42 protein-coding genes, 1 rRNA gene and 1 riboswitch are annotated in these 46472 nt (G+C 71.4%); of the genes, 10 read left to right on the forward strand and 33 right to left on the reverse strand.

The window, feature by feature from the left end:
• Nucleotides 1–152: 152 nt before the first annotated feature.
• The 6 genes from der to ABZ532_RS29035 all read right to left on the reverse strand — a co-directional run bounded on the left by der (nucleotide 153) and on the right by ABZ532_RS29035 (nucleotide 5192).
• Nucleotides 153–1601 (reverse strand): ribosome biogenesis GTPase Der, encoded by a 1449-nt coding sequence (der, locus tag ABZ532_RS29010; RefSeq protein WP_361290143.1) that lies wholly within the window; start codon nucleotides 1599–1601, stop codon nucleotides 153–155.
• A gap of 82 nt (nucleotides 1602–1683) precedes the next feature.
• Nucleotides 1684–2331, reverse strand: coding sequence for a lysophospholipid acyltransferase family protein (locus ABZ532_RS29015; protein ID WP_361290250.1), 648 nt, complete (start codon nucleotides 2329–2331; stop codon nucleotides 1684–1686).
• A 2-nt stretch (nucleotides 2332–2333) separates the two neighbouring features.
• A complete protein-coding gene (gene cmk, locus ABZ532_RS29020; protein ID WP_361290146.1) occupies nucleotides 2334–3014 on the reverse strand; it encodes a (d)CMP kinase in 681 nt (226 codons plus the stop codon).
• A gap of 178 nt (nucleotides 3015–3192) precedes the next feature.
• Nucleotides 3193–4278: a prephenate dehydrogenase gene (locus tag ABZ532_RS29025; protein WP_361290149.1), complete on the reverse strand. Its 1086-nt coding sequence runs from the start codon at nucleotides 4276–4278 to the stop codon at nucleotides 3193–3195.
• Nucleotides 4275–4637 carry a chorismate mutase gene (aroH, locus tag ABZ532_RS29030; RefSeq protein ID WP_361290152.1) on the reverse strand — a complete coding sequence of 121 codons (363 nt, stop codon included), beginning with the start codon at nucleotides 4635–4637 and terminating at the stop codon, nucleotides 4275–4277. Before aroH ends, ABZ532_RS29025 begins: the two co-directional genes overlap by 4 nt.
• A gap of 126 nt (nucleotides 4638–4763) precedes the next feature.
• Nucleotides 4764–5192, reverse strand: coding sequence for a YidB family protein (locus ABZ532_RS29035; protein WP_361290155.1), 429 nt, complete (start codon nucleotides 5190–5192; stop codon nucleotides 4764–4766).
• Nucleotides 5193–5353: 161 nt separating this feature from the next.
• Here ABZ532_RS29035 and ABZ532_RS29040 point away from each other — a divergent pair, with 161 nt between their 5' ends.
• Genes ABZ532_RS29040 through ABZ532_RS29055 form a run of 4 tightly spaced genes read left to right on the forward strand, consistent with a single transcriptional unit; the run spans nucleotide 5354 to nucleotide 7852 of the window.
• On the forward strand, nucleotides 5354–6013 hold the full coding sequence (locus ABZ532_RS29040) for a hypothetical protein (protein WP_361290158.1): 660 nt from the start codon (nucleotides 5354–5356) through the stop codon (nucleotides 6011–6013).
• 32 nt (nucleotides 6014–6045) lie between these two features.
• Nucleotides 6046–6669: a DUF6529 family protein gene (locus ABZ532_RS29045; protein ID WP_361290161.1), complete on the forward strand. Its 624-nt coding sequence runs from the start codon at nucleotides 6046–6048 to the stop codon at nucleotides 6667–6669.
• Complete coding sequence (locus ABZ532_RS29050) at nucleotides 6666–7139, forward strand: Rieske (2Fe-2S) protein (protein ID WP_361290164.1); 474 nt, start codon at nucleotides 6666–6668, stop codon at nucleotides 7137–7139. Before ABZ532_RS29045 ends, ABZ532_RS29050 begins: the two co-directional genes overlap by 4 nt.
• A 29-nt stretch (nucleotides 7140–7168) precedes the next feature.
• Nucleotides 7169–7852, forward strand: a complete 684-nt coding sequence (locus ABZ532_RS29055) for a nucleotidyltransferase domain-containing protein (protein WP_361290167.1) — start codon at nucleotides 7169–7171, stop codon at nucleotides 7850–7852.
• Nucleotides 7853–7864: 12 nt separating this feature from the next.
• Here ABZ532_RS29055 and ABZ532_RS29060 read toward each other — a convergent pair whose 3' ends face one another.
• From ABZ532_RS29060 to pnuC, 5 genes are read right to left on the reverse strand one after another with little or no spacing between them, the layout of a single operon-like run.
• Nucleotides 7865–8641, reverse strand: a complete 777-nt coding sequence (locus ABZ532_RS29060) for a nucleotidyltransferase domain-containing protein (RefSeq protein WP_361290170.1) — start codon at nucleotides 8639–8641, stop codon at nucleotides 7865–7867.
• A gap of 3 nt (nucleotides 8642–8644) precedes the next feature.
• The gene (locus tag ABZ532_RS29065) at nucleotides 8645–9697 is read right to left on the reverse strand and encodes an ADP-ribosylglycohydrolase family protein (RefSeq protein ID WP_361290173.1); all 1053 of its coding nucleotides are present in this window, start codon (nucleotides 9695–9697) and stop codon (nucleotides 8645–8647) included.
• Complete coding sequence (locus ABZ532_RS29070) at nucleotides 9684–10439, reverse strand: NUDIX domain-containing protein (protein ID WP_361290176.1); 756 nt, start codon at nucleotides 10437–10439, stop codon at nucleotides 9684–9686. The genes ABZ532_RS29065 and ABZ532_RS29070 overlap by 14 nt, the downstream gene beginning before the upstream one ends.
• A 4-nt stretch (nucleotides 10440–10443) precedes the next feature.
• Nucleotides 10444–11523: an AAA family ATPase gene (locus tag ABZ532_RS29075; protein ID WP_361290179.1), complete on the reverse strand. Its 1080-nt coding sequence runs from the start codon at nucleotides 11521–11523 to the stop codon at nucleotides 10444–10446.
• Nucleotides 11520–12179: a nicotinamide riboside transporter PnuC gene (gene pnuC, locus ABZ532_RS29080; protein WP_361290182.1), complete on the reverse strand. Its 660-nt coding sequence runs from the start codon at nucleotides 12177–12179 to the stop codon at nucleotides 11520–11522. The genes ABZ532_RS29075 and pnuC overlap by 4 nt, the downstream gene beginning before the upstream one ends.
• 146 nt (nucleotides 12180–12325) lie before the next feature.
• Nucleotides 12326–12393: riboswitch (guanidine-III (ykkC-III) riboswitch) on the forward strand.
• 527 nt (nucleotides 12394–12920) lie between these two features.
• On the opposite strand from pnuC, the gene ABZ532_RS29085 reads away from it, so the two are divergent.
• Nucleotides 12921–13934, forward strand: a complete 1014-nt coding sequence (locus tag ABZ532_RS29085) for a pyridoxal-phosphate dependent enzyme (RefSeq protein ID WP_361290185.1) — start codon at nucleotides 12921–12923, stop codon at nucleotides 13932–13934.
• Nucleotides 13935–14219: 285 nt separating this feature from the next.
• On the opposite strand, the gene ABZ532_RS29090 is transcribed toward ABZ532_RS29085, so the two are convergent.
• The 10 genes from ABZ532_RS29090 to ABZ532_RS29135 form a co-directional block, all read right to left on the reverse strand.
• The gene (locus ABZ532_RS29090; protein WP_361290188.1) at nucleotides 14220–15617 is read right to left on the reverse strand and encodes a hypothetical protein; all 1398 of its coding nucleotides are present in this window, start codon (nucleotides 15615–15617) and stop codon (nucleotides 14220–14222) included.
• Nucleotides 15618–15696: 79 nt separating this feature from the next.
• Nucleotides 15697–16758 carry a pseudouridine synthase gene (locus ABZ532_RS29095; protein ID WP_361290191.1) on the reverse strand — a complete coding sequence of 354 codons (1062 nt, stop codon included), beginning with the start codon at nucleotides 16756–16758 and terminating at the stop codon, nucleotides 15697–15699.
• A complete protein-coding gene (gene scpB, locus ABZ532_RS29100) occupies nucleotides 16758–17414 on the reverse strand; it encodes an SMC-Scp complex subunit ScpB (RefSeq protein WP_361290253.1) in 657 nt (218 codons plus the stop codon). Before scpB ends, ABZ532_RS29095 begins: the two co-directional genes overlap by 1 nt.
• A gap of 47 nt (nucleotides 17415–17461) precedes the next feature.
• A complete protein-coding gene (locus ABZ532_RS29105; RefSeq protein ID WP_361290194.1) occupies nucleotides 17462–18577 on the reverse strand; it encodes a segregation/condensation protein A in 1116 nt (371 codons plus the stop codon).
• 56 nt (nucleotides 18578–18633) lie between these two features.
• Entirely contained in the window at nucleotides 18634–19224 is a 591-nt protein-coding gene (locus ABZ532_RS29110) for a hypothetical protein (protein WP_361290197.1), read from the reverse strand.
• On the reverse strand, nucleotides 19209–20348 hold the full coding sequence (locus ABZ532_RS29115) for a ParA family protein (protein WP_361290200.1): 1140 nt from the start codon (nucleotides 20346–20348) through the stop codon (nucleotides 19209–19211). The genes ABZ532_RS29110 and ABZ532_RS29115 overlap by 16 nt, the downstream gene beginning before the upstream one ends.
• 427 nt (nucleotides 20349–20775) lie before the next feature.
• A complete protein-coding gene (gene ald / locus ABZ532_RS29120) occupies nucleotides 20776–21891 on the reverse strand; it encodes an alanine dehydrogenase (protein ID WP_361290257.1) in 1116 nt (371 codons plus the stop codon).
• Between the two features lie 163 nt (nucleotides 21892–22054).
• Nucleotides 22055–24082 (reverse strand): tetratricopeptide repeat protein, encoded by a 2028-nt coding sequence (locus ABZ532_RS29125; RefSeq protein WP_361290203.1) that lies wholly within the window; start codon nucleotides 24080–24082, stop codon nucleotides 22055–22057.
• 303 nt (nucleotides 24083–24385) lie between these two features.
• The gene (locus tag ABZ532_RS29130; RefSeq protein ID WP_361290260.1) at nucleotides 24386–25015 is read right to left on the reverse strand and encodes an NUDIX hydrolase; all 630 of its coding nucleotides are present in this window, start codon (nucleotides 25013–25015) and stop codon (nucleotides 24386–24388) included.
• A 105-nt stretch (nucleotides 25016–25120) separates the two neighbouring features.
• The gene (locus ABZ532_RS29135; protein WP_361290206.1) at nucleotides 25121–26797 is read right to left on the reverse strand and encodes a CTP synthase; all 1677 of its coding nucleotides are present in this window, start codon (nucleotides 26795–26797) and stop codon (nucleotides 25121–25123) included.
• A 474-nt stretch (nucleotides 26798–27271) separates the two neighbouring features.
• On the opposite strand from ABZ532_RS29135, the gene ABZ532_RS29140 reads away from it, so the two are divergent.
• The 3 genes from ABZ532_RS29140 to ABZ532_RS29150 all read left to right on the forward strand — a co-directional run bounded on the left by ABZ532_RS29140 (nucleotide 27272) and on the right by ABZ532_RS29150 (nucleotide 32264).
• Complete coding sequence (locus tag ABZ532_RS29140; RefSeq protein ID WP_361290209.1) at nucleotides 27272–29074, forward strand: glycoside hydrolase family 15 protein; 1803 nt, start codon at nucleotides 27272–27274, stop codon at nucleotides 29072–29074.
• A gap of 109 nt (nucleotides 29075–29183) precedes the next feature.
• Nucleotides 29184–30569 carry an FAD-binding oxidoreductase gene (locus ABZ532_RS29145; protein ID WP_361290212.1) on the forward strand — a complete coding sequence of 462 codons (1386 nt, stop codon included), beginning with the start codon at nucleotides 29184–29186 and terminating at the stop codon, nucleotides 30567–30569.
• A gap of 57 nt (nucleotides 30570–30626) precedes the next feature.
• The gene (locus ABZ532_RS29150) at nucleotides 30627–32264 is read left to right on the forward strand and encodes a PucR family transcriptional regulator (RefSeq protein WP_361290215.1); all 1638 of its coding nucleotides are present in this window, start codon (nucleotides 30627–30629) and stop codon (nucleotides 32262–32264) included.
• 21 nt (nucleotides 32265–32285) lie between these two features.
• On the opposite strand, the gene ABZ532_RS29155 is transcribed toward ABZ532_RS29150, so the two are convergent.
• From ABZ532_RS29155 to ABZ532_RS29180, 6 genes are all read right to left on the reverse strand, one after another.
• Nucleotides 32286–33392, reverse strand: coding sequence for a glycosyltransferase family 4 protein (locus ABZ532_RS29155; RefSeq protein ID WP_361290218.1), 1107 nt, complete (start codon nucleotides 33390–33392; stop codon nucleotides 32286–32288).
• 89 nt (nucleotides 33393–33481) lie between these two features.
• A complete protein-coding gene (locus tag ABZ532_RS29160; protein ID WP_361290221.1) occupies nucleotides 33482–34219 on the reverse strand; it encodes a hypothetical protein in 738 nt (245 codons plus the stop codon).
• A 305-nt stretch (nucleotides 34220–34524) separates the two neighbouring features.
• Nucleotides 34525–36243, reverse strand: a complete 1719-nt coding sequence (recN, locus tag ABZ532_RS29165; RefSeq protein ID WP_361290263.1) for a DNA repair protein RecN — start codon at nucleotides 36241–36243, stop codon at nucleotides 34525–34527.
• A gap of 149 nt (nucleotides 36244–36392) precedes the next feature.
• The gene (locus ABZ532_RS29170; RefSeq protein WP_361290223.1) at nucleotides 36393–37346 is read right to left on the reverse strand and encodes an NAD kinase; all 954 of its coding nucleotides are present in this window, start codon (nucleotides 37344–37346) and stop codon (nucleotides 36393–36395) included.
• Nucleotides 37343–38158, reverse strand: coding sequence for a TlyA family RNA methyltransferase (locus ABZ532_RS29175; RefSeq protein WP_361290226.1), 816 nt, complete (start codon nucleotides 38156–38158; stop codon nucleotides 37343–37345). Before ABZ532_RS29175 ends, ABZ532_RS29170 begins: the two co-directional genes overlap by 4 nt.
• A gap of 7 nt (nucleotides 38159–38165) precedes the next feature.
• Entirely contained in the window at nucleotides 38166–38504 is a 339-nt protein-coding gene (locus tag ABZ532_RS29180) for a hypothetical protein (protein ID WP_361290229.1), read from the reverse strand.
• A gap of 42 nt (nucleotides 38505–38546) precedes the next feature.
• Between ABZ532_RS29180 and ABZ532_RS29185 the strand changes: the two genes are divergently transcribed.
• A complete protein-coding gene (locus ABZ532_RS29185) occupies nucleotides 38547–38894 on the forward strand; it encodes an SCP2 sterol-binding domain-containing protein (RefSeq protein ID WP_361290232.1) in 348 nt (115 codons plus the stop codon).
• On the opposite strand, the gene ABZ532_RS29190 is transcribed toward ABZ532_RS29185, so the two are convergent.
• The 4 genes from ABZ532_RS29190 to ABZ532_RS29205 all read right to left on the reverse strand — a co-directional run bounded on the left by ABZ532_RS29190 (nucleotide 38842) and on the right by ABZ532_RS29205 (nucleotide 43015).
• Nucleotides 38842–39681 carry an ABC transporter ATP-binding protein gene (locus ABZ532_RS29190; protein ID WP_361290266.1) on the reverse strand — a complete coding sequence of 280 codons (840 nt, stop codon included), beginning with the start codon at nucleotides 39679–39681 and terminating at the stop codon, nucleotides 38842–38844. The two genes, ABZ532_RS29185 and ABZ532_RS29190, sit on opposite strands and share 53 nt — an antisense overlap.
• Before the next feature lie 89 nt (nucleotides 39682–39770).
• Nucleotides 39771–40808, reverse strand: coding sequence for an iron chelate uptake ABC transporter family permease subunit (locus tag ABZ532_RS29195; RefSeq protein WP_361290235.1), 1038 nt, complete (start codon nucleotides 40806–40808; stop codon nucleotides 39771–39773).
• Nucleotides 40805–41866, reverse strand: a complete 1062-nt coding sequence (locus tag ABZ532_RS29200) for an iron chelate uptake ABC transporter family permease subunit (RefSeq protein WP_361290238.1) — start codon at nucleotides 41864–41866, stop codon at nucleotides 40805–40807. The genes ABZ532_RS29195 and ABZ532_RS29200 overlap by 4 nt, the downstream gene beginning before the upstream one ends.
• Nucleotides 41867–41962: 96 nt before the next feature.
• Nucleotides 41963–43015: an HAD-IIA family hydrolase gene (locus ABZ532_RS29205; RefSeq protein WP_361290241.1), complete on the reverse strand. Its 1053-nt coding sequence runs from the start codon at nucleotides 43013–43015 to the stop codon at nucleotides 41963–41965.
• A gap of 75 nt (nucleotides 43016–43090) precedes the next feature.
• Between ABZ532_RS29205 and ABZ532_RS29210 the strand changes: the two genes are divergently transcribed.
• On the forward strand, nucleotides 43091–44371 hold the full coding sequence (locus tag ABZ532_RS29210; RefSeq protein WP_361290244.1) for a DUF1015 domain-containing protein: 1281 nt from the start codon (nucleotides 43091–43093) through the stop codon (nucleotides 44369–44371).
• Nucleotides 44372–44438: 67 nt separating this feature from the next.
• On the opposite strand, the gene ABZ532_RS29215 is transcribed toward ABZ532_RS29210, so the two are convergent.
• Together ABZ532_RS29215 and rrf are read right to left on the reverse strand one after the other, a co-directional pair.
• Nucleotides 44439–45209, reverse strand: coding sequence for a tetratricopeptide repeat protein (locus ABZ532_RS29215; RefSeq protein ID WP_361290247.1), 771 nt, complete (start codon nucleotides 45207–45209; stop codon nucleotides 44439–44441).
• A 1158-nt stretch (nucleotides 45210–46367) separates the two neighbouring features.
• A 5S ribosomal RNA gene (gene rrf, locus ABZ532_RS29220) occupies nucleotides 46368–46472 on the reverse strand; the annotation flags it as partial.

Genomic DNA, 46472 nt, shown 5'->3' on the forward strand with positions numbered 1-46472 from the left:
GCGGGGCCCGCTCCCCACGCCGCCGTCCGCCGCCCGGCCGCCCCCCTCCGTCCTGGGGTCCTTGTCCGTCGGGTCCGCCTACGGTTGTCGGGGGGGGGGGGGGGGCGCCCCCCCCCCCCCCCACTTCGCTGTCTGCGCGCCTCTCGCGAGGGCTACTTCTTCTTGCCGCGCTTCTCGCGGACCCGCACCGAGATATGAATCGGGGTGCCCTCGAAGCCGAACTCCTCACGCAGCCTGCGCTCCACGAAGCGCCGGTAGCCGTGCTCAAGGAAGCCGGATGCGAAGAGGACGAAGCGCGGGGGCTTGGTGCCGGCCTGGGTTCCGAACAGGATCCGCGGCTGCTTGCCGCCGCGGATCGGGTGCGGATGCGCCGAGACCAGTTCCCCGAGGAAGGCGTTGAGGCGACCGGTCGGCACCCGGGTCTCCCATCCCTCCAGGGCCGTCTCGATCGCCGGGACCAGCTTCTCCATGTGCCGACCGGTGCGGGCGGACACGTTGACCCGAGGTGCCCAGGCGACCTGCTGCATCTCGGTCTCGATCTCGCGCTCGAGGTAGTAGCGGCGCTCCTCGTCGAGAGTGTCCCACTTGTTGTACGCGATGACGAGCGCGCGGCCCGCCTCGACGGCCATGGTGATGATCCGCTGGTCCTGGACGGAGATGGACTCGCTGGTGTCGATGAGGACCACGGCGACCTCGGCCTTCTCGACGGCGGCCGCGGTACGCAGCGAGGCGTAGTAGTCGGCGCCCTCCTGGAGGTGGACCCGCTTGCGGATGCCCGCGGTGTCCACGAACTTCCAGGTCGTGCCGCCGAGTTCGATGAGCTCGTCCACGGGGTCGCGGGTGGTGCCGGCCATCTCGTTGACGACGACGCGGTCTTCGTTCGCGACCTTGTTCAGCAGGGACGACTTGCCGACGTTCGGACGGCCGATGAGCGCGATCCGCCGGGGGCCGCCGATCGCGTTGCCGAAGGTCTGGGCGGGGGCCTCGGGCAGGGCCTTGAGCACCTCGTCCAGAAGGTCTCCGGTGCCGCGGCCGTGCAGTGCGGAGACCGGGAACGGCTCGCCGAGGCCGAGGGACCAGAGCATGGCGGCGTCGGCCTCGGCGGAGGGGCCGTCGACCTTGTTGGCTGCGAGGACGACGGGCTTCCCGGCCCTGCGCAGCAGCTTGACGACGGCCTCGTCGGTGTCGGTGGCGCCGACGGTGGCGTCCACGACGAACACGACGGCGTCGGCGGCCTCGATCGCGAACTCGGCCTGGGCGGCGACGGAGGCGTCGAGACCGAGGACGTCCTGCTCCCAGCCGCCGGTGTCGACGAGCTTGAAGCGCCGTCCGGCCCACTCCGCCTCGTAGGTCACCCGGTCGCGGGTGACCCCGGGCCGGTCCTCCACGACGGCCTCGCGGCGGCCGATGATCCGGTTGACGAGGGTCGACTTGCCGACATTGGGCCGGCCGACGACGGCGAGTACCGGCAGTGGGCCGTGACCGGCCTCCTCGATGGCGCCTTCGACGTCCTCCCGGTCGAAGCCCTCCTCCGCGGCGAGCTCCATGAACTCCGCGTACTCGGTGTCGCCGAGTGCCCCGTGGTCGTGCTGGTCGTTCATGAAGTCCGTTCCCTGTTCTTCCGTGGTGATCGGTGGGCTCGCGCGGGCCGGTGAGGCCGGGAACCCACTACTGAAGTCTGGCTCAGCGCCCGGTGAGGCGCCTGGCGTTTTCCAGGTGGGTGGTGAGCCGCTTCTGGATGTGTACGGTCGCGTCGTCCAGCACCTTGCGGGTGCGTCTGCCGGTCCCGTCGCCCTCGGTGAAGGCCTCGCCGAAGACGACGTCGACGTTGCTGCGCAGCGGAGGCAGCGCGGGTATCAGCCGTCCGCGCCGCTGGCTGCTTCCCAGCACGGCGACCGGGACGATCGGAGCCCCCGAGCGTACGGCGAAATAGGCGAGTCCGGAGCGGATCGAGGTGAAGTCTCCCTCGCCTCGGGTGCCCTCCGGGAAGATACCGAGAACCCCACCGCTCTCGAGCACCGCGAGGGCGGAGGTGATGGCCGCGCGGTCGGCGCTGGTGCGGTCCACTTCGAGCTGGCCGATCCCGCGCAGGAACCTGCCGAGCGGACCGATGAAGGCCTCCCGTTTGATCAGGAAGTGCACCGGCCTGGGGGCGCAGCCCATCAGCATCGGGCCGTCGATGTTGTGGGCGTGGTTGACGGCAAAGATCACGGGACCACTGGCCGGGACATGCCAGGCTCCCAGCACGCGCGGCTTCCACAGCGTGTACATGAGCCCGATCCCGATCCGTCTGCCGACGGCGGCACCTCTCCCTGAGGGAACAGCCGGCATGGTCACCGGGCGGCCCGCTTCTCCTCGACCAGCGTGACGACACACTCGATGACCTGCGAAAGCGTGAGTTCGGTGGTGTCGACCTCGACGGCGTCGCCGGCCTTGGCGAGCGGCGAGGTCTTACGGCTGGAGTCGGCGGCGTCGCGCTTGATCAGCGCCTCGCGGGTGGCGTCGAGCCCGCTGGCCTCCTTGCCCTTCAGCTCACCGCTGCGGCGGGCGGCGCGGGCCTCGGCGGACGCGGTCAGGAAGATCTTGAGGTCGGCGTCGGGCAGGACGGTCGTGCCGATGTCCCGCCCCTCGACGACGATGCCCTTCTCGGCCGCTGCCGCCACGGTCCGCTGGAGATCGGTCATCCGGGCGCGCACCTCGGGTACCGCGCTGACGGCGCTGACCTTGGAGGTGACCTCCTGGGTACGGATGGGGCCCGAGGCGTCCGTACCGTCCACTCTGATGGTGGGGGCGAGGGGGTCGGTGCCGGACTCGATGACGGGCTTCTCGGCGGCACTGGCGATCGCGACCGGGTCGCTGGTGTCGATCCCGTTGCTGATCATCCACCAGGTGATCGCCCGGTACTGCGCACCGGTGTCCAGGTAGCTGAGCCCCAGCTCGGCAGCGACCGCCTTCGAGGTGCTCGACTTGCCCGTGCCGGAGGGGCCGTCGATGGCGACGATCACGGATTCCACGGTGTCGGAGACCTTCCTCGTACGCGTATGCGGGCAGGCCGGAATGCCAAGGTGCCCCGCACAAGGTTACCGAGTGCGGGGCGGGGTCCGTGCACCCGTTCATATCGGCTGCTTAATGACCTTGTTCTTGCCGGCTGCCCGATGCCCTTGGCCGGGGCTCCCGACCTGCCCAGGGTGCCTACTGGCGCAGCGCCCAGCCCCGCTCCCGCAGCGAGGCGCTGAGGACCGGGGCGCTGGCGGGCTCCACCATGAGCTGCACCAGACCCGCCTGCTGGCCCGTGGCGTGCTCGATGCGGACATCCTCGATGTTGACGCCCGCACGGCCCGCGTCGGCGAAGATCCGGGCCAGCTCGCCGGGCTGGTCGCTGATGAGGACGGCGACGGTCTCGTACGCGGCGGGGGCGGCGCCGTGCTTGCCCGGGACACGCTCGCGTCCCGCGTTGCCACGGCGCAGCACGTCCTCGACGCCGGTGGCGCCGTCGCGCCGCTTGTCCTCGTCGGACGACTGGAGGGCGCGCAGTGCGCGGACCGTCTCGTCGAGGTCGGCGGCGACCCCCGCAAGGATGTCGGCGACCGGGCCGGGGTTCGCGGAGAGGATGTCGATCCACATCCGGGGGTCGGAGGCCGCGATACGGGTCACGTCCCGGATGCCCTGGCCGCACAGCCTGACCGCGGTCTCGTCGGCGTCGGCCAGCCGCGCCGCGACCATGGACGAGATGAGCTGCGGGGTGTGGGAGACCAGCGCCACCGCGCGGTCGTGGGCGTCCGCGTCCATGACCACGGGCACGGCCCGGCACAGCGCGACCAGTTCCAGGGCCAGATTGAGCACCTCGGTGTCGGTGTCCCGGGTCGGGGTGAGCACCCAGGGGCGCCCTTCGAAGAGGTCGGCGGTCGCGGCCAGCGGGCCCGAGCGCTCCCTGCCCGACATGGGGTGCGTACCGATGTATTTGGACATGTCCACGCCGAGCGCTTCCAGATCCCGCCGCGGCCCGCCCTTCACGCTGGCCACGTCGAGGTATCCGCGCGCGGCCCCGGCGCGGATCGCCTCCGCGAGCGCGGCGGGCACATACGCGGGCGGTACGGCCACGATCGCGAGGTCCACCTGCCCGTCGGGTGCCTCGTCCGTACCGGCGCCGAGCGCCGCCGCCGTCCTGGCCTGCGCCGGGTCGTGGTCCCTGAGGTGCACGCTGACGCCCCGCCCGGCCAGTGCCAGCGCGGCGGAGGTGCCGATCAGCCCCGTTCCGATGACAAGCGCCGTCCTCACTGGGCGATGTCCTTGCGCAGAGCAGCCGCCGCACCGAGGTACACGTGCGCGATCTCGGGCTTGGCCTTCTCGGATTCGACGTGCGCGAGGATCCGTACGACCCGGGGCATCGCACCCCGGATGTCCAGCTCCTGGGCGCAGATCAGCGGAACGTCCACGATGCCGAGGCCACGCGCCGCCGCAGCCGGGAAGTCGCTGTGCAGATCGGGGGTGGCCGTGAACCAGATACTGATCAGATCATCGGTGGTGAGCCCGTTGCGCTCCAGGATGGCGGTGAGCAGCAGACTGACCTGCTCGTCCATGTGCCCGGCTTCGTCCCGTTCCAGCTGGACGGCTCCCCGGACGGCTCGTACCGCCACGTCGTGCTCCTTTGCTCGTGCTCGGCGAGTGCTCAGGTCAGCGTAGTCAGCCGCCCGGACGCACCGGCGCGGCGACCGCCCTGCGAGACAGGACGGGCGCCGCGGCACGGTCGGTGCGCGGACAGGTCACATCCGCTGCGACTTGATCAGCTCCTCCAGGGAGCCGGCCTTCGGGAGCTCACCGTTGGGGGTCAGCTTGTCGACGGCCTTCGGCAGGGACTGGGCGATCTCGTCCGCGGCCTGCTGCGGGGTCACACCGCTCTGCTGCGCGACCTTGTCCAGCGTCTCGTTCGGCAGCGCCTCGGCGATCTGCGAGCCGCTGACCGGCTTGTTCTGGCCGGTGCCGATCCAGGACTGAGCCTGCTCGACCAGACCGGACTTGTTGAGCATGTCCATCAGGCCACTGAGCGGACTGCCGTTGGACGGGGCCTTCCCGTTGCCGCTGAACGCGTTGAGCAGGGCGCCGAGGATGTTTCCGGCACCGCCCTGACCGTTGCCGCTCTGGCCTCCGCCGAGCAGATTCCCCAGAAGACTGCCGAGATCGTTTCCCGCCATGGTCCTGCCTTTCGCGTAGGAGACGGGGGATCACGGACAATGTCACCCACGCCCGGCACTACCGCCACCCGGAGCATCACGGATTGTCGACCACTGGACACTCGATGTGATGTCGGTTTGCATGGACACAACCCTGTCCGCCGCCCCTGCGGAAGGCGCCGATGAAGCATCCAGGACCACTGATCACCCTGTTCGCCGGACTGGTGCTCGGGCTGTTCATGCTGTCGCTCAACGCCACCACCGGCGAGCCCTCACCCGCGGCGGTGAAACGTCCGGCGCAGAGCCGGTCACCGGGCCCGAGCACGCCGGCACCGCGGTCTCCGGCCACGGTCCCGGCGACGAGCCCGGTGGCCCGGCCGCAGACCGAGTACGCGGGCCGCACAGCCGACGACACCGCCTCCGTCGCGATCTCGCTGCGCGGGGACAGGGCCATCGCGTACTTCTGCGACGGACACACCCAGGAGGCCTGGCTGCGGGGCCCGGTCGAGGACGACGGGGACATGCATCTGACCAGCACCGACACCGACGCCAGGCTGGACGGCTTCCTCGACGCGGGCAGGGTCACCGGAACCGTCCGGATCAACGGCCGCGACCATCTGTTCACCGCCCCGAAGGCGGGCAAACCGGCCGGGCTCTACCGCGCCACGGCGGAGGTACGCGGTGCCGAACTCAAGGGCGGCTGGATCATCACGCAGGACGGCCGCCAGGTCGGGATCGTCACCCGCGCCGGCGAGACTTCAGCGGCTCCCCCGATCGACCCGGCCACCGGTGCCGTCACGGTGGACGGAACCCAGCTGACCGCCCGCCCCGTAGTCCCCTGAGCGTCCCCGAGCGTCCCTGAGGTGCGTCTGTCATGAGCGTGGACCCGAACGCGCACAGCGGAGGCTACCCGCCCCCGCCGCCCCCACCCCCGTCCCAGCCCCCGTCCGAGCCGGAGCTCGCCGGCCCCGGCGCGACGCGCTTCCTGGTCCCCGCCCTGGTCGGCGCGGCGGTCGCGGTCGTCCTCGGGGTGTACGGGAAGGTGCACACCCCTGCGGCCACCGCCTTCAACCTGGCCGGATTCAGCAGCCCGAGCGCGGTGAAGGCATGGCTGGCCACGGTGGCGCTCGCCCTGGCGCTGGTACAGCTGGTCTCGGCACTGACGATGTACGGCCAGATGCCGGGGCTTCGCGCCCGGCCCTGGACCCCCGTGCTGCACCGCTGGTCGGGCCGGGTCGCGTTCCTGGTGACGGTGCCGGTGGCAGTGCACTGCCTGTACGCGCTGGGCTTCCAGACGGACACCCCGCGTGCGCTGTGGCACTCGCTGCTGGGCTGCTTCTTCTTCGGGGCGTTCAGCGCGAAAATGTTGCTGTTGCGTATGGAGCGACTGCCGGGGTGGCTGCTGCCTGTCGTCGGCGGAGTGGTCTTCGTCGTGCTCACCATGCTGTGGCTCACCTCGGCGCTCTGGTTCTTCCGCACGTTTGGAGTGACGGCATGACTGAGCGCAGGAGCGACCCGCCGGGCGACGGGGTACGCGGCCAGGGCAGCAGCCGCCGTACCGTGCTCGCATCCGGAGCCGCCGTCCTCGTGGCGGCAGGCTGCACCCGGTACGGGGAGGACACCGGTGGCGGCGAGTCGTTCGCCCCCGAGCCCGGCTCACCGACGGCCGCCCAGCCCGGAGGCGAGCGGCTGGGCACGACCGCCGAAGTCCCCGAGGGCGGCGGAAAGGTGTTCACCGCGCAGAAGGTCGTGGTGACCCAGCCGGAGAAGGGCGACTTCAAGGCGTTCACGGCGGTCTGCACCCATCAGGGCTGCCTGGTCGACAAGGTGGCGAACGGCACGATCGACTGCCCCTGCCACGGCAGTGAGTTCCGCGTCACGGACGGCTCCGTGGCCAGGGGTCCCGCGACCCGTCCCCTGGCGGCCAAACCGATCGCCGTCTCCAAGGGAGAGATCAGACTCGCCTGACACACCCCCCGGTCACATAGCCTTCGCCCATGACCCCCGAGGCGCTGATACGTGACCACACCGTCTACTCCTGTGTGATGGGCTCCCGGGCCTTCGGCCTGGCGACGGACGGCAGCGACACGGACCTCCGCGGGGTCTTCCTGGCCCCCGCCCCGCTCTACTGGCGATTCGACAAGCCCCCGACCCATGTGGAGGGTCCGGCGGACGAGCAGTTCAGCTGGGAGCTTGAACGCTTCTGCGAGCTGGCACTGCGCGCCAACCCGAACGTCCTGGAGTGCCTGCACTCCCCGCTCGTCGAGCGCATCGACGACACCGGACGCGAACTGCTCGCCTTGCGCGAGGCGTTCCTGTCGCGCCAGGCGCATGAGACCTTCGTCCGCTACGCCCTGGGCCAGCGCCGCAAACTGGACGCCGACGTACGCCGGCATGGGGCGCCCCGCTGGAAGCACGCCATGCATCTGCTGCGCCTGCTGGCGTCCTGCCGCGATCTGCTGCGCACGGGGCGGCTGGTCATCGAGGTCGGCGAGGACCGCGAGCGGCTGCTCGCGGTGAAGCGCGGCGAGGTGCCCTGGGCCGAGGTGGAGTCCTGGATGACCCGGATCTCCGACGAGGCCGACCGGGCCGTCATCGGCACCCCGCTGCCCGGGGAGCCGGACCGCCGCCGGGTCGAGGACTTCCTGGTGCGTGCGCGCAGGGCGTCGGCCGCGAGCTGACGAAGCGGACGGTCACGCCGGTCCGGCCACGGCACCCGCACCCGGCGCCAGGCGCACCCGTACGACGAAGTCGTCCAGGGCGGCAAACGCCTCCGGCTCCGGGGGCAGTTCCGTCCGTTCCTGTGCCAGGTCCAGCTCGGCGTGCAGCGCCTCGACGTCCGCGCGGACCGACTCGGTGTCGACCACGGCCGGACCGTGCTCGGCCTCCGTCTTGGCCGCGATGAGCTCGGACAGATAGCCGGGCGCCTTCACCTCCCCGAGGAGAGTGGGCAGATGTGCCTGCACCTGCCCGGTGCGCATCAGGTGGATACCCGTGAGCAGCGCCCTGAAGGTGTAGAGCAACGGCTTCAGTTCGCCGGTCCTGTCGAACAGCCGCCACTGGGTGCCCGCGAAGCCCCGGTAGTGGTGCGCGTGGTGGCTGGTGAGCACACCCGGTGCCAGGGTCACCAGCTCGGCGTGCTGCTGCGTCGTGTGGACGACCAGCGGCGAAAGCAGCTGCTCCAGCACGTAGCCGTTGCGCCGCAGCATCAGCCGTACGAACTTCCGCAGATCGTGCGTCACGAGGTCCAGCTCGGTGCCGTCCCGGTCCCATATCCGGGACCGGGTCTCCTCCGGGTCGCGCAGCCCCACGATCCGCTCCACCGGCAGCACATGGACCCCCCGCAGGTCCACATCGGAGTCCCGGGAAGGAAATCCGTACAGGTGGGCGCCGGAGACCGTGGCGAAGACAAGGGCGTCCGGCTGATCGGCGACGACAGGGCTGAGGTCCAGGCTCAGGGCATCCAGCATGGATCAAGCATCCCAGAGCGCTCCGAGCGTCAGCAGTTCGCTGCGGTACTCGATGCGCTCCGCCCATTCCTTGGGCCATACCGCCGCTCCCAGGTGCGCCCCCGCGAACGCCCCCGCGAGACAGGCGATCGAGTCGGAGTCGCCCCGGGTGCAGGCGGCCCGGCGCAGGGCCAGAAGCGGCTGTTCGGGGAAGAGCAGGAAGCAGTGCAGAGCGGTGGCGAGGGCTTCTTCGGCGATCCAGCCGTCGCCCGTCGCGATGCACGGGTCGACCTCCGGGTCCGGTTCACGCAGCGCCGCCGCCACGCGCTCCAGGACGGCGAGGCATTCGTCCCAGCCGCGCCGGATGAAGTCCTCGGGTGAGGCGTCATGGGCGCGGGTCCACAGGTCGCCGAGCCAGCGGTGGTGGTAGCGGGAGCGGTTCTCGTACGCGTACGAGCGCAGCCGGCCGACGAGACCGAGCGGCTCCGTTCCCTGGGCGAGCAGGAACACCGCGCGTGCCGTGAGGTCTGAGGCGGCGAGCGCCGTGGGGTGGCCATGGGTGAGCGCTGCCTGGAGCTGTGCGGCGCCTGCGCGCTGTCCTTCGCTGAGGCGGGGTACGAGTCCGACCGGCGCGACGCGCATGTTCGCCCCGCAGCCCTTGGAGCCGATCTGGCTGGCGTCCTGCCAGGGCCTGTCGCTGTCGAGCTTCTCGCAGGCGACGAGACAGGTGCGTCCGGGGGCCCGGTTGTTGTCCGGTGAGTGGTACCAGACCACGAACTCCTCGCGCACGGGTTTCGTCATCCGCAGCGGGTCGAGCGGGCCCCGGTCCATCGCCGTGCGAATGCCCCGGGCGACCGCCAGGGTCATCTGGGTGTCGTCGGTGACGATCGCGGGCTTCGGCAGCGCCATGTCCCGCCAGGGCCCGCACTTGGCGAGGATCGAGGGCACGTCGTTGAACTCGGTGGGGAAGCCGAGTGCGTCTCCGAGTGCCAGTCCGGTCAGGGTGCCGGTGGCCGCCCGCTTGGTGGCGGTCCTCATCGTGGCCCTGTCGTTCGCGGACCTGTCATTCGCGGTCATTTCGCGCTCCTTCCGGTCGCAGCAGTGGTGGGTGCAGGGCTTTCGCGGGCCCCGCGCGATAGAGCGCGGCCGGCTTGCCCCGGCCGCCGGTCAGGCGCGCCCCGCCCGCCACCGCCTCGACGAAGCCAGGGGTGGTGAGGACCTTGCGCCGGAAGTTGGGGCGGTCGAGCTCGACGCCCCAGACGGTCTCGTAGACCTGCCGCAGCTCGCCGAGGGTGAACTCGGGGGCGCAGAAGGCGGTCGCGAGGCAGGAGTACTCGAGCTTCGCGCCGATGCGGTCGTGGGCGTCGGCGAGGATGCGGTCGTGGTCGAAGGCGAGGGGGCCGTGGCCGGCCCAGGGGACCCACTGCGCGTGTGCGGCGTCGCCTCCGCCGTGCGGCTCCGGGAGGTCGGGGACGAGTGCGGCGTAGGCGACCGACACCACCCGCATCCGGGGGTCGCGGTCCGGATCGCTGTAGGTCCGAAGCTGTTCGAGGTGCAGGGCGGCGACGGTGGTCTCGGACAGCCCGGTCTCCTCGGCGAGTTCACGGCGGGCGGCCCGGCCGGCGGACTCGCGGGGCAGGATGAAGCCGCCCGGCAGGGCCCAGGCGCCCTTGTAGGGGTCCTGGCCCCGCTCGATCAGCAGGACGTGGAGCTGTCCGTCGCGGACCGTGAAGACGGCGAGGTCGACAGTGACCGCGAAGGGCGGGAAGGCGTGCGGGTCGTACGCGCCCGGGTCGCGTTTCCCAGTGGGGTCGGGCATCCGTTCACCGCCTTTCCGGCAGCGGATCGGCGAGCCGCCAGCCGTCGGCGAGCAGCGCGTCGACGGTGGCGAGTGCTGTGGCCAGCCGCTGCTCGTGGGGGCCGCTCAGGGTGAGGAACCGCCGCCCGGTGGCGGTGAGCCGCTCGGCGAAGCGCCCGGTCATCCAGGGCCGGAGGTGCTCTCCGTCACGCAGCCCGTCGTCTTCGAACGGCACATCCCGGTGGTCGGTGAGCAGCCACAGGTCGGCATGTCCGCGCGCCGCGACCTCCTCGACCTCGACACTGGGTGCGCCCATGTAGCGCTCGTGCCAGATGGTGGTGGCGAAGGCGTCGGTGTCGCAGATGAGCACGGGTGAGCCGGTGCGGGCCGCGGCGTCCTCGAGTGCGGCCTGCCGCCGTGCGATCAGCGGGAAGTCCTCGGTGCGGAAGCTGACGTCGGACCAGGTGGCACCGGGTCGCTCGGCCCGCAGCATGGCAAGCCGGTGCTCGCTGAACTCCCTGCCGTACTCGGGTACGCAGCCGGTGCGCGACCAGATCCCCCCGCGTGCCCTGAGCTGCCGCGCGAGCGCCCGGGCCAGTGTGGTGGTACCGGTCGACTCCGCGCCGATGACCACGATCCGTCGTGCCAGGGCCGCGCGCACGGGCGGCTCCAGGAAGTCCCAGCAGCCCACGGGATCCTTGCGCACGGCGGTCCCGGACACCGGGAAGACCGTACGGGCGGGATCGACACAGACGGCTTCGGCCCGGAAGCGGCGGGCGAGTTCGGCGCCGTAGGGCTCCGAGGTGAAGACGGCGTCAACCCGCCGGGGTACGGCGGCGCGGAACACCGCCATGTGGGCGTCCCAGACGGCAGGGTCGGTGAGGTCGACGGGGATGTCGTCCACGGCGCCCACGACGTCGGCGTCCGGATGCACCTCCCGCATCCATGCCACGCGGTCCTCGAGCGGTATCGACTCGACGGACGCGGCGCAGACCAGCACGGTGAGCCGCTCGCAGCGGTCGCGAGCCGTGCGGACCAGGTGGTGGTGCCCGGCGTGCGGCGGATAGAACTTGCCGAGCACAAGCCCGTGTGCGTAGCGCTTCATGCCGCCGTCGCCTCCATCGGGCGCGGCGCCCGCGCCGCTGCCTGGTCGCGAGACCAGGAGCGCAGACCGTTGGCGCACAGGGCCAGGAACCCGGCGTAGAGCAGCGCGGTCAGATACAGCTCCTTGTACGCGTACAGCGGCACGTAGACGACATCCGCGGCGATCCAGAGCCACCAGGACTCCAGCCGCTTGCGGCACTGGCCGTAGGTCGCCATGAGGGAGAGCGCGGTGGTCAGGGCGTCCCAGAAGGGGACGGTCGAGTCGGTGACGTGGTCCAGCAGCAACGTGAGGCCGAGGGTGCCCACCACCCCCGCCGCGAGCAGCCACGTCCACTCGGCACGCGTGGTGCGCCGTACCGGGAGGGCGCCGGAGCCTGGTCCACCCCCGTGGGCCCAGGTCCACCAGCCGTATGCGGCGAGGGTGATGAAGACGACCTGGAGCGCCGCGTCGGCGTACAGGCCCGCCTGTGTGAACAGCAGGATGAACAGCGCGTTGTTGGCGATGCCGATGGGCCAGTTGGCGATGTGCTGCCGGGCGACCAGCCACACACAGACCGCGCCGCTGCCGAAACCGAGCACCTCGGTCCAGCTGACCGGGGTGCCGAGCAGCGTGAACATCGGTCGCTGCAACGGTTCGAGCACATCTGCCAGGTCCACGCCCATCCCCCTTAAGAGTCACTCTGACTATAAAGCGGGAAGGGTGGCTGGGCAAGCGCGATGCGGACCGTTTCCACCCGTCCCTGGGCCTGCTTCAGGACCAACGACAGGGCCTGATCGGCACAGCGGTGCGTGTTAGCCTCGCCGTGGAGGCTCGTATGTGCCTGCCCCGGACGAGATGTGCGCCGTACCCGGCCCGCCAAGACGACGCACTCGAGGGATCGTCATGGGTGCCCGTACCTCTCTGATCGACTTCACCGGAGCGACTCCCAGGCCTCGTGCGCTGGATGTGAGGTGGATCCACGGCTCGCCGTCGGCCAAGCACAACACCGACCCGGACATCCAGGTCCACGCCTACGACGAACACACCTTCGTCCTCCGGCAGAACATGGCGATCGACTACGAAGCGCCGTTCCTGTTCCTGCTGTTCGGCAACACCCGGGCGCGACTATCCGATCCGCACCGTCTACCAGCCCGCCGAGCCCCCACTGCAGATGACCACCGGCCACCTGCGCGACATCCGCGCGGCGCTGGAGGAGTGCGGCGCCCGGCCGAGCCGCCGCGCCTTCCCGCTCTTCGTGCTGTGTCCCAGCCAATGAGCGGCACGAACAGACCGGGTCCCGTTCGCTCGGGGCGTGCGGCCGCACCTCCGTCGGCGTCGTACCGCTCCGTGAACGGCGTCAGTACGCTGTGCCCGGCCCGGGAGCGCCGGGACGAGCCCCGGGACGGGAGTCACCAGGCATGGACAAGCCGCTGCTGCACCAACGGTATCCGCAGCTCGCCGCCTCCCTCCCCCATGTACCGCTCGGCGATGGGCCGACGCCCGTACGCGAACTGACAGGGCTTGCCCGCGGTGTGACGCTGTGGTGCAAGGACGAGAGCGGATACGGCTCGGGTGGCTGGGGCGGCAACAAGGTCCGCAAGCTGGAGTGGATCCTCCCCGATGTACGCCGCCGGGGCGCGCGCACCATCCTCACAGTGGGCGGGCTCGGCACGAACTGGGGCCTGGCGACCGCACTCTACGCCCGGGGCCAGGGCCTGGACACCGCACTGGCCCTCATCGACCAGCCGGTCGACGACCATGTGCGGGAGCAGTTGCGGCGGCTTCGGCGGTCGGGCGCAACCCTGCACTTCACCCACACCAAGGCGCGCACCGTCGCGGCGGCCCCCTGGCTCTTCCTGCGCCATGCGCGCGGCGGACGAATGCCGTACTTCCTGCCCGCCGGCGGCTCGGCCCCGGTCGGCACCCTCGGCTACACCGAGGCAGCGTTCGAACTCGCGGCACAGGTGGCCGCCGGGGACCTCCCCGAGCCGTCCCATGTCGTCACCGCCGTCGGCTCGGGCGGCACCGCAGCCGGACTGGCACTGGGCCTTCGGCTCGCGGGCCTTGAGCGCACCCGGGTCGTGGGCGTGGTCGTCAACGACACCCTGCGCCTCGACGCACCAGCCATCGCCGCCCTGGCCCGACGGACCGGACGACTGCTGCGCGAGCGCGGTGCGGACCTTCCGGCGCCCGGGATCACCCCGGACGATGTGACCATGGTGCGGGACTGGCTGGGCCCGGGCTACGGCCACAGCACTCCGGAGGCTCTCGCCGCGCTGCGCCTCGCCGCGGAGAGGGAGAGCAGGCTCGGGCTCGAACCCGTCTACACGGCGAAGGCGCTGGCCGCGCTGATCTCCATGGCGGAGGAAGGCCGCCTCGGCAGCGGGCCCGTGCTCTTCCTCCAGACCCACGGCCCCCGGGACACGGACTGAGCGCGCACGGGGCGGCTTGTCCTGGACCGGCAGCTCTCAGCGCATCAGAGGGGCAGTCCGGCGAGCCCCCAGCGGCGTCGTCCGGGTGGGCCGAGGCCTCGGCCCAGCCCCTGAAGCAGCACGCGGAAGTGCCTCACGCCGGTCGTGCGGAGGGCAATCCCCATGAGGTGTGCCGGTCGGCGACCAGGAACGCGATATGAGGGCTGCCGGTCGGCACCAGGAACGCGACAGCCACGCCCGTGCGATGACACCGCGTCCTCTCCGTCCCGTCGGCACGGGCGTTCCTCAGGCGCCCGCCAGGGAGTCCCGCAATCTCCGGGCCTGCCGGACCACTTGGGAGGAGCCCGGTCGCCCGGCAATGGCAGCGACCTCGGGGATGGCGCCCCGCGCCCCCGACAGCGCCGCGGAATCCGCCCCTACGGCGAGCAGCGGGCCGTGCAGTTGCGGCCTGGTGTGGGCCAGCAGCCCGGGAAGGGCGGCGGCCATGACGTTCCACACCGGGGCCGCGCCTCCCGGTATCCCGCCCGCGGCACGGAGTGAGTCCGTGAGCAGGGGCACCTTCAGGGTGCCGAGACCGACGAGTTCGGCGATCTCACGACCGAGCAGGGCCCCGTCCAACCCGCCCCGGCCGGCAAGCGTGACGAGCGCGCGGGCGGCGGCCAGCCGGTCGGCCTCCGGCACCGCCGCGAGTCCGTAGGCCAGGGCCAGATGCACGGCGGGACCGGCAGGGCCCTCGCTCGCGGCCAGCGCCGGGAGGAACTCCGCCCCGCTGCGGCCGTCCTGGTCGGCGACCGACGCCACCTCCGCCAGCTGCCTGGCCGCGACGATCTCCGGATGCCATGGAAGCACCGAGGCGGCATGCGCGTCACGGGAGTGCGGACCGGAGTGCGGGCAGGAGATGTGCGGCTCGTATGCCCGAAACAGCGACCAGAAACGCCGAGGGAACTCCCCCCGCCCCTCGATGGCCTCCGTACCGATCAGCACCCGCCGCCCGGTCCGGTATCCCCGGCGCCTGCTCGGCCGCTGCGGCTCGCCCGCCTCGCGCTCGCGCCAGGACCCCGGCCGGGGCAGGCCGCCCTGCCGCAGCCAGCCGACCACGCGGGGGCCGTCGGGAAGCTCCAGCTTCTCCGCCGCCCGCAGTACGTCGGGCTCGACCGGACCGCCGCCGCAGCGCAGCAGCGCAAGACCCAGATCGGCCGCACCGGGCCGGACACCGGCACGCTCGTGGGCGGAAAGGCGGGCGACGAGGTCCTGCGGCTCCACGGCCCCGCCGGGTCTGCTCGGCCGCGACAGCAGGCACGGTATGGCGTCCCCGCTGCGCAGCCGCTGGACGAGCTCACCCGTACGTGCGCCGAAGGCATAGTCCGTCGCCTGATGCTGGCACAGCTCGAGCCAGCCCGAACCACCGCTCCCGCCGGCGGGCCCCGGCCTCAGGCCGTGGGACACGATGTGCCGGAGGAGCCGTCCGCCCCCCAGCAGGTGCCGGGCCGCCCCAACGGGGGGCGTGCCGGCACCGGACGAAAGCGCCTCGACCAGCGCGTCTGGGTCGCGGAACCCCCAGAACAGCACCGAGTCGAGCAGCCGCTCGAAGGCGGGCACATCGCTGCCTTCCCGGGCGCACAGGTCCGCGACCTCCTCGGCCAGCAGGGCGAGCGGCATCGCGGTGGATTCCCCCTCGATCATGTGCCGAAGGCTATCCGCCGGTACTGACAACGCGCCTGTTCGCCCAGAGCCCCTCAGGAGTCGGGGCGCCCTGGGTGGCTCAGAGGCCGACTTCCTTCATCAGCATGCCGACCTCGGTGTTGGTCAGCCTGCGCAGCCAGCCCGACTTCTGGTCGCCCAGCGCGATCGGTCCGAAGGCGGTGCGCACCAGCTTGTCGACCGGGAAACCGGCTTCGGCGAGCATGCGGCGCACGATGTGCTTGCGGCCCTCGTGGAGGGTGACTTCGACCAGGTAGTTCTTCCCGGTCTGCTCCACGACCCGGAAGTGGTCGGCGCGGGCGTACCCGTCCTCGAGCTGGATGCCGTCCTTGAGGCGCTTGCCGACCTCGCGCGGCAGGGGACCCTGGATGGCCGCGAGATAGGTCTTCTTGACGCCGTACTTGGGGTGCGTGAGGCGGTGGGCCAGCTCGCCGTGGTTGGTGAGCAGGATGATGCCCTCGGTCTCGGTGTCGAGCCTGCCGACGTGGAAGAGACGGGTCTCACGGTTGGTGACGTAGTCTCCGAGGCACTGGCGGCCGTCCGTGTCCTCCATGGTGGAGACGACACCTGCGGGCTTGTTGAGCGCGAAGAACTGGTGCGACTGGGTCGCGACCGTGAGCCCGTCGACCTTGATCTCGTCGTTCTCCGGGTCGACCCGGAGGCCCTGCTCGACCACGATCGAGCCGTTGACCTCGACCCGGGCCGCGTCGATCAGCTCCTCGCACGCACGCCGCGAGCCGTAGCCGGCCCTGGCCAGCACCTTCTGCAACCGCTCGCCCTCCTGCTCGGCCCCGGGGAAGGTCTTGGGGGTCTTGATCTCCGGCTTGTCCGCGTAACGTGCGCGGTTGCGCTCCTCGGTGCGCGCCTCGTACTCGCGCGAACGCGACGGGGCCGTACGACCGCCTCCACCGCGCTGCTGCGCGGACTGCTTGGGCCCGCCCTTGGCGCCGCCCCGGGCAGCCGTGCCACGGCCCTTTCGGGGGCCTTCGGACGCGGACCCTCCGACGTCGTAGCGGCGCTCCTCGGGACGGGGCTTGCCCTCGCGCTTCTGCTTGTCGTCGCGCGAGTTACCGGCACCCCGGTAGTTACCGCGTCCGCTGCTGTTCCTGCCGCTGCTTCGCATCAAAGTTCCGTCGTCGTCGTGTCGTCATCGTCTGCGTCCGGAGCATCCGGATCGAACGACGGAACCCCTTCCAGGGTCTCGGCCTCGATCGCCTCCGCCTCCGGAAGGAACGGAGCGAGCTCGGGGAGCTCGTCCAGGCCGCGCAGGCCCATCCGCTCCAGGAAGTAGTTCGTCGTCCTGTACAGGATCGCACCTGTTTCGGGTTCCGCGCCCGCCTCCTCCACCAGACCGCGCTGAAGCAGGGTGCGCATGACGCCATCGCAGTTCACTCCGCGTACGGCCGAGACCCGTGACCGGCTGACCGGCTGCCGGTAGGCGACCACGGCGAGGGTCTCCAGGGCCGCCTGGGTCAGCCGGGACTGCTGCCCGTCGAGTACGAAGCGCTCGACGGCGGCGGCGTGCTCGGGGCGGGTGTAGTAGCGCCAGCCGCCCGCGACCAGCCGCAGCTCGAAGCCGCGCCCCTGGACGGTGTACTCGTCCGCCAGCTCACGCAGGGCGTCCGCGACCTCCCTGCGGGGCCGTTCGAGCACTTTGGCCAGGTGTTCCTCAGTGGCCGGCTCGTCGACCACCATGAGGACCGCCTCCAGTGCCGGCTTGAGCGGCGGCCTGGGATCCCCCGTGGCCGGGTCGCCTTCGCCGGTCAGGGCGGCGTCCACGGCGGGGTCCGGGTCCGTGTCCACGGCGGGGTCCAGGTCCACGTCGCTCACGCCTTCTCCTCCGCGGTCTCGGGGGCACGGTCGAATTCGTCGGTGACCTGCGCGGTGGAATCACCACCGGCCCAGGTGACGGTCAGCTCCCCCAGGGCGTCCTCCTGGTCGAGGACGACGGCCTTGTCACGATAGAGCTCCAGCAGCGCCAGGAAGCGGGCGACCACGGTCAGGGTGTCGCCGGCGCCCTCGGTCAGCTCGCGGAAGCTGACCCTGCCGCGCTCCCGCAGCATGGCCACGACCAGCTCGCCCTGCTCCCGCACGCTGACGAGCGGCGCATGAATGTGGTCCACATAGACCTCGGGCCTGGGCTTCGGCTGCATGGCCTTGACGGCCAGCCTGGCGAAGCCTTCCGCACCGATGCTGATCACGACCTCGGGGAGCAGCTCGGCGTGGTGGTCCTCGAGGCCGACGGTCCGGGGATAGCGCCTGGCCTCCTCCTCCAGCCGCCCGTTGAAGATCTCCGCGATCTGCTTGTATGCGCGGTATTGCAGCAGGCGTGCGAACAGCAGGTCCCGCGCCTCCAGCAGCGCCAGGTCCGCCTCGTCCTCGACCTCGGCGGCGGGCAGCAGCCGGGCCGCCTTCAGGTCGAGCAGGGTCGCCGCGACCACGAGGAACTCTGTGGTCTGGTCGAGGTCCCAGTCGGGTCCCATGGCCCGGATGTGGGCCATGAACTCGTCGGTGACCTTGGACAGGGCGACCTCGGTCACGTCCAGCTTGTGCTTGGAGATCAGCTGGAGGAGCAGGTCGAAGGGGCCCTCGAAGTTGGCCAGCCGCACGGTGAAGCGTCCGTCGTCGGCCGTGGCGGGGCGTTGCCGACCCTCTTCGGGCTCGCCGGGCTCGCACTCCCCGGGCTCGGCCGGAACCGCCACCTCAGCGGCATCCCTGCCGGGTGGCTCCGTCACCGCTGCCGTCCCCGTCTCCGGCACCCCCGCCACCACGGGCGGATCCTGTTGCGGTACCACCGCGGCAGGAGGCTCCACCGGCTCAGGAGGCACGGGGGCGAGCGGAGGCTGGTCCGTCGCTCGTGGCCCGGACGCGCCCGGGCCGCGGCCCAGCACGCGGCGCGACGCGCGCGCAGCGGGGGCGGCAGGGTCATCGGTCGGGGACATCACGGTCCAGGGTGTCCAGGGTGCGGAAAAGGTACGGGCGCGCGCAGGCTACCCCGTCAGCGACCGCGCAGACGCCGCACCAGGATGCTCGCGTCGCCGCGGGACTCCAGATCCGCCAGTACGACGGCAACCGCCTCGCGCACGATCCGTCCCCGGTCGACGGCGAGCCCGTGTTCCCCGCGCAGCACCAGACGGGCGTGCTCCAGGTCCATCAGCTCTTCGGCCGAGACATAGACGGTGATCTTCTCGTCGTGGCGCTCACGGCCGCTGGGACGCCGGTTGGAGCCGCGTCCGCGGCGCCTGGGCGCCGCCCCCGTGGCCGGAGCGGCAGCGGCCGCGGCACGCCCCGTGCCCGGGGCTGCCTGGACGGTCGGCGCCGCGGTCTCACTCTCCGCGGCGGCTCCCCGGCTGCGCGGCACGGCCGTCTCGGCCTCCGCCGGAGCGTGCTCCTCCCCCGCCGGAGAGGGCGGGCCGGCCGGGGCTGGCGCACCGGCCGGGGGCTCGTCCGCCGAGGCTGCCGGTGCCGGCACCCTCGCCTCCCCGTTGGCCGTGCTCGCCCCCCGCCTCGGGGACGACGGCTGGAGCGCCGTGCCCCCGGTCGTACGGAACAGCTCGTCGGCTCCGGGCAGACTCACTCGGCGTGACACCGGGCGAGCACCTCCCTGGCGAGCTGGCGATAGGCGGCGGCACCGACCGAGTTACTGGCGTAGGTCGTGATGGGCTCGCCCGCGACCGTGGTCTCCGGGAAGCGCACCGTACGCCCGATGACCGTGTGGTAGACGTGGTCGTCGAAGGCCTCGACGACACGCGCCAGCACCTCGCGGCTGTGGACCGTGCGCGAGTCGTACATCGTGGCGAGGATGCCGTCGAGCTCCAGCTCGGGGTTGAGCCGCTCCTGGACCTTCTCGATGGTCTCCGTCAGCAGCGCGACACCGCGCAGCGCGAAGAACTCGCACTCCAGCGGCACGATGACCTTGTGAGCCGCCGTCAGGGCGTTGACGGTGAGCAGGCCGAGGGACGGCTGGCAGTCGATCACGATGTAGTCGTAGTCCTGCATCAGCGGCTTCAGGGCGCGCTGGAGGGTCGACTCCCGGGCGACCTCGCTCACCAGCTGCACCTCGGCGGCGGAGAGGTCGATGTTGCTCGGCAGCAGGTCCATGTTGGGCACCGCTGTCTTCAGCAGGACCTCGTCGGCGGCCATCCCCCGCTCCATCAGCAGGTTGTAGACCGTGAGGTCGAGCTCCATCGGGTTCACGCCGAGGCCGACCGACAGGGCTCCCTGCGGGTCGAAGTCGACGAGCAGGACACGCCGCCCGTACTCGGCGAGCGCCGCGCCCAGGTTGATGGTCGACGTCGTCTTGCCGACGCCGCCCTTCTGGTTGCACATCGCGATGATCTTCGCGGGGCCGTGATCGGTCAACGGGCCCGGGATCGGGAAGTAGGGCAGCGGCCGCCCGGTGGGGCCGATCCGCTCGCGGCGCTGGCGGGCCGCGTCGGGCGCGAGCGTGGCCGCGTACTCGGGGTCGGGCTCGTACTCGGCGTCTGGGTCGTAGAAGTGCCCCTCGGGCACCCCGTCGAAGTCGGCGAAGTGGGTGGACTCTCGGCCACTCTCGTTGCCGGCCGTGGCGTTCACGTGTTGGCCGTCCATCATCTTCATCGTGTGGGCTGTCGTCGTCGTGTGCTGGTGGGTCGCGGAGGTACGGACAGCGACGGAGCCGACAGCTTCGTGCCCGGACGCAGCACCCTGGTCCTGGGCCGGGGGTGTCCCCACGCCCCCCGGGCGCGGTGGCGGGAATCCCGTGTGACCACCCCCGGGAGAAAATGTCGACTTATTCACAAGTCGTCTTACCTCCTTGGACGTGACCAGGAATTTTATCGATAGGTCAGCGTGGCACTATGCCGACGGTTGGCGACTCTATGGCGTGTCACCGCTCCGCAGCAACACAATCCGCCGGACCCGGCCCGATGTGTCGGCAACCGAACCCCTCGATGTCAAGGGCGCGCGGCACCCGGTCCGCACTTTTCGCGGCTGTGCGAAACGGCTGAAGCGTTGCGTTCGAGGCGAGTTGGGCGTCATCGCATCGTCTCCGGACACACATCCGGCCAGACCCTGTTCATCAAGGTCCGGCCGGATGTGTGATGTTGACGACCTGTATTGACAGATTGGCCTTCGCTGTCGGCTGCTTGCCTGCGCGGGATCAGCCGAGGAGGATGCCGAGCTCCACGGTCTCGAGGCCGTGCGCCTCGGCGACCTCCCGGTAAACGACCTGACCCTCATGGACGTTGAGCCCCTTGGCCAGCGCCGGGTCACGGCGCAGCGCCTCGACCCAGCCGTTGTTCGCGAGCGACACCACGTACGGGAGCGTGGCGTTGGTGAGCGCGTTGGTGGAGGTGCTGGGCACGGCGCCCGGCATGTTGGCGACGCAGTAGAACACCGAGTTGTGCACCGCGAAGGTCGGCTCGGCGTGGGTGGTGGGACGGGAGTCCTCGAAGCAGCCGCCCTGGTCGATCGCGATGTCGACAAGGACACTCCCCGGCTTCATCCGGGAGACCAGCTCGTTGGTGACCAGCTTCGGGGCCTTGGCACCGGGGATGAGCACCGCGCCGATGACGAGGTCGGCGTCGAGGACGGCCTTCTCCAGCTCGTAGGAGTTGGACATGACGGCCTTGACCTTGGTGCCGAAGATCCGGTCGGCCTCACGCAGCTTGTTGATGTCGCGGTCCAGCAGGGTCACGTCGAAGCCCATGCCGACGGCGATCTGCGTGGCGTTCCAGCCGGAGACCCCGCCCCCGATGACGACGGCCTTGGCCGGGGTCACCCCCGGGACGCCTCCGGGCAGCACACCACGGCCGCCGACCGGGCGCATCAGGTGGTACGCGCCGACCTGCGGGGCGAGCCGGCCTGCGACCTCGGACATCGGGGCAAGCAGCGGCAGAGCGCGGCTGGGCAGCTCGACCGTCTCGTAGGCGATGGCGGTGGTGCCGGACTCGACGAGGGCGTCCGTGCACTCCTTGGAGGCCGCCAGGTGCAGGTAGGTGAAGAGGATCTGGTCCTTGCGGAGGCGGTGGTACTCCTCCGCGATGGGCTCCTTGACCTTCAGCACCATGTCGGCGGCGGCCCAGACCTCGTCGGCGGTGGGCAGGATCTGCGCACCGGCCCCGACGAACTCCTCGTCCGTGATCGAGGAGCCCAGACCGGCGTTCGCCTCGATGACGACCTGGTGGCCGTTGCGCACCAGCTCGTGCACTCCGGCGGGGGTGATGGCCACCCGGAACTCGTTGTTCTTGACCTCGCGGGGGATGCCGACCTTCACGTCGATCACGGTCCTTGGCTCAGGGGGATTTTTTATGCATTTCCATACTTACCCGGATATGCGCGGCACACCGGTGGGGGCCAGGACGACGCCCGGCAGAGCCAGTCTAATGAAGGAGTTCGCGCTGTCTAGCCTTGCAAAGCAAAATTCTTTGAGCAGACCACTACGGATTTCGCAGGCCAGGGGCCTTGGTTTCCAGGAGCTCCTCAGCAGCGGTGCGATGCAGCCGGGCCGCGGTGGGGTCACCGAGCCGGTCGAGCGTGTCGGCCAGCCTGAGCTGGAGCGCGGCCTGCAACCGCACGTCCCCGGCATGCCGCGCACAGGCCACCGCCTCCTCGCAGGTACGCAGCGCTTCCCGAGGCCGGCCGGCGTACTCCTGGACACGCGCCACCTCGCTCAACGCCCGCGCGTGACCGGGCATGTCGCCGAGCCGGCGGTATCCGGCCGCCGCCGCCCGCCAGCCACGCAGAGCGTCCCCGTAACGGCCCGCATAGATGTGCACGGCACCGAGACGGCCGTACAGCCGCGCCTCGTCGGCGAGCTCCCCCCTGGCCAGCCGCTGCGAGAGGGCACGTCCGTACCAGTCGGCGGCCCTCTCCCAGTCCTCCAGCTCCTGGTAGGCACCGGCGACGGATTCCATCGCACGGCCTATGGCATACGGATCGTTCGCCCGCCGTCCGGCGTCCAGCGCCGACCGGTAGCGCAGCAGTGCGGCGTCGGTGCGGCCCATCTGCACGTCGAGGTCTGCGAGGTTCAGCAGCGCCGCGGCCTGCTCCCGGTGGAGCCCGCGGCGTTCGGCCATGTCCAGGACGAGCCCGTGCAGCTCGTACAGCTCGGGCGCGGCGGACTCCGGGCCGCGATGGGCGACGAGGGCGCGGACCAGGGCCGCGATCAGCCGCCGGGCCAGGGTGTCGAGCTCACCGTCGGCGACGGCGAGCCGCGCGGCGGCGGACAGTGCGTGACGCCGGGCAAGCAGCCAGGCCTCGGCCGCCCCGGGCCCGGAGAAGCGCAGGGTACGCGGCAGCCCGGCGAGCCTGCGGCGGGCATCCGAGCCCTCGGGCTCGGTGACGGCCCGGCACGCCTGCAGCTGCCGCACGGTCCGTTCCAGCATCCGGGCGCGGGCGAGCTGGATCTCGGCGGGCCGGTCGTGCTCGGTCATCGCCTCGTGCAGGAGCGCGGCGAGACAGCCGGGCACCTCGTACAGCTCGCCGCCCGATTCACCCGCTTCATCCGGTTCGCGCGGTTCATCCGGCATGCCGTCGCTCGTCCTCAGCAGTCCCAGCGCGGCGAAGTCCTCCAGTGCGAGCCCGGCGTCCGCGAACGAGCACCCGGCGAGCGCCGAGGCCGTGTTCGGGTCGACGAGCCCGGCCGGGGCCATGACGAGCAGCCGCAGCATGCGGGCGGCCGGCGCCGACAGCGAGTCATGGACCAGCTGGAAGGCCTTGGCCAGCGGCCGGACGCCGACAGGCTGCTCGGGATCGTCCGGCAGCCCGCGCAGCCTCTTGGCGGCGTCGGCGACCGAGGTGTTCGGACGGGCCGCGAGCCAGCCGCCGACCAGCACCATCGCCGCGGGCTGGCCCCCGCACAGCTCGACCAGGGACTCCGCCGCCTGCGGGTCGACGGTGATCCGTACCTCGCCGGTGAACCGGCCCAGCAGTTCGATCGCCGACTTCGGATCCATGCCCCCGACCGTGCAGGGCCGCACATCCGGGATTCCGGTGAGCGGACCCTGGGCGACGGCGATGACCAGACAGCCGGGGTCGTCGGGGATGAGCGGGTCGACCTGTTCGGCGTCGCGGGCGTCGTCCAGCAGCAGCAGACAGCGCCGCTCCGCCAGCGCGTCGCGGACCATCCCGGTGAGCTCGTCCTCGTCCGCACCGGGGGACGGGGTGACGCCCATGGCACCGAGGAGGTCGCGTGCAGTGCGTTCGGTGGGCACGGCGGCTCCGCCAGGCTGCACGAGCCGTGCCCGCAGCGCTCCACCGGGGTAGTCGCCCGCGAGTCCTTTCGCCAGCTCACCGGCGAGAGCACTCCGGCCGGAGCCGGGGCGCCCGGCGACGAGCAGCACCCTGGCGCGTGGTTCCTTGCGGCCCGAGAGGGTGTCCAGGCCGGCCCGTTCGATATCGGCCCGCAGGGACTTCAACTCACGCTGGCGTCCGATGAATTGCCCACCCGCGCATTGCCCAGCCACGCGGCTTGCGGTCCCCTTCGCGGCCGGCCCCGCCCCGGAGAGCCGTTCCGCCGGTGGCGCCGGAGTCCCGGACGAAGGGCCGTCCGGGGAAGAGCCGTCCGGCGAAGGGCCGTTCACATCCACGCCTGCTCCCTCATGGGCCACGCTCCAGTCCGCCGCTGAACGAGCCGAACCCACCGGAGGTTCCCCGCGCGGGCGCTCCGAGCGTAGATCAGCCGTCTGCCGGACTCATGGGAGCGCTGCGGCGCGTGCGCCCGGTTCCCTCGATCGGATCAGCCGATCGTCCCACCGGGCGCCTGGCGCCTACGACGCTTCGAACGGCCGGGCGGGCCATGGCGCCTCGGCCGGGCGCAGGGACTCCACCCCGTCGCCCGCCAGCGCGGCGGCGAGCGAGAGCACGCCCACAGCCAGGCAGTTGTTGTGCAGCTCCCCCGCGAGCACCCCGCGTACCAGGTCCTCGAGCGGCACCCGGGCCAGCTCCATGTCGGCCTCCTCCTCGGAGACCCGGAAGCGCTCGCCCTCGGCCTCGGAGAGGTCGCGGGCGAGGAAGACCCGTACCGCCTCGTCGCAGCCGCCCGGCGTGGTGTAGACATCGACCAGCACCCGCCAGTCGACGGCCTTGACGTGCGCCTCCTCGTACAGCTCGCGCTGGGCGGCCGTCAGCGGGTTCTCCCCGGGGACGTCGAGCAGCCCGGCCGGGATCTCCCACAGCTTCTGGCGCACGGGGTGCCGGTACTGGCGCAGCACCAGGACCCGGCCCGACTCGTCGAGGGCGAGTACGGCCACGGAGCCCGGGTGGACCTGGTAGTCGCGGCGCGCCACCGCACCATCGGGCATGACCACATCATCGGTCCGGACGCTTGTCTTGTTGCCCTTGAAGGGGACCGCGGTCGCCGTGACCCGCCACTCCTCAGGGGTGTCCTTGATGGTCATGGTCATGTACGTCCTCCCGAAAGCGCCGGAACCGGGGTACGGAGCCTGTTCCGGCCCGTACCCCGGTCCACGTTAGTTCTTCTGCCTCATGTGCCCGGCGTGGCCCTACTTGCCGGCAGCGACCTCGGCCGCCTCTTCCCGGCGCCGCACGGCGGCCTTCACCAGTCCGGCGAACAGCGGGTGAGGACGGGTCGGGCGGGACGTGAGCTCCGGGTGGGCCTGGGTCGCGACCAGGTAGGGGTGCACATCGCGCGGGTACTCGACGTATTCGACGAGCTTGTTGTCCGGGGAGGTTCCCGAGAAGACGATGCCGGTCTTCTTCTCCAGCTCCGCGCGGTAGGCGTTGTTCACCTCGTAGCGGTGGCGGTGGCGCTCCTCCACGTACGGCTGGTCGTCGTAGACCTCGCGCACGATCGAGCCCTCAGCGAGCTTCGCCGGGTAGAGCCCGAGACGCATGGTGCCGCCGAGGTCGCCGGCGCCCTCCACGTAGGCGAGCTGCTCCTCCATCGTGGAGATGACGGGGTGAACGGTGGCCGCGTCGAACTCGGTGGAGTTGGCCTCGGGGATACCCGCCAGGTTCCGCGCGGCCTCGATCACGATGCACTGGAGGCCCAGGCAGAGGCCGAGCAGCGGGATCCTGTTCTCGCGGGCGTACTGGATGGCGCCGACCTTTCCGCTGACCCCGCGGTCGCCGAAGCCACCGGGGATGCAGATCGCGTCCACGTCACCGAGCTGCTTGGCCGCTCCCGCCTGCGTCTTGCAGTCGTCCGAGGTGACCCACTTGATCGTGACCCGGGCGCGGTTGGCGAAACCTCCGGCCCGCAGCGCCTCGGTCACGGACAGATAGGCGTCGGGCAGGTCGATGTACTTGCCGACCAGGGCCACACTGATCTCGTGGTCCGGATTGTGGACACGGTCCAGCAGGTCGTCCCAGGTCGTCCAGTCGACATCGCGGAACGGCAGGTCCAGCTTGCGCACGACATAGGCGTCCAGGCCCTCGGTGTGCAGCACCTTGGGGATGTCGTAGATCGACTTGGCGTCGATCGCCGCGACCACGGCGGCCTCGTCGACGTCGCACATCAGCGAGATCTTGCGCTTGATCGCGGTCGGCACGTCCCGGTCCGCCCGCAGCACGATCGCGTCCGGCTGGATACCGATGTTCCGCAGCGCGGCGACCGAGTGCTGGGTCGGCTTGGTCTTCAGCTCGCCCGAGGGACCGATGTAGGGCAGCAGCGAGATGTGCACGACGAAGACGTTGTCCCGGCCGACCTCGTGTCGGACCTGGCGGACCGTCTCCAGGAACGGCAGCGACTCGATGTCGCCGACCGTGCCGCCGACCTCGGTGATCACGACGTCCACATCGTCCGTGGCCATCCGGCGGATGCGGTGCTTGATCTCGTTGGTGATGTGCGGGATGACCTGGACCGTGTCGCCCAGGTACTCGCCACGCCGCTCCTTGGCGATGACCTGCGAGTACACCTGCCCGGTGGTGACGTTCGCCGAGCCGTCGAGGTCGACGTCGAGGAACCGCTCGTAGTGGCCGATGTCCAGGTCGGTCTCGGCGCCGTCGTTTGTGACGAACACCTCTCCGTGCTGGAACGGGTTCATCGTGCCCGGGTCGACGTTCAGGTACGGGTCGAGCTTCTGCATCGTGACCCGCAGGCCACGGGCCTTGAGCAACGCGCCCAGACTGGAGGCCGTCAAGCCCTTGCCGAGGGAGGAGGCGACACCCCCGGTGACGAAGATGTGCTTGGTCGTCGTGTTCGAGGATCGAGCCGGCATGGCCAAGAGGGGGCTCCCGTGGTCGCGAGTTGTCGTGCGTACCGGCGATCCCGCTGTGAGATCCGGAGATTCCAGGGAGGCGCCGTCGCTGCGGTTCGGGGGCCGCCAATCGTGTGAGGAGCCCACCGGTCCACGGGCTACCAGGGTATCAGCGCCAGGGGGAGACTGCTTCCGGCCACACGGGGCATGATGGCCCTCACGGGTCTCTCCGGATTCACCCACCGCTCACCCGTTCGGTGGCACCGGATTGCCGGGAGCGTCGCGCGGATCACCGGGGTGCGTCGTATTCTGCTCGGACACTTGGTTCGGAATGTCGCTCCCGAGCAAGCCGGCGATTGGCACCACCCCGCCCCTTCTCCCGGAACAAGAGCTCGTCAATGACCGATTGACCGATTGACACCCTTGACCGCAGCAAGACCGCAGCAAGAGCACAGAGCCACGCAGGGCGGACGTGGCCGTTCGACTGGAGATCCATTGGCCGGGCGCATCGAGGACTACGCACTCATCGGGGACATGCAGACCGCTGCCCTGGTCTGCCGGGACGGCACGGTCGACTGGCTGTGCCTGCCCCGCTTCGACTCGCATGCCATCTTCGCCGGGCTCCTCGGCACCGAGGAGCATGGTTTCTGGCGTCTCGGGCCCGCGTATCCGGGCCACACCGAGCCCCCCGCGGCCGACCGGCGCAGATACCGGGGCGACTCGCTGATCCTGGAATCGGAGTGGGACACGCCGCGCGGCACGGTCCGTGTGACGGATTTCATGCCGCCGCGTGACGGCGCGCCCCAGCTGATCCGGATCGTCGAGGGTGTGAGCGGCCGGGTCCCGATGCGCTCGGCCCTGCGGATGCGGTTCAGCTACGGCCGGGTCGTGCCGTGGGTGCACAAGGTCGACAACCGTACGGTGGCGGTCGCGGGACCCGACTCGGTGTGGCTGGACACGCCCGCGGAGACTTACGGCAAGGACCTGACGACGTACTCCGACTTCACCGTCTCCCCCGGTGACCGGATCGCCTTCACCATCAGCTGGCAGCCCTCGCACCGCGAGCCCCCCGCGCTGCCCGACCCCGAGGGGTCGCTGGACGCCACCGAGGAGTTCTGGCGCGAGTGGGTCGAGCACTGCACGTACCACGGCCCCTACCGGGAATCGGTGGTCCGCTCGCTGATCACCCTGAAGGCCCTGACCTACGCCCCGACCGGCGGAATCGTCGCCGCGCCCACCACGTCCCTGCCGGAGGAGATCGGCGGGGTACGGAACTGGGACTACCGCTACACCTGGCTGCGCGACGCGGCGATCACCCTGTCCTCACTGCTGCGCACGGGCTACCGGGAAGAGGCCCGGGCCTGGCGTGAGTGGCTGCTGCGGGCGGTCGCCGGCGACCCGGAGAACCTCCAGATCATGTACGGCATCGCCGGCGAACGCGAGCTCGGTGAGGCCGAGCTGGACTGGCTGCCCGGCTACGAGGGCTCCGTTCCGGTCCGGGTCGGCAACGGCGCCGCGAACCAGCTCCAGCTGGATGTCTACGGCGAGGTCACCGAGGCCCTGCATCTGGCCCATATGACCGGCCTGTCCCGCAACGACTACGCCTCCGTGCTCCAGCTGAGGCTGATCCGGTACCTCGAGGACCACTGGGACCAGCCCGACGAGGGCATCTGGGAGGTCCGCGGGCCCCGGCGCCACTTCGTGCACTCCAAGGTGATGGCGTGGGTTGCCGTCGACCGCACGATCAAGCTGATCGAGTCGGGCGACGCGGACGGGCCCCTGGAGCGCTGGCATGAGCTGCGCGACGAGATCCACCGCGATGTCTGCGAGAAGGGCTACGACAAGGAGCGGAACACCTTCACGCAGTCGTACGGCTCGAAGGAGCTCGACGCCTCGCTGCTGCTGATCCCGCAGATGGGCTTTCTACCGCCGGACGACAAGCGCGTCATCGGCACGATCGAGGCGATCCAGCGGGAGCTGTCCACACCGGACGGTTTCGTGCTGCGCTACCCCACCGCGGGCGACGAGGCCGGGGTCGACGGGCTCGAGGGCGACGAGGGTGCCTTCCTCGCCTGCTCGTTCTGGCTGGCCGACGATCTGGCGATGATCGGCCGCGTGGACGAGGCGCGGCGGCTCTTCGAGAAGCTGCTGTCCCTGCGCAACGACCTCGGGTTGCTCGCCGAGGAGTGGGACCCGCGGCTCCAGCGCCAGGTGGGCAACTTCCCCCAGGCCTTCAGCCATGTCCCGCTGATCGACACGGCGCTGCGGCTCACGGCCTCCGGAGCGTACGGAGGCTGAGGGCCCCGCCGGGAGTCGGCCGGACGGGCCATGATGTGCGCGGCAGGACCGCTCGTACCTACGATGAAAAGGTCCTGCCCGCACCCCCCCCGAAGGGGGCACAGACATCATGGCAGCGCCCCAGCCCGTAGCGGATGCGGCCCTGGAAGGGCTGCGCGAGACCGTGTCCGGCGAGGTGATCGCCCCCGGCGATCCGGAGTACGGCGAGGCCCGCACCGTTTTCAACGCGATGGTCGACCGGAATCCCGGGGTGATCGTCCAGTGCGAGTCCGCCGCCGATGTGGCGGCGGCGATCCGCTTCGGCCGGGACCAGGGCCTGGAGATCGCGGTCCGCGGCGGCGGCCACAGCGTCGCCGGCCTCGCGACCACCGACGGCGGCCTGGTGATCGATCTACGCCGGATGCATGCCGTCACCGTGGACCCCGACGCCCGCACCGCCCGGGTCGGCGGCGGAGCCACCATGAGCCATCTGGACCGGGCCACCGGGGCGTTCGGCCTGGCCACAACCGGCGGCCGGATGTCCACCACCGGCGTAGGCGGTTTCACCCTCGGCGGCGGATCCGGCTGGCTCGAGCGGAAGTTCGGCCTGGCCTGCGACAACCTGGTCGCGGCGGACCTGGTGACCGCCGAAGGGACCGAGATCCGCGCCGACGCCGAGAAGAATCCCGAGCTGTTCTGGGCGCTGCACGGCGGTGGCGGCAACTTCGGTGTGGCCACCTCGCTCACGCTGAGGCTGCACCCGCTGCCCGCCATGTCCGTGGCGATGCTGTTCTTCCCCGCCGCGCGCGGGGCCGAGGTGCTCCCGGTCTACCGAGACGTACTGGCGAGCGCCCCCGACGAGCTGGGCGGCGGCTTCATCTACCTCACCGGCCCGCCCGAGGACTTCATGCCCGAGCACCTGGTCGACCAGGCCGTGGCCCTGGTGCTGCTGACCTACGCGGGCACCGAGCCCGAGCTGCGCAGGGCCGCCGGTCCGCTGCTGGGTCTCGGCCATGAGGCGGAGGTCATCATGGAGCTTCCGTACGCCGATCTCCAGTGCATGATCGACGATCCACCGGGTCTGCGTAACTACTGGTCGGCGGAGTACCTCGACGCCCTGCCGGCCGATGCTGTCGACGCCTTCTGTTCCAGTGCCTCGTCGATGATCGTGCCGTCGAACTCCCAGCACATCCTGTTCCCGATGGGCGGGGCGCTCGCACGCGACGATTCCGACTACCCCGTTCCGTGGCGGTCCGCCAAGTGGGCCGTGCACCCGTTCGCGATCTGGAGCGACGCGGCCGACGACGAGCGCGGTAGGCAGTGGGTGCGCGATGTCCGGTCCGGTGTCGAGCCCTGGTCGCTCGGCATGACGTACCTCAACTTCATCGGCCTGGAGGGGCCGGAGCGGGTGGTGGCCGGATTCGGCGCCGCGAACTACCGGCGGCTCGCCGTGGTCAAGAAGCAGTACGACCCCGACAACGTGTTCCGGCTGAACCACAACATCAAACCGGGCTGATCCCCGGCCCGGCACGGCAGTTGTCCTGCAAACTTTCGCCCAGGTAGCGTCCCGGCAATGGAAACACAGGGCGGTATCACCGTGCAGCGGGCGCTCGAGCTGCCCGCGCTCCGCAGCGGACTCCCGGAAGTCGTGGCCGGAGCCGACCGGCTGAACCGCACCGTCCGCTGGGTGCACGCCGGCGAGGTGCCGAACATCGCGTCGCTGCTCAAGGGCGGGGAGCTGCTGCTGACGACGGGCCTCGGCCTGGGCACCCGCCCCGCCGAACAGCGCGCCTTCGTACGGCGGCTCGCCGACCGCGGGGTCTCGGCGCTGGTGGTCGAGCTGGGATCGCGCTTCACCCGGCTGCCCACCGCGGTCGTGGACGCGGCGTCCTCCGCCGGGCTGCCTCTGATCCAGCTGCACCGCGAAGTAGCGTTCGTCTCGGTGACGGAGGAGGTCCACACCGAGATCGTCAATCTGCACTACGCGCTGCTCCAGCGGGCCGACGAGGTGCACCGGCGGTGCACGGAGGCCCTGCTCGGCGGGGGCGGAATCCCCCAAGTGCTCAGGATCCTCGCGGACTTCACGGCCAACCCGGTGTTCCTGGAAACCGCGGACGGACAGCTGCTGTACGCCGCGGAGAGCGGCTCAGGGCCGGCCGCCGCCGACCCGCTCCAGGTGTGGGAGGGGCTGCGCGGCCAGCGGGCCGCACGGGAGTCCGGGCCGCCTGCCGGGGCGGTGCTGGTGGATGTGCCCGGCGGTGGGCATGGCACCGGGGCGGTACGCGCCCGGCTCGTCGTACCGGCCGTCGCCACCCCGCTGCTGCCGGTGCACCGGATGGCGCTCGAACGGGCGGCAGGGGTGCTCGCGGTGGTCCTGATGCAGGCACGGCAGGAGGAGGAGCTGGCGGCGCGCGGCCGGGGCGACTTCCTCACCGATCTCGCCGAAGGCCGGATCTCGGCGGCCGACGCTCCGGAGCAGGCCCGGGTGCTGGGCTTCAAGTCCGCTGACGGGCCGCTGCTGCCCGTCGTCATGCGGCTGACCCCTGAACTTTCCCCGTCCGGCAACTGGTCGCTCCTGGCCCGCGCGGTGCTGGACGAGCTGTCCTCCGTCGGGGTCCCGGTGCTGCTCGGGGTGCGGCCCTTGGAGGGCCGCGTACCGCTGCTCATCGGTCTGCGCACGGAGTCGGAGCGCACGGCGGTCGCGGACCGGGTGGCCGCGGCGCTGCGCGCCGGTCTGAGACGAGCCGGCCTGGAGCGGACCGAGCGGGCCGGAGCCCATCCCCCCGTGGTCGTCGTGGGCGTCGCCGGCGGCTGGGGCGCCGCCTCGGCGGGGCTGCGCCACGCGGCCGAGACGGCGACCGCGGCACTGGGCCTGTCCGACCGGCCCTGGTACGACGCGCGCCGCCTCGACATCGACCTGCTGCTGTGGCGCCTGCGGGACCACCCGGACCTGGCGGCGTTCGTGGACCGGGCGATCGGCCCGCTGACGCAGCACGACCGCGCCTCGCGGCCGCCGCTGCTGCCGACCCTGGAGACCTATCTGGCACACGCGGGCCGCAAGGCGGAGACGGCACGCGAGCTGCACCTCAACCGTCAGACGCTGTACAACCGGCTGGCCCGGATCGAGGAGTTGCTGGGCACGGACCTGGACGACCCCCAGACGGTGCTGGCTCTGTCCCTGGCCCTGCGGGCGCGCCGCCACCTGCCGTGACCGCCGTCCGCGTGGCGGGCGTCAGGCCGGCGCGGTACCACGCGGTGGAGCGAACTCGTCGTAGACGCTGAGGATCTGGGCGATCGTCTCGTCCTCCGTCGGCCAGGTGGCCGCCTGTGCGCGGCCCGCCGCCGAGAGCCGGTGGCGGGCGGACGGGTCGGCGAGCAGTCCGGTGACGGTGGTGGACAGCGCGGCGGGGTCGGCGTAGGGCACCAGTGCCGCCGCGTCGCCGACCAGTTCGGGCACTCCGCCGACGCGGGTGGCCACCAGCGGTACCCCGAGCCTGAGTGCCTCCTGGGCCAGGAGGGAGCGCGACTCCCAGCGACTGGGCAGCACCGCGATGTCGGCCGCCGCGAGGAGGTCGGTGATGTCCTCGCGGCGGCCGATGAGCCGGACCGGGAGCCCTTCCGCCTCGATCCGCCGTTGCAGAGCGGCACGTTCCCGACCCTCGCCCGCGATCGCGACCAGCGGCACGGGGTCGAGCCCGCACCAGTCCCGGGCCGCGTCGAGGAGGGTCGCGTACCCGCGGTCGGGCTCGAGTCTGCCCACCGCCATGACCAACGGCCGGTCGACGGCTCCCAGCTCCGCCCGGGCCTTGTGCTCGGCCCTCTCGTACGCCGCCGCGTGCCCGACCGGTCCAGGCGCCGTGACCGGGGAGAGCCGGGCATCGCGCGCACCCCGCTCGCGCGCCCGGTCGACCAGCTCCGATGACGTGGCGAGAACCACCGCGGCCGACCGCACCGCTCTGCGCTCCATCAGCCGCACCATCCGGCCCTTGGCCCCGTCGGCGAGCGAGCGAGTGTGCCAGGTGACGACGAGCGGCACCCGGCGTTGCCGGCCGATGGCGAGCCCGGCGCGTACGGCGGCGTTCAGTCCGTGCGCGTGCACCACGTCCGCCCCTGCGCATACGGCCCTGAGGGCGCCGACCGCGGCCGGATCGCTGCGCAGCGGCATCGGCACGAAGTGCGCGCCCGTGCCGAGGAAGTCGTAGTCGTGCTCCAGGGATGCGGGGGCGCAGACGGTCACCCGCACACCCCGAGCCACCAGCCCACCGGCCAGTGATCTGACATGAGCGCTACTGCCCGCGCTGCCGCCGCCCAGTACCTGGACCGTACGGAGCTGTGTCACGCGCCAAGGATGCCAGTCCGTACGCACGTTCCGGCACCGCCGGGACGGCATTCCCCTGTCCCACGTGGCAACTCCCCCACCGGGTTCACTCACATGGGTGAGCGTGCGAGGTCGGTGATCCGGTCGCCGTACGCCGCCGCGGCGACCAGCCCAGCCGCGTGGAGAGCCAGCCCGGCCCGGCCGCTGCCTGCGGCGATCGCGGCGCCGACGGCCGCGCCGAGCGCGTGCGCCCCGGCGTCGCCCAGCATCGTGCTCTCACCGAGGTCGTCGCCCGCCACGGCCGACACCGCACCCACCGGGGCGGCCGCGAGCGGACCCCGGAGCAGCCCCGGCGCGCCGAGACCGAGCACGGTGAGCGCGGCGCGCCCGGGTCGTACGTCGACGAGGTTCACCAGGTGCGCCGTGCCCGCGATCACCACACCCGCGAGCACCTTGTCGACGGGCCGGTCCTTCATCAGCGCCCCGGCGAGTAGACCGGCGGCCCCGACCCCGAAGAGCTTCAGGGCGCCACTGGTGACCTCGCCCTGCCCCAGAGCCGTGAGATGGGCCCTGAAGCCCCGCCGTTCGTCGCCCGCGACGTCGTCGTACGCCCCGCACGCCCCGGCCACCAGTGCGGCGGCGGCAGCCGCCGGCGTGCCCGCCACCAGCGCGCCGGCTGCGACGCCCACGGTCACGGCGGGCCCGGCGCACAGATCGACTGTGCGGCCGGCGTAGTTGGTGCGCTCCCAGCGCGCCTCCCCGCGGGTGCGGGCCCGGAGCGCGCGGTACACAAGGCGGGTGCCGCCCGCGGCGACGGCGAGGGCGGTGACTCTGTTCAGCGTTGCCATGATCGCCAGCCTAGGCTCGGCGCCCAGGCTGCCGGTGCGATGCCCGTGAAATCACCAACAGCCGGGCAGGGGAAGGCGGGACGGTTCAGCCGTTCCCGGGGGCGGGCCTCTCAGCCGCAGCCGGGGCAGGACTCGGAACGCTCACGACCGGCCCGCGGCGGACGCCCGGTCCCCCGTCAGCGCCGCCGGCTGCCTGCCCGGGAGAGCCGCGCCGGCATCCGGCATGGAGCCCCGACCGGGCCGCGGCCCGACCGCTCCCTCAACCGGCCCCGGAGGCCCGGGGGTGACCACCCGGGACCCGCACCTCACACCTCCGCGCGCGCCGTCGCCAGCAGCTCCTCCGCATGCGCCCGGGCCGTCTCCGAGTCCTCCTGGCCCGCCAGCATCCGCGACAGTTCCCGTACCCGGTCCTCGCCCTCCAGCACCGTGACGCCGGACCGGGTCACGGTACCGTCGCTGGTCTTCTCGACCAGGAGCTGGCGGTCGGCGAAGGCCGCCACCTGCGGCAGATGTGTGACCACGACGACCTGCGCGGTCCTGGCGAGCTTCGCCAGCCGTCGACCGATCTCGACCGCCGCCTTGCCGCCGACGCCCGCGTCGACCTCGTCGAAGAGATACGTCGGCACGGGGTCGGTGCCCGCGAAGACGACCTCGACCGCCAACATCACCCGGGACAGCTCACCGCCCGACGCGCCTTTGGCGATCGGCCGCGGCTGGGCGCCGGGGTGCGGGGCGAGCAGCAGCTCGACCTCGTCCGTGCCCGACGATGTGCAGGCGACGAGCCGGCCGCCGACCTCGATTCCATCCGGGTCGTCGGACTGGCGGATGTCGATCGTCACCCGCGCGTGCGGCATCGCCAGGTGCGCCAGCTCCGCGGTGACCGCGTCGGCGAACCGCGCCGCCGCCTCCGAACGCGCCTCGGTCAGTGCCTGGGCGAGACCGGACAGTTCGGCGCGCAGCGCGTCGCGCTCGGCCGCGAGCTCCCCGATCCGGTCGTCGTCGCCGTCCAGGTCGGTGAGCCGCTGCGTGCTCTCCTCCGCCCAGGTCAGCACCGCGTCGATGTCCGCGCCGTACTTGCGGGTCAGTCCGGCCAACGCGGCCCGCCGCTCCTCGACCGCGGCCAGTCGCAGCGGATCGGCGTCCAGGTTGTCGGCGTAGCCGGCGAGCTCGCCCGCCACATCGGCGAGCAGGATCGAGATCTCGCCCATGCGGTCGGCGAGTGCGGCCAGCGCCGGGTCATGGGACCGTACGGCGTCCAGGGCCCGTCCGGCCCCCGCGACCAGCGTGGTGGCGTCGACGGCCTCGGGGTCCTCGGGGTGGCCGGCGAGCGCCGCGTGCGCCACCGAGGCGGCGGAGGCGAGTGCCTCGGCGTGGCCAAGCCGTTCGGCCTCGGCGGCCAGCTCCACGTCCTCGCCCTGGCGCGGCTCGACGCCCGCGATCTCGTTCAGCCCGAAGCGCAGCAGGTCCGCTTCCTGGGCCCGCTCACGGGCACGCGTGGTGAGCTCGTCCAGCTCGGCCGACACGGCCTTGAGGCGCCGGTAGGCGGTGAGGTACCCGGCGTGCGGTCCGGACACGGCGTCACCGGCGTACCGGTCCAGGGCCTGGCGCTGGCGTGCAGCCTTGAGCAGCCCCTGCTGGTCGGTCTGCCCGTGTACGGCGACGAGTTCGTCGGCCAGTTCCGTGAGCATGCCGACCGGCACCGAGCGTCCGCCGAGATGGGCCCGCGAGCGGCCCTCGGCGGAGATCGTCCTGCTGATGAGCAGCGCGCCCTCGTCGAGCTCGGCTCCGGCCTCCTCGGCCCGCACGGCAGCGGGCGCGCCTGTGGGCAGGGCGACCCGCCCCTCCACGACCGCCGAATTGGCCCCGATCCGCACCAGGGTGGGGTCGGCGCGCCCGCCGAGCAGCAGCCCCAGGCTGGTGACGACCATGGTCTTGCCCGCACCGGTCTCTCCGGTCACCGCCGTGAATCCGGGCGACAGCTCGACAACAGCGTCGTCGATGACCCCGAGCGACCGTATCCGCATCTCCTCCAACACGGTGACGACCTTACGAGGTCCGACCCGGGCTGTGCGACGGCCCCCGCCCTACAGAGGCGGAGCCGCAGCTCGCGGGCCGTCGCTCCCACCTGCCCATCACCCTACGGAGTGGTTCTCGAACACCGGGCGAACACCGATCAGCGCGGCACGCCCCGCCACCCCGAGACCGGCAGCGCGAACTTCGCCACCAGCCGGTCCGTGAAGGACGCGTGGTGCAGCCGTGCCAGCCGCACCGGCACCTCGCCCCTGCGCACCTCCACCCGCGCGGCGTGCGGCAGCTGCACGGCCCTGCGGCCGTCGCACCAGAGCACACCATGCGGGGTGTTCGGCTGGACCTCCACGGCCAGGATGGAGGTGGGTGAGGTGACCAGCGGTTTCGCGAACAGGGCGTGTGCGCTGATCGGCACCATCAGCAACGCCTCGACCTCGGGCCACACCACAGGCCCGCCCGCCGAGAAGGCGTACGCGGTCGAACCGGTCGGGGTGGCGCAGACGATGCCGTCGCAGCCGAACGCGGTGACCGGCCGGCCGTCGATCTCCAGCACGACCTCCAGCATGCGTTCCGCCGACACCTTCTGGACGGCGGCCTCGTTGAGCGCCCAGTCCCGGTGCACCACGTCGCCGTTGCTGCGTACGACGACGTCGAGGGTCATCCGCTCCTCGACCTCGTAGGCGCGGCTCACGACGCGGTCGACGACCTTGTCGAGGTCGTCCCGCTCGGCCTCGGCGAGGAAGCCGACCCGTCCCAGGTTGACCCCGAGCATCGGCACCCCGGAGGCACGGGCGAATTCGGCGCCGCGCAGCAGCGTCCCGTCACCGCCCAGCACGATCAGCAGCTCACAGCCGTCGAGGACCTCGGGCGTGGCCTCGGGGACGGTCTCCACGGCGTCCGGCAGCGGAAGGTCCCTCGCCTCGAAGGCGAGCACCCGCACGCCGAGGCCCGCCCGCAGCAGGCCCTGGACGACGAGTTCGGCGCTGCGGATGGCCGCGGGCCGCCCGGTGTGGGCCAGCAGGAAAACAGTGCGGGTGACGTGCGGTTCTCCGCTCGCACCCGTGCCCGCACTCGTCGTGGTCGTATTCGTATCGGTCAACGCGGCCCCTCCGCCACTGCACGATCGACATCCCCCGGGTCGAGGTCCGGTGCCCCGGCCCTGAGCCACAGAAAGTACTCGACGTTCCCGGAGGGGCCGGGCAGCGGACTCGCGGTCACACCGAGCACGCCCAGACCGAGCTCTCCGGCCTGCCGCGCCACGGTGCGCACCGCGTCGGCGCGCAGCTCGGGGCTGCGCACCACTCCGCCGCTGCCGAGCCGCTCCTTGCCGACTTCGAACTGCGGCTTGACCATGAGGACGAGATCGGCGTCGGGCGCCGTGCACCGCACGAGTGCGGGAAGCACAAGGCCGAGCGGGATGAAGGACAGGTCACCCACGACCAGGTCCACCGGCGCCCCGTCGATCGTCTCCAGGGTCAACTCACGTACGTTCGTACGGTCCCTGACGGTCACGCGTTCATCGGTCCGGAGAGACCAGGCGAGCTGGCCGTAACCGACGTCCACTGCGACCACGTGCGCCGCCCCGGCGCGCAGCAGCACATCGGTGAAGCCGCCGGTGGAGGCGCCCGCGTCCAGCGCGCGCCGGCCCCCGACCTTCAGCCCTAGCGGGACGAACGCCTCGAACGCGCCGGCGAGCTTGTGGCCACCGCGCGAGACGTATTCGGGGTCGGCGTCGTCCTGTGCGACGACGATGGCTGCGCTGGTCTCGACCTGGGTTGCCGGCTTCGTGGCGGTGTTTCCGCCGACGGTCACCCGTCCTGCCGCGATCAGCTGGCTCGCGTGCTCGCGCGAGCGTGCGAGCTTCCGGCGTACCAGCTCGGCGTCGAGACGGCGGCGTGCCAGTCCTGCCACGTTCGGTTCAGCTCCTGTGATTGTGCTGGTGATGCGGGTTGTGCGATACGGCGGGACGTGGTCCCGGGGGGTGCGCGTCGAGCGCGGTTAGCGTGTCGCGCAGACCTCGGTGTACATCCTCGTACACCTCGAGGTGTCCGTCCGCGGGGAGCAGGTCGGCATCGGCGAGCCGTCCCAGGTGCGCGTCGACCTCGGTGTTGCCGGTGGGGATCCGCTCGACGCCCAGGGGCGCGGGTGCTGCGGGATCGTACGGCTCCAGTGCCGGTACGCCGTGCGCAGCAGGCACGGCAGGTCCGCCCTCCTCCGCCGGTACCGCCTCGCCGGGGGCTTCCATCGAGTCGCTCATGCCCAGACGCTACCCCGAAGCCCTGGGGTACCGTCGATCACGATGGCGACCACGGAGGAGTGCCGCAGCGCACTCGACAGACTTTCGGACAACCTGGCGGCGGTGGACGGGGAGCTGCGCGGGGCCGGCGCCCTCGACCGCTCCCTGAGCTGCCACATCACGGACCTGGGCATCACCTTCACCGGCAGACTCAGAGCGGGCCGTATCGAGGTCCTGGACACCCTGGACGGTCCGCCCGCGAAGAAGGCGGACGTGCGGCTCGCGATGACCGGTGACGACCTGGTGGCGATGGTCGAGGGGAAGCTGAACTTCGCGAAGGCCTGGGCCTCGGGCCGGGTCAGGCTCGAGGCGGGTTTCCGCGATCTGCTGCGCCTGCGGGCACTGCTGTAGCTGCCCGGCGCCGGGCCAGTGGCACCACCAGCGGCGTGCCCGTCTCGGGGTCCTCGATGACCTGCGAACGCACCCCGAACACCTGCTCGACGAGCTCCGCGGTGACGACGTCCCCGGGGGCGCCCTCCGCGGCGATCCTCCCCTCGCGCATGGCGATGAGGTGGGTCGCGTAGCGGGCGGCCTGGTTGAGGTCGTGCAGCACCGCCACGAGCGTACGGCCCTGGGTCTCGTGCAGCTCGGCGCACAGATCGAGGATCTCCAGCTGGTGCTGGATGTCGAGGAACGTGGTGGGTTCGTCCAGCAGCAGCAGCGGAGTCTGCTGGGCGAGGGCCATGGCGATCCAGACCCGCTGCCGCTGGCCGCCGGAGAGCTCGTCCACGTAACGGTCGACCAGTTCGGCGATCCCGGTCGCGGCCATCGACTCCCGGACGATCCGCTCGTCCTCGCGGGACCACTGGCGCAGCAGGCCCTGGTGCGGGTAACGGCCACGGGCGACCAGGTCGCCGACCGTGATGCCGTCGGGCGCGACGGAGGACTGCGGCAGCAGGCCGAGGGTCCTGGCGACGTGCTTCGCGGGCATCGAGTGAACGGTCTGGCCGTCCAGCAGCACCCGGCCCTGGCTGGGCTTGAGCATCCGCGACAGCGCCCGCAGCAGGGTGGACTTGCCGCAGGCATTCGGTCCGACGATCACCGTGAACGAGTGGTCGGGTATCTCGACCGAGAGATCCTCGGCGATCACCCGCTGGTCGTAGGCGAGGGTGACCGACTCGGCGGTGAGGCGCTGCATGAACGTGCTCCTGCTCCTGGGGTTCTTCTCGGGCTTGTCGGCGCTCTGGGCACTCTCGGCGCTCTCGGACCCTTCGGTCCGGGTGGCCGTCATATGCGCCCTGCCTTGCGCTCGGTGACGAGCAGCCAGAGCAGGTAGACACCGCCGAGCACACCGGTGACGACCCCGACCGGAAGCTCCCGGTCCCCGAACGCCGAGGTGGCGACCCAGTCGGCGCTCAGCAGCAGCGCCGAACCCATCATGGCGCTCGCGCCGATGTTCGGTCCCGGGGAGCGCGTCAGCTTGCGGGCGAGCTGCGGGGCGCTGAGAGCGACGAAGACGACCGGCCCGGCCGCAGCGGTGCCCACGGCCGTGAGCAGCACGGCGGCACCCATGAGCACGCCCCGGGTCCGCTCGACGCTCACCCCGAGCGCGTACGCCGCGTCGTCACCCATCTCCAGCATCCGCAGCGGTCTTCCGTAGGCCATGCAGAGCGGGATGAGTACCGCGCACACCGCGAGCAGCGGCCAGAACTGGCTCCAGTCCCGCCCGTCGAGCGAGCCGGTCATCCAGACCACGGCGCGCGTGGCGTCGACGAGGTTCGCCTTCGTGACGAGGTAGTGGATGGCACCGGTGAGCATCGCGGCCACCCCGATACCGACCAGCACCAGCCGGTAGCCGTGCACTCCGCGTTTCCACGCGAGCAGATAGACAGCGACCCCCGTCACCAGGGCCCCCGCGATCGCACCGCCCGCGGTCGCCACCGCCCCGCCATGGAACATGACGATCACGATGAGCGCGCCGACCGTGGCCCCCTGGCCGAAGCCGAGGACGTCCGGACTGCCCAGCGGATTGCGGGCGATGGACTGGAAGACCGCCCCGCCCACCGCGAGTGCCGCGCCGACCAGCAGTGCCACCAGCACCCGAGGCAGCCGTAGCTCCTGGACGATGAACTCCTGCGCCGGCGTGCCGTCGCCGAGCAGGGTCGCCACCACCTCCTCCGGCGTCATCGGGAAGTCGCCGCTGCCGACGAGCACGACGGCGACCATGAGCGCGACGGCCAGCAGGAGCAGACCCACCAGGGACGCCCGGGGATCGACACGGACCGAGAACCCACCGGGCGTGCGTATCGCCTTCACTGCCTTCACAGCTGAGCCATCCTCTTGCGCCGTACGAGATAGATGAAGACGGGCCCTCCGATGAAGGCGGTGACCACGCCGACCTGGAGCTCGGACGGCCGGGCCACGAGCCGGCCGACCACATCGGAGCCCAGCAGCAGCACGGGCGAGAGCACGGCGGCGTACGGCATGATCCAGCGCATGTCCGGACCCGTGAGGGCCCGGACGAGATGCGGGATCATCAGGCCGATGAAGACGATGGGCCCGCAGGCCGCGGTCGCCGCGCCGCAGAGCAACGTCACCGCGAGCATCGCGAGCACCCGCGTACGGGTCAGCCGCGCGCCCAGGGCCCTGGCGGTGTCGTCACCCATCTCCAGCGCGTTCAGCGGCCGGGCGATCAGCAGGGAGACCAGGATGCCGGCGCCGACGAACGGAGCGATCCTGCCGATGGTTTCGGGGTCGCCCGAGGCCAGCGAGCCGACGGTCCAGAAGCGCAGCCGGTCCAGAGCCACCGAGTCCAGCAGCTGTACGGCATTGACGTAGCCGTAGAGCGCGGCGGTGGCGGCCGTACCGGCGAGCGCGAGCCGCACCGGCGTGGCACCGCGGCTGCCGCCGAGTACGTACACGACGACCGAGACGACACCCGCACCGATGAACGCGAACCAGATATAGGCGCTGACGGACCTGACACCGAGGAAGCTGATGGCGGACACCACGGCGGCAGCCGCGCCCGCGTTGACGCCGAGAAGCCCCGGTTCGGCGAGCGGATTGCGGGTGAGCGCCTGCATCACCGCGCCCGCGAGACCGAGCGCCGCCCCGACCAGCAGGCCGAGCACGGTCCTCGGCACCCGGACGTCATGCACGATCACGTCGTTCCCCGTGCCGGTGTTCTCGAAGAGGCCGTGCCACACGTCGCTCACCGGAATCGGCTTGGCGCCGATGGCGATGCTCGCGACACAGACGAGCAGCAGGACACCGACGGCGACCAGCAGCCCGACGGCGCGCAGCGCATGGCGTTTGCGCGGTTCTGGCGCGGGCTCGGCGGACCCCGGGCCCGCGCTCTCTTGGGGAGGACTGTCGACCAACACGCGAGTTAGGCTAGCCTACCCTCCCAAACGGCCCGATCCGGGGGAACCCGCCGGCCACCGCACCCACGGGTCATCGACCGGAATCACCAGCCCCGGTCACCAGTCCAGCCGGGACAGCGCCTTCCCCGCGTCCAGTCCGCTCCCCGCTCCCCCGGCCTCTGACCACGCCGCCGCGCACAACGCCCGCAGCCCGTCGAGCGCTTCGCCCTCCCCCTCCAGCACCAGCGCGCCGCCGCGCACCGACGCCGCCCAGCCCCGGCAGCCGAACCCGGCCCCGTCCCCGGACCCGCCTCCGTCACGGCTCTCGGTCACCTCAGGCTGCCCGGTCAGCAACCCCCGCAGATCCGCGTCCACATAGGTGGGCCTGTGCTCCGGACGAGCCGCCAGCAGCTGCGCCGGGTCCGTCACCCCGGTCAGCACGAGCAGCGAGTCCACGCCCCCGTTGAACGCCCCCTCGATATCGGTGTCGAGCCTGTCCCCCACCACCAGTGGGCGCGCGGCCCCCGTACGCAGAACGGTCTCCCGGTGCATCGGCGGCAGCGGCTTCCCCGCCACCTGCGGCTCGGCTCCGGTGGCGATCCGCACCACCTCCACCGCAGCCCCGTTCCCCGGTGCGATCCCCCGAGCACTCGGGATGGTCAGATCCGTGTTGGACGCGAACCACGGCACACCACGGGAGACGGCGTAGGACGCCTCCGCGAACCGCCCCCAGGCCAGCTCCGGGCCGCCGTACCCCTGGACCACGGCGGCCGGATCGTCGTCCGCCGACTCCACCGGCACGAGCCCGCGCTCGCGCAGCGCGACCCGCAGCCCCTCACCACCCACGACCAGGACCCGTGCGCCCGCAGGCACCTGTTCGGCGATGAGGCGCGCCACGGCCTGCGCCGAGGTGATCACATCGGCGGGCTCGGCAGGCACTCCGAGCTCAGTGAGGTGCCGCGCCACCGCGTCAGGTGTGCGCAGCGCGTTGTTCGTGACGTACGCCAGGTGCATACCGCCCGCACGCGCGGCCCCGAGGGCATCGACCGCGTACGGAATCGCCTCCCCGCCCGCGTACACGACCCCGTCGAGATCAAGCAGTGCGGTGTCATACGCGATGCTCAGCGCCCGCACGCTGCCGCTCGGCCTGGTCCTGCCCGGCTCGCCCATTCTGCTGCGCTCCTCGCTCGTCGTGGCGCTGTCCCCCGATCATCGCGCATCACCGAGGACACATACGATGCATGGATGAACACGAGAGGTGTCCCAGGCGACAACGGTCTGTGCCTGAACCCGTTCCGCGGACTTCGCTACGTCCCCGAGCGGGTGGGCAGCATCGCTGCCGTGACCTCGCCTCCGTACGACGTGGTCGTGCGCCCCGACGGGCTGCTCCACCTGGAGTCCGCAGATCCGCACAACATCGTCCGGCTGATCCTCCCGCAGGCCGAGACCCCTGCGGAGCGCCACAAGCAGGCCGCGGACACACTGGAACGCTGGCTGGCCGAGGGGGTGCTCGCGCCGGATCCGGAACCAGCCCTGTATGTCTACGAGCAGCGCAAGGGCGAGATCCTCCAGCGTGGGCTCATCGGCGCCCTGGCCCTGTCCGAGCCGGACGAGGGCGTCGTGCTCCCGCACGAGGACGTGATGCCGCACGTGGTGGCGGACCGCGCCGCCCTGATGCGGACGACCGCGGCCAATCTGGAACCGCTCCTCCTGACCTACCGCGGCGACGGGTCCGACTCGGGAGCGGGCGCCGTCATCGACCGGATCGCCCTTGAACGCCCCCTGCTGGCGACCACCACGGAGGACGGCTTCAGCCACCGTCTGTGGTCGGTCACCGCCCCCGACGACCTCGCCAGGATCTCCCACGACCTGACCCGCCACCAGGCTCTCATCGCCGACGGCCACCACCGCTGGGCGACGTATCTGCTGCTGCGTGACGAGCAGCGCGTGCCGGGTGCCTGGAACTACGGCCTGGTCCTGCTGATCGACACGGCCCGCTATCCGCTGCGAGTCCGTGCGATCCACCGGCTGCTGAACCGCCTCCCGGTCGCGGACGCCCTCGCCGCCGTCGAGGGCCACATGCGGGTACGGGACATCGACGGCCCCCTCGACAACGCCCTCGACGCGCTGGCGGACGCGGCGGCGCAGGGCAATGCCTTCCTGCTGGCCGGCGCCGGCGGCTTCCACCTCCTGGACCGCCCGGACCCCGCCCTGCTGGCGCGTACGGTGCCGTCTGGCCGCCCCGAGGCATGGCGGTCGCTCGACGCGACGGTGCTGCACTCCACACTGCTGGAGCACGTCTGGCGGATCCCGGACTCACCCGAGGAAGTCACCTACATCCACGCCACCGAGGCCGCGGTCGAGCAGGCCGAACGACGCGGCGGCACGGCGGTGCTGATGCATCCCGTGCGGGAGGACGTGGTGCGGGACCTCGCACGCCAGGGTGTCACGATGCCGCGCAAGTCGACGTCGTTCGGGCCGAAGCCCGCGACGGGTCTGGTGCTGAGGAGCCTCAGCCTGGACTGAGCGGTGCGACCACGGACAAAGGTCCGGTCCCCATGGGGACCGGACCTTCGCTTTGCCGAGGACGGGATCAGTCCTCGTCGGTGCCTTCGGAGTCTTCGGCCTCAGCCTCTGACTCGCCCTCAGCCTCGTCGTCGGCCTCGGCGACCTCTACGGAGTCGGACTGCTCGCCCTCGCGGGCCTCGTCCTCGTCCTCGTCCTCGTCCTCGATGAGCGCGTCGACGAACTCCACCCCGTCCAGCGCGGCCAGCCGGTCCGAGGCGTCCGTGGCCCCGTCCTTGTCAGCCTCGACGGCCTTGGCGAACCACTCGCGGGCCTCGTCCTCACGCCCAGCGGCGAGGAGCGCGTCCGCGTACGCGTAACGCAGTCGCGCACTCCACGGGTGGACCGCGTTCGAAGCCAGCTCAGGGCTCTGAAGCGTGACGATGGCTGCGTCGATCTGCTCCATGTCGCGCCGCGCCCCTGCGGCGACGAGCCGCATCTCGACCTGCCCCGCCTTGTCCAGCTTCTGCACCTCGGCCTCACCGGCCATCGCCAGGGCCTTCTCGGGCCGGCCCAGGCCGCGCTCGCAGTCGGCCATCACAGGCCAGAGCTCGACGCCACCGGTCATCCGCCGAGCAGCGCGGAACTCCGCGAGCGCCTCCGAGTACTTCTGCATGGCGTAAGCGGCGAATCCCGCCGCCTCACGAACGGCAGCGACACGAGAGGCGAGCCGCAGCGCCACACGCGAATACCCGTAAGCCTGCTCCGGGTCCTCGTCGATCAGCCGAGCCACCATCACCAGGTTCTTGGCAACGTCCTCGGCGAGCGTCTTCGGCAGGCTCTGGAGCTCCTGTGCCACGTCCTTGTCGATCTCGTCACCGGTGACGTCCTCCGGAATCGGCAGCCGCTTGATCGGCTCGCGGTCCCGGTCACGCCCACGGTCCCTGTCCCTGTCATCACGGCGGCCGTATCCCCCGCGGTCGTCACGGCCACGGTAGCCACCGCGGTCGCGATCCCGGTCATCACGGCGGAACCCACCACGGTCATCGTCACGACGCGGGGCACGATCGTCACGACGGAACCCACCACGGTCATCATCACGACGGGGACCACGGTCATCACGACGGAACCCACCACGGTCATCATCACGACGCGGGGCACGATCGTCACGACGGAACCCACCACGGTCATCATCACGACGGGGACCACGGTCATCGCGACGGACCCCACCACGGTCGTCATCACGACGCGGGGCACGATCGTCACGACGGAACCCACCACGGTCATCATCACGACGGGGACCACGGTCATCGCGACGGAACCCACCACGGTCATCATCACGACGCGGGCCACGGTCATCGCGACGGAACCCACCACGGTCATCATCACGACGCGGGGCACGATCGTCACGACGGAACCCACCACGGTCATCGCGACGGAACCCACCACGGTCATCATCACGACGGGGACCACGGTCATCGCGACGGACCCCACCACGGTCATCATCACGACGCGGGCCACGATCGTCACGACGCGGGGCACGGTCATCGCGACGGAACCCACCACGGTCATCATCACGACGCGGGCCACGGTCAGCGGGCCGGTCGTCGCGCCGAGCGTATCCACGGTCATCGCGCGGGAATCGACTGCCACGGCCATCATCACGACGGTCGTCGCGGGCTCCATAGCCACCTCGGTTGTCGTCCCGACGGCCAGCACCCCGGTCGTCGCGGCGGTCGTCGCGGCGGTCGTCACGACGACCGTTTCCACCACGGCTGTCGTCGCGACGATCATTGCCGCCTCGGTAACCGCCCCGGTCACCGCCACCATCCCGGCGACGCGGCTCGCGCTCCGGACGATCGTCGGAGGAGTTGGTGGACATGGGTAAGGCTCCTGTCTTCGGGTACCGCAGTCATTCTCACGCAACCGGACACCCAGCGCGCTTCGAAAAATTTCAGGCAAAACAAAAGGACCCGTGGTCCCAGCTGAACGCTGGGACCACGGGTCCTGAAAGATTGTTCGGCGGCGTCCTACTCTCCCACAGGGTCCCCCCTGCAGTACCATCGGCGCTGAAAGGCTTAGCTTCCGGGTTCGAAATGTAACCGGGCGTTTCCCTAACGCT

The organism is Streptomyces sp. NPDC019396, from assembly GCF_040632375.1.
Lineage (GTDB): Bacteria > Actinomycetota > Actinomycetes > Streptomycetales > Streptomycetaceae > Streptomyces.

Bases quoted from the DNA above. Each gene is read 5' to 3' on its own strand.
- der (WP_361290143.1), bottom strand. From the start codon at position 1,601: ATGAACGACCAGCACGACCACGGGGCACTCGGCGACACCGAGTACGCG.
- ABZ532_RS29015 (WP_361290250.1), bottom strand. From the start codon at position 2,331: ATGCCGGCTGTTCCCTCAGGGAGAGGTGCCGCCGTCGGCAGACGGATC.
- ABZ532_RS29035 (WP_361290155.1), bottom strand. From the start codon at position 5,192: ATGGCGGGAAACGATCTCGGCAGTCTTCTGGGGAATCTGCTCGGCGGA.
- ABZ532_RS29040 (WP_361290158.1), top strand. From the start codon at position 5,354: ATGAAGCATCCAGGACCACTGATCACCCTGTTCGCCGGACTGGTGCTC.
- ABZ532_RS29045 (WP_361290161.1), top strand. From the start codon at position 6,046: ATGAGCGTGGACCCGAACGCGCACAGCGGAGGCTACCCGCCCCCGCCG.
- ABZ532_RS29050 (WP_361290164.1), top strand. From the start codon at position 6,666: ATGACTGAGCGCAGGAGCGACCCGCCGGGCGACGGGGTACGCGGCCAG.
- ABZ532_RS29055 (WP_361290167.1), top strand. From the start codon at position 7,169: ATGACCCCCGAGGCGCTGATACGTGACCACACCGTCTACTCCTGTGTG.
- ABZ532_RS29060 (WP_361290170.1), bottom strand. From the start codon at position 8,641: ATGCTGGATGCCCTGAGCCTGGACCTCAGCCCTGTCGTCGCCGATCAG.
- ABZ532_RS29065 (WP_361290173.1), bottom strand. From the start codon at position 9,697: ATGACCGCGAATGACAGGTCCGCGAACGACAGGGCCACGATGAGGACC.
- ABZ532_RS29070 (WP_361290176.1), bottom strand. From the start codon at position 10,439: ATGCCCGACCCCACTGGGAAACGCGACCCGGGCGCGTACGACCCGCAC.
- ABZ532_RS29075 (WP_361290179.1), bottom strand. From the start codon at position 11,523: ATGAAGCGCTACGCACACGGGCTTGTGCTCGGCAAGTTCTATCCGCCG.
- ABZ532_RS29085 (WP_361290185.1), top strand. From the start codon at position 12,921: ATGGACAAGCCGCTGCTGCACCAACGGTATCCGCAGCTCGCCGCCTCC.
- ABZ532_RS29090 (WP_361290188.1), bottom strand. From the start codon at position 15,617: ATGATCGAGGGGGAATCCACCGCGATGCCGCTCGCCCTGCTGGCCGAG.
- ABZ532_RS29095 (WP_361290191.1), bottom strand. From the start codon at position 16,758: ATGCGAAGCAGCGGCAGGAACAGCAGCGGACGCGGTAACTACCGGGGT.
- ABZ532_RS29105 (WP_361290194.1), bottom strand. From the start codon at position 18,577: ATGTCCCCGACCGATGACCCTGCCGCCCCCGCTGCGCGCGCGTCGCGC.
- ABZ532_RS29130 (WP_361290260.1), bottom strand. From the start codon at position 25,015: ATGACCATCAAGGACACCCCTGAGGAGTGGCGGGTCACGGCGACCGCG.
- ABZ532_RS29135 (WP_361290206.1), bottom strand. From the start codon at position 26,797: ATGCCGGCTCGATCCTCGAACACGACGACCAAGCACATCTTCGTCACC.
- ABZ532_RS29145 (WP_361290212.1), top strand. From the start codon at position 29,184: ATGGCAGCGCCCCAGCCCGTAGCGGATGCGGCCCTGGAAGGGCTGCGC.
- ABZ532_RS29150 (WP_361290215.1), top strand. From the start codon at position 30,627: ATGGAAACACAGGGCGGTATCACCGTGCAGCGGGCGCTCGAGCTGCCC.
- ABZ532_RS29160 (WP_361290221.1), bottom strand. From the start codon at position 34,219: ATGGCAACGCTGAACAGAGTCACCGCCCTCGCCGTCGCCGCGGGCGGC.
- recN (WP_361290263.1), bottom strand. From the start codon at position 36,243: ATGCGGATACGGTCGCTCGGGGTCATCGACGACGCTGTTGTCGAGCTG.
- ABZ532_RS29180 (WP_361290229.1), bottom strand. From the start codon at position 38,504: ATGAGCGACTCGATGGAAGCCCCCGGCGAGGCGGTACCGGCGGAGGAG.
- ABZ532_RS29185 (WP_361290232.1), top strand. From the start codon at position 38,547: ATGGCGACCACGGAGGAGTGCCGCAGCGCACTCGACAGACTTTCGGAC.
- ABZ532_RS29190 (WP_361290266.1), bottom strand. From the start codon at position 39,681: ATGCAGCGCCTCACCGCCGAGTCGGTCACCCTCGCCTACGACCAGCGG.
- ABZ532_RS29205 (WP_361290241.1), bottom strand. From the start codon at position 43,015: ATGGGCGAGCCGGGCAGGACCAGGCCGAGCGGCAGCGTGCGGGCGCTG.
- ABZ532_RS29210 (WP_361290244.1), top strand. From the start codon at position 43,091: ATGAACACGAGAGGTGTCCCAGGCGACAACGGTCTGTGCCTGAACCCG.